The sequence below is a fragment of the Nostoc sp. genome (genome assembly GCF_036917435.1).
Lineage (GTDB): Bacteria > Cyanobacteriota > Cyanobacteriia > Cyanobacteriales > Nostocaceae > Nostoc.
This window is the reverse complement of record NZ_JBALDM010000011.1, coordinates 1-52,262: the sequence shown is the minus strand read 5'-3', so window position 1 is coordinate 52,262 and position 52,262 is coordinate 1. Positions and strand designations below refer to the sequence as shown.

Below are 52,262 nucleotides of genomic sequence, written 5' to 3'. Positions count from 1 at the left end.
TTGTTATTTCGGAGTACTCATTTGTTATTTCGGAGTACTGATTTGTTATTTCGGCGAACTCATTTGTTATTTCGGAGTACTCATTTGTTATTTCGACGTGTCCATAACGCACCCTACGAAGCTACTAAAAGAGTTGAAACCTATACTGGTCATACTTGTGTGTACACCGTAGCTCGTAAAACGAGAGAGACTTTGAATCTTGCTCCCCAACGCTAGTAGGGAAGGGGCTGTTCTTGTTAGGTCTGTATTTCATGCAATTGAGAACCGCTATAGGTAAGATTCTACAAGGTTGAATTTTCTAACCAGCGTTGTATATACACCAGATATCATGGAGTAGTTTAATATTAGGATTGTTTATCATCTAAACTTTTATGCACAATAGGCAAGTAAATAAAATCTATCTAAAGATATCATTTTTTTGAACAAAAGATAGTTACTGAAAATAATATATGTATTGTAAGACAAGAAATACCAATCATTTACTTTGCTAATAATTAAGCAAAGTTTGTCAAAAAAGTATTTGCCTAACTATAGAATCTTAAAAGATGAAGCAAAAATATATCTAATATTCTAAAACCACAACTTTTGACTGGCTGATACAACTACTACTAGCCCGTCTCTCGGCTGATTTCAGTTCAAAATACTGCTAACAATAATGACGCGATCTCCAAATTCAGAAAATAATCAGCAACCATCTAATCCTCGTTTATGGCTCCTCCTTTTAGGACGTATCAGTTTGGCTCTCGGTGTTGTTTTACTGATTGGAATTGCAGTCGGTGCTTGGTGGGCTAGAAGCTATGTATATAAAGATTTAGCGCCATTAGTGCAGCAAAATCTCGAACAATTGCTTGGGCGACCTGTAAAAGTCGGGAAAGTTGAACGTTTTTCGCTCTCTAGTCTAAGATTTACCTCTTTATCTATACCCGCAACTCCCACCGATGCAGACCAGGTGGTAGCAAAAGCTTTAGAGGTACAGTTCTCGCCCTGGCAAGTTATCTTAAGCCGAAAACTAGTATTAAATGTCACATTAGTTCAACCCAATGTCTATATCCAACAGGATCGAGATGGGCGTTGGGTTACAGCCCAAGTTAAGGCTGGAGAAGGAAAAGGTGCTATTCAAACCGAGTTGGAGACACTTCAAATTCAAGATGGAAATGTGGAGTTGATGCCGTTCGCCGCACCAACTAAACCAAAAGGGTCGGTAGTATTAAATCAAGTTGGTGGTATTGCCCGATTTTTCGATCAAAATCAAAGAATTGGTTATGATATCAATGGTCAATTCAACAGGGGAGGCGGAGTTAAAATTGCTGGGGAAACCCAAGTAAAAGCTCAACAAACTAGCCTAAACGTTTCAACACAGAATTTACAAGCATCTGATATCAGTCGATTAATTCAGTTACCAATTACCTTAGAAGCAGGATATTTAAATGCTGACTTAGCAGTTAAAATTCCACCCAAACTGTCAGATATAGCGATTACAGGAACAGCTAGTGCTAATCAAATCGCTGCTAAAATTCAAAGTATCCCTCAGCAGGTTTCTAATTTTAATGGGAGATTTACATTTCAAGGTCAGACAGTTGCTTTAGAAAATTTGAGTACGAACTTTGGCAAAGTTCCGATTCTCGCTAATGGAACAATTAATACTCAAACCGGTTTTAATGTCTCTGCTCAAATAAAACCAGTTACTGCTAAAAATATCTTAGATACATTAAATGTAAATTCGTCAGTCCCAGCTAGTGGCGAAATTCAAGCAAATATTAAGGTCTTAGGCGCACTTCAGAAACCAGTCGTTAGCGGTACAGTAAGCAATACAAAACCTATTCAAGTTGACCGTATTCTCTTCAAAGCTGTCAATACTGATTTCCGCTTGAATGTATCTCAAACTGCATCTCAACTTGCTGTCTCCAATTTGAAAATAGTCCCCGCAGCCGGTGGTCAAATCACAGGAGGCGGTGAAGCTAATTTAGGAGGGAAAAAAGATGTAATATTTAATGCTCAAGTTGATGGTGTATCCGGGGATATCCTAGCGCGTGGCTATGATGTTACCCTACCGATCGCAGTTGGGAATGTTTCAGCAAAGGCACAAATTGCTGGCTCACTTGGGAAACAGCCATTAAACCTTGATATTTCCAGCGTTCAAGTTACACCGCCAACAGGGGGGCAAATTACAGCCAGTGGTCAAATTCAACTGGCTCCCCAAGGTCAAGTAGGTGTGAATATTCAAGCTCAAGGTTTACCAGGAAATGCGATCGCTCAAGGTTACAATATTTCAACTCCCCTGAATCTTGGTGGTATATCTGCCAACGCTAGAGTTTCTGGTTCTCTGGGTAAACCCTTAAACGTCAATGTGGCTCGCGTTCAAGCAAATCCAGAGGTGGGAGGGCAAGTAACAGCTAGCGGGCAACTTCAGCTTGCATCCCAGGGTAGGGTAGCATTGAATGTCCAAGCCAAAAATTTACCAGGAGATGCGATCGCACGAGCATACAAATCCTCACCAGGTATTACCATTGGCAATGTATCAGCAAATGCCGATATTTCCGGCACTCTGAGCAACCTGCAAGCAGTAGCGCGGGTGCAAGCGCCTAAAGCTACATATCCCACTAGCGGCAGGCTTGTTGTCGCCAAACAAGGAGAGAATATCGTCTTGCCAGATGCCGTATTGAACGTAGCAGGCGGGACAATTAGGGCGAAAGGTCAACTTGCACAACAACGCTGGCAAGCAGCTGTGAACACTTCTCAAATCCAACTCAACCGCTTCTCACCACAACTGCGAGGACGGCTCAATAGCAATCTTCAGTTATCAGGCACAACAACATCTTTCAAACTTGCAGATATTCGCGCCGCCGGACAAATCCGCCTATCTCAAGGGGTATCATTGCTGGCAAAACCCCTGACGGCTCAATTTCAGTGGAATGGACAGCAGATTATAGTTGAAAACGCAAGTACCGCAGGATTGAGTGCTAATGGTGCGATCGCAATTCAAACTCCACCAACAGGTTCACCCCAAATTGCCGGATTTGATTTAAACGTACTAGCACAGAATTTCAACTTAAAAAATACAGGCTTTCAAATTCCTGGAGATGTAGCAGTAGCGGGGCTACTTGATTTTAATGGAAAAGTTACAGGTACTCCAGATGTTCCCCAAGCTAACGGCAACATCCGGCTGCGGAATTTCCAAGTTAGTAATTTGGCATTTGATCGCCTTTTAACCGGAAAGGCGAATTTTCAAGGGGGACAGGGGGCAAGTCTGCAACTAGCTGGGAAGCAAGACATAATTGCGCTTAATTTGGGTGCAAATTATCGTCCAACCTCATTTTTAGTCAGTCGGGATGGCGCAGTTACTAAAGGTAGAACCGAGGGAGATAACTTACTCATCAACGCCCAAAAGTTTCCTATAGCTTTAATTGGTGGCTTTTTGCCTAACAATCAGTTGAAACCTTTGGGGGGACAACTATCAGGAAACTTAGTTGTCAATCTTAATAATTATGCAGTTGCGGGAGACATTGCGATCGCAGCGCCTCGCGTTGCCAGAGTTGCAGCAGACGAATTTCGCGGCAGCATCAATTATGCTGATGGTACTGCTAGCTTGGCTAATGGCCGATTGCGGATTGGAGATAGCAACATCGCCTTAAGTGGAAATGTGAAAACAGGGAACGATCCCCAATTTCAATTCCAAGCTAATTTAGACCAAACCAGAGTTGAGAGACTTTTACAAGCATTTAACATCTTCGACTTTCGAGATATTAGTACCGGGTTGAAACCTCCAACATTAGCTGGAGCAGAGGTTCTTGATACCAAACCTATTACTTTGCCCAATGCAGATTTGAAAACACAGCTAGCATATTTCTCTAATATTGCAACATCCATAGCAAAACAACAGCAACAAGAAACAAAACAAGAGGCATCTTTGCCCACTCTTGCAGAATTAACGGGTGTTTTGAGCGGAGGAATTACAGGTAATGGTTCCTTAAAATCTGGGTTGAATGTTGGCTTTAATTTCCAAGGTGCTAACTGGAAATGGGGTGAATACTCAATTAATCAAGTTATTGCTCAAGGTACTTTTGCCGATGGAATCGTCACGTTTTCGCCCTTGAGTGTTGGAATCAATCAAGGACTAGTAGCTTTTTCGGGACAATTAGGAACTGAAAAACTATCTGGGAAATTGAATGTAGCAAGTCTACCTTTATCACTCTTACAACCTTTTATAGAAAAATATCCCGTAGATATCACTGGTAATGTAAATGCTGATGCCACTTTGGGAGGTAGTTTCAAAGATCCCATAGTCCAAGGGAATGTAAAACTGGCGAATGCGACTCTCAACAAGCAACCTGTGCAAACAGGACAGGTGAACTTTGACTACAACAATGCTCGCTTGAATTTCGACAGTACCTTATTAGTAACCGGAACACAACCAGTTACAGTTACAGGTAACATACCTGCTGCATTACCTTTTGCCGCAGTGCAACCAGATAGCAATCAAATCAGCATCAACGCCAATGTGAATAACGAAGGATTGGCACTGTTAAATCTATTTACCAATAATCAAGTAACTTGGGTAGACGGTCAAGGAAAAGTAGCTTTGAATATTCAGGGTACTTTAAAGGAACCAATTATTAATGGAAACGCCACAGTTAACAATGCAACTATTCGCGCTCAAGCTTTATCCGAACCCCTAACAAATATCACAGGGACAGCGCAATTTAATGGCAATACAGTAAATGTTGAAAACATTCAAGCTACGTACAATAAAGGGCAAATAACTGCATCAGGCATCCTGCCAATTTTGAATCCTCAGCAAGGCGCAGCGAATCCCCTGACAATATCAATAGCAGACAAACTCAATTTTAAGCTTGCAGGATTGTATGAAGGCGGTGTCGGTGGCGATGTCGTAATTCGCGGAACAGCCCTAAAACCTGTAATTGGTGGAGAGATTAAGCTAAGTGATGGTAAGGTGACTATTGGAAACTCTACTAAGACAAAATCAGCAGCTACAACACAAGCTAACAATAACGTCATCAATAGAGAAGAGGTTAACGCTAATGCTACACCTACACCAGATAGTAACGCTAACCCAGTGACTACAGCAGAGAATAACGCTAGCGTAGTGATTACACCAGATAATAAGCCTAGTACAGGAACTACACTCAATTTACCTGTAGAGTTTGCAGATTTAAAGTTGAGTCTAGACAAGAATATTCATGTTACCACAGCGTCTCTACTGAGCTTTGTACCAGGAGGAGCCGCATTAAGTCAGCCGATAGTCAACTTTGAGGCAAAAGGCGACTTGACTATCAATGGTACATTAGCCAAGCCACTGCCTGAAGGATTGATTCGTTTGACAGGAGGACGACTGAGTTTATTTTCTACTGAGTTTGCATTAGCGCGAGGTTACGAACAAACTGCGCGATTTACTCCTAGCCTTGGACTCGATCCTACTTTGGATGTTCGACTTACTGCGATCGTACCTGAAGCATCAACAATAAACAGCCAAGTTTTAGAATCACCATTGTCTGCTGAAGTCAGCGATGTTTCTGTAAATAACTTTGGGACTTTACGTACCGTTACTGTTCAAGCAAGAGTGAACGGCCCAGCTAGTAAATTGGGCGACAATTTGGAACTGACGAGTGAACCTAGCCGTAGTCGGGGAGAAATAGTTGGTCTGTTGGGTGGCTCAATTCTTGGTTCTTTCGGTCAAGCAGATGCAGGACAAGGGCTGACTAATTTCGCTAGTTCTACCATTTTAGGTAGTTTACAAGGAACTATCACTGCGATCGGTCAGGCTGTTGGCTTCAGCGAATTTCGGATATATCCTACCCCTACTACTAATAATGAAACATCAAGAGCTTCAGTTCTGAATTTATCAGCAGAAGGCGTGTTTAATATTAATAGAAATTTCTCTGCCTCTTTATCGCGGGCTTTAGCTACAGATGAGTCTTTTCGTTACAACGTACTTTATCGACTCAACGACGAAATTTTAATGCGAGGCTCAACTAATTTAGGAGATGAAAATCAATTCCAAGTTGAGTATGAAACTCGATTTTAGACTGCTGCAATGGCATTGTCAGTCGAAACAATGGCGTTGTCAGCCGAAACAATGGCATTGTTAGGCGAAACAATGGCATTGTCAGTTGAAGCAATGGCATTGTCAGTCGAAACAATGGCATTGTCAGTTGAAGCAATGGCATTGTCAGTCGAAACAATGGCATTGTCAGCCTAATACGGTTCAGTTAAGGCTAAAACTTATTATCAAGGTCAATTTTTTAACGTTCGGGGAGCGTGCCGGAGGCATCACCGCCAAGATGCAGAGGACGCAGAGAGAAGAAAGAAATAGTTAACCCAAGCGTATTGATTGTTAGCCGATGCATTAGCTATTTTATTTTTACCTACACTACTTAAATTTTTTCAGATAAAGAAGGCCAAATGCCACCAATACGGTTCGGTTAAGATTATTTGATGAAAATATACCTTTTCCTAATCAAATGAGTTACATCATAGCCCCCTCCTCGCTTGCGGGGAGGGGGTTGGGGGTGGGGTTCTTGTATCTCACTGATGATTTGTTCCGACTGTTGATGCTGCCGTTACCGCCTTTTCTTCTTGGGCTTGCATTTCCAGCAATTCTGGAATTGTCACAAATCGATAGCCTTGAGCCTTCAAACCTGAGATCATTTCTGGTAAAGCTTTAACCGATCTTGAACGATTACCGCCCCCATCATGCATCAGTACAATTGCACCTGGTTTTGCATATTTCAGCACATTTTTAACTAGCATTGGCACTTGAGGCGAACGACGTTCAGCGTCTCCCGACTCTTCTGACCACATCATGACAGCGTACTTCTCGTTTCTGGCATATTGGGCTAGTCCATTATTCAGAAAGCCTCCAGGGGGACGAAACAGAGTCGTTTTTTTTCCTGTCGTCTTGTAAATAATATCTGCTGTGCGGTCAATTTCACTAGCCGCAGTTGCTCCATCCATTTGAAAATACCAATGATGCCATGTATGATTACCAATTACATGACCATCAGCAGCCACTTGCTGGGCAATTTTGGGAAAATATTTCACCATTTCCCCAATCATAAAGAATGTGGCTTTGATATTATTTTTCTTCAAAATTTCTAAAATCTGTACCGTATTTTTAGGGCCGGGGCCATCATCAAAAGTTAGGGCGATGACTTTCTCATTTCCTTTTAATTTTGCTTGATAAATGATTGTTCCCTGAAAAGGCTTTGGCACTTCATTCATCTGGTCTGTAGCCGGGGTGATAGACTGAGCATCTGCACTCATTGCCCTACGCGAACTCGTTTTAGCATTCTCACCTTTTAACTTTTGACTTCCAAACAGATGGTCAAGTTTAGTTGTACCTGCAAGCAGACTGATACCCACACTACTTACACTAACAACCAATGTAATTGTTAATAGCTTTAGTAATGACGATAATTTACGGTTAAACATATTAAATCTCCTGAAATATTAGTTATTGGGCATTGGGCATTGGGAATTGGGAAGAATTAGTTCCTATTATTTAGTATCTCATCCCTCTCATCTACCTTTAATCATCAATTACATTACTCGTACTTGGTTGTAAATTAATATATCTGCTGCTATAGGAATCCGATTTGATTCCTGAAAAAATCTAAGTATATGTAGAGTGTGTTAGGCGTAAGCCGTAACGCACGAGAAGCTTCGGGGGAGGTGCGTTACGCTTCGCTAACACGCCACTACATGTATTTCAATAATCAAATATGAGTCCTAATAAAAGAAAAAAATATCTTGAAATATCCCGGCTAAAGCTAAGATAAGTCGCAATTTAATTTGCACTAATTCGCCACCTACGTACAAGAGTGCCATGATAAGACTGAATAAAATAATAGCTAATGGGTTTAACCGACCAATAAAAGCAGCAATGATGGCAGTATAACCGTAACCAAGAAAAATGCTAGGGCAAAGTTCAGCTATAGGGGCGTTACTTCTGACATCTTAGGGACTTCCAAGAAATAAATTACCTAAATAAACGAACCACAGAGGCACAGAGAAATGAGGAGAAGAGAGTTTTTTTCGTCAGTTTTTTGGGTATTTTTTTATTTGGAAGTCCCTTAGTGGAGCATCCCCGGCTCTGCTCCTGAATTCTGTTGTAAAATGTGTAAAATGAAGCGAAAATTTCAACAATATTTTTGGCGTTGTGCCCTAATAGTGTTTCTCACATTAACTCTATGTGGATGGGGTGTGGAGTCTGCACAAGCGCTGTTGCGTCAACATCATGATTCTCCTGGTATCTTACGCTACCACTCACAAGTATCTTTCAAAGATGAAAAAGGATATGCTTGGCAAGTGTTGCTGTTCAAACAAAATTATACTAGTGCAGTAAAGGACTTACGGTTGCGCTTAGTTGGTTTTCCGGGTGTCGTTGAAATTGCTCATCCTCAACCATTGTTGATTGAGACAGTAGCCGGAAAGTTGCTGAGTGCATCGGATGCTTATGCTTTAACTGCACCCGTTTCCAATGTGGGGGAATATAATATGACTGATATCTTACCCAAATTGCCAACAACTGATGCGCTCAAACTCTATGTGCCTCTCTCTAGTGGACAGCAATTGGTTCTCAACATATCCAATAATGTAGTCACTGAGTGGCAATGGCTAGTTACAGAGATTGATTAGTTAGTAAAAGCATCCAAATCAGAATAACCTAATGGTGATGGGGAGCTTGACACTCTCAGCACTAAAGTGACTGAGATTCTACATACAAAGTTAGGTGAACCTAACTCCCGCTACGTTGGTCAAACAACGTCTAGTGAGTCAGCAAAATTTAACTTAAGCTTTCCCGTTACTTTTGAAACCTTCTCACTTTTCTAGAAACCTTCTCAAATTTACTTTTTCTTCGCGCTATCTACGTTTAAGTAGGGTGTAACCGTTTAGAAAACCTGTTTTTGAAGTCTTGTATTTCTTTTTTAGTGATTTTAGTTTAGTGCTTTAGTATATCACAAGAGAGTAAACTTAGGTGACTTTAGTCACACGAGTCGCTTATATCTCAGCCCTAAAAGGACTGAGTTTTACGCTTACTGAGTGTTTCTATAATTAATGCCTGGGGAGGCAAAAATCTTGTCTTCATATACTTATAAGACGAGTTAAAGCCTCCCACATCAAACGCAGGAGTAATTATTAGTCTGGAGACTCCTCAGAAATAGTTTCCGATTCGGTTTCAGGTTCTTCTGTTTCGACTTTAACTGGAGGTTTAACTGGTTTTGGCCCACGCGCTAGGGCCGGATTCCCCTGCTGCCTGGTTTCATTCCCATAAGATGCTTTTTTATCAGTTCCAGATGAGCGATTACGGGTCGGCTTTGAGTTTTTGGGGTTGGATTCAATAGGAGTTATGGAATCCGTATTTTCGGAATTGTTGTCAGTATTTACTTGGGACTGACGTTCCGATTTTTTTATTGGACGTTCTACCATTGTTGATTTTTGTAAATTTATCTGTATAGTACATCGGTTTGTCGTGATTTCTGAATTCTAATCAACAAAATCAGGTCGTGCCTTACCTGTTGATTTTAGCTTTTGCTCTAAAACTTCCCAGTTTTCTTGTTCAATTAAGTTAGTTAACTCATCGAGATTATGACGATACTGTTGGAGCGATCGCAGCAATGCTTGACGATTATACCGCGCCATCATCACTCCCAACTCTGGATTCCCTCCACCTACACGGCTGGTATCCCGAAAACCTGAACTAGCGAATTTTTGGGCTAATTCCAAAACATCGGGGTCAGTTTCACTCAAACAAGCAGCAATCAAGGAAGAACTGACCATTACAGGTAAATGGGAAATCCAACTAACAGCGCGGTCGTGTTGCTCTGGCTGACAATAATAGATATTAGCCCCAAGCGATCGCACAATTTCTTCTACAACCGTAATAGCACTAGTTGGCGTTGTAGCTATCGGTGTTAATACATAAGGTTTATCAACAAATAAATTCCGTTGTGCAGCTTCTATTCCACTGTCTGTTCTTCCCGCCATTGGATGACCGCCAATAAAATTATCCCAAAGGGGAGAAATGGCCTTGACTATCTCTGCTTTCGCTGAACCTACGTCGGTCACGACAGTAGCGGTAGACAAATGAGCGATCATCTCCTTCAATTGGGGAACAATAAGCGCTAGAGGTGTACAAATAAATACAACCTCTGCGGCGGCTAATAGGCTCAGATTAACTGATGCTTCATCAACAGTACCGAGTTCAACTGCCTTTTTACAGGTAGATTCACGGCGACTGACTCCTAAGATATGATGTCCTTGCGATCGCAAATCAAAACCCAAAGATCCGCCGATCAATCCCAACCCTAAAATCCCAATATTCATTTTTGATTTTGACATTCCGTTTTTATGACTTTACCAACTATTGAAGTTGGCATCCAAGGGGTAGCATCAATGACTGTAGAGGAATTACTGGAACAATACGCAGCAGGAGTCTTAAACTTTAGTGGTGTTGACCTCGCAGAAGCTAATCTGAGTGGGGTCAAACTCAGTGGCGTAAATCTGAGCAATGCTAATTTGAGTATAGTTAACCTCAGTGGCGCAAATCTGAGCGAAGCTAACTTGAGCAATGCCAAGCTAAATGTCGCCAGACTCAGTGGTGCGAATTTATCCAGCGCCATCTTAAATAAGGCTAGTCTTAATGTCGCTAATTTGATTCGAGCCGATCTGGGTCGCGCTCAACTTAAAGGAGCCTTGTTGATTCGCGCTGAGTTAATTCGAGCCGATCTCAGTCGCGCCGACTTGTCGGAAGCTGACCTCACCAGTGCTGATTTGCGAGAGGCGACACTCCGCCAAGCCAATCTTCGCCACGCCAACTTGAGCGAGACTATCTTAAGAGGCGCTTCCTTGACGGGAGCTAACTTAGAGATGGCTAACTTAAACGCCAGCGATCTCAGTCGTTGCGATTTGAGTGGTGCAAATTTGCGAGATACCGAACTCAGACAAGCGAATCTCAGCCATGCTAACTTGAGCGGAGCAGATTTGAGCGGCGCGAATCTCCGGTGGGTAGATTTGAGCGGTGCAAATCTCCGATGGGCAGATTTGAGCGGCGCAAAATTGAGCGGAGCTACTTTAATTGGCGCAGATTTAACCAATGCTAATTTAACGAATACAATTTTCATCCACGCCGATTTAAGACAGGCAAAATTAATCAGGGCGGAATGGATTGGTGCTGACTTAACAGGAGCAACATTAACTGGTGCCAAGCTTTATGCCACCTCCAGGTTTGGTTTAAAAACCGAAGGGATGATTTGTGAATGGGTCGATCTGAGTCCAGCCGGCGATCGCTCCATTATCCAAAACTTCCATTCTGAAGACTCACGAGACTTTTTTAACGAAACACCGCCCACAATCCGCATTATTGTTGATGCAGCCTTAGAACACGAAGCCAATTTTGCGATCGCAGGCGCTTACTATCAAATTGCTCAAGAATACCGGAGACTAAAACAACCCCCAAGCATAGAAAGTGGTCGTCGTCGAACTGTTTTTACATTTTATGTAGATAGCGACGAAGCATTATTTTCCACAGCTTATATAGTGATTCTTCCCTTTCTAGATGCGACATCTGCTCAAAAGAATATTTCCAAAATGGTGGAAACGATCAACACTGAAATTCTTACAAACCAAAATTTAAAATCGCTAAAATCACCTCTAATGATGAAACAATTAAATATTCTTCTAGAGCAAGCCATAAGTCAGGCTACAAGAATTAAACAGATGAAAAAAAATATTGAAGTAGCTGCAAAGTTAAATTTTTGTAAAGCCCCAACTCAAATAGTTTTAACAAATTCTAGCGCCCACACCTTAATTGTCCATGAGCATCCCAACTTTGGGAAAAGATTTATTAATCGCTCTGCTCTCAATGCTTCAGTTTATGATGATATATCTCATGAGTCAATAACTTATGATATATTGCCTTCATTAAATATGGTTATAGATTTTATCAAAGGATTTCATTATATTAGTCATTAGAAAGGGGGAATTAGACAAATGACCAATGACAAATGACCAATGACAAAATTATGGAGGACAAAAATGCGCGATATATTTAATAAAGTGACCGGTCGAACTCGCTATGTAGTTTTTCGCCTATTTCTGCACTTAGGGGGAGGCGAAGTAGCGCCAATTTTGGGAGTATTAAATAGTGCTGGACGAGATGCCATCGATGTCGATGGAGACTTAGAAGTTTTGGGAGAAGGATTGGTAGAAATTAGCCAAACTCTACTGCAATATGATGAATATTGGCTTTCTGCTGCCAACGAAGGTGACGTATTTTGGACTGAAGGCGAGGCGGGAGATTACGTGAACGAATTATTTACTGACTCTGCCGAAAGATATCTGAGCGAACCAAATTACAGTTCTGACTCTGGATTAAATGAACCTTTATCGATACCTGTAACCCGCAATATCATTGTGATGATTACAGTAGCTTATGAAGGAGAAGTTCCAGAGTTAGAAACCGATCTTTCTAACATTCAGGCACTTAAAGAAGGATTGAAAGCACTGATCAATTTGCATTACAAACATAGATTAAAGGCAATCCAAATGCATTTTTCGCCAGCACAGTTAGGCGATGAACTAACTAGCGATCAACTATTGCAATATTATCCCGAATTGATTCCTTTATAATGTGTTGGGTAGTCCGTACTTACTACTCACATCGATAAATTGTTAAGCTCAGAGATAGGACAATAATTCAATGATCATGACCATAGTACGTAAATTTACAGCCGTTTTTTTAGCTCTGAGTTTGTGTGTCACAACTGTCGCTTGTGGCGGGGGAAACGAAACTTCTTCTCCAGCGAAGAACGTTAGCCAAAGCTCTACTAACACCAAGCTAAGTGACGGAGAGTATAAAATTCAACAAGCAAGTTATGACGATGCAAGTGGTGAATATAACCTGTTTTTACTGAACAATAAGCCGCCAACCTTTTCAACCGAAAATTTGCAAATGGCACGGTTAACTGATGATGAAATCAAGCAGGGCAAGAAAACCTATCTGAAGGTAGATAAAGGACAACCGATTTTATATCTGACGGAAGATTTTAAAATTGAGTATGTCCACAACGTTACCGAAAATAAAACCAATCCCCAAACCGGACAACAAGAGACGGTTGTAGTCCGTCGAGAAAATAACTTTTGGGCACCCTTTGCTGGGTCTGTAGCTGGTAGCTTGGCGGGACAGGCAATTGGTAGTTTGTTGTTTAGACCTCAGTATTATGTACCCCCTGTCTATCAATCAGGACAAGGATTAAATGGCTTCGGTGGATATGGCGGAAGCTATGGTCAAGCAGTTCAAAACTACCAAACTCGCTACAATGCCCCACCCGCAGTCGTGACAAATCGGACTGCGTTCCGCAATACAGGGACAATTAGAAGGTCATATCCTGGAAATTCAAATATACGCAATACACCCCCTAGCACCACAGGTAATAACCGTCCTTCTGGTTCTGGTTTTGGTGGTAGTAGCCTGCAACCCTCTGGCAATTCCAGCACTACTAGACGCAATTCTGGCAGTAGTTTTGGCAGTGGACGTAGTACAGCACCCCGTCGTTCAAGTGGTTTTGGCAGCAGACGGCGTTAATAAAATTTTCTTACCGAGAAATGAAGAATTCTTGAGCGGAAAAGGTTCTAAGGTAGGAAAAAACTAAAGCTAATTAACCCACATCTCATTACACACTAGCCCTACAATCGCTGTCACACGCGGATGTAGGGTTTTTTATCTGCCTGTGTAGATTGGATATTTTGCCTGGCAAGCTGTCGCGCCTACAAGTTGCACCATATTTTCACCCAATATGTTAAATATATGTTAAATACATCATTGAATTAACGACGATTAATTACGAATTATTCAGTAAAATAATATGAAATACTAAATATAAAGATTGCTAAGAGAACAGGAACCATTTTATTAAAGTCTATTTGCTTTTTTTGAATCATTTCTAAACAAGACATCGGAATCATCAAAGGCCAGAATATAGTTGTTAGCAAAAACATCACAACCGATAAAAATTTGTCTTCTGGAGTCGAAGCAGGATGACGTAGAGAAAATATCAACCAATTGGTTAAAAAATAGCATGTCATTAACAAGTAAGCAATAGTTAAAGTCAGTTGTATCTGATTCACCGTAAGTACTCCTGAAGTTATGTTAGCTTCACCAACTATCATCCGTACAATGTTATAACATATTTGGTTTTCTCTATTGCCCTGTAAATTACCAATGACTTTATATACTAAATCCCTGCAATTCCTGTTATTTACAATTTCTCTTGCTGTTTACAGAGTCTCGTTAAATCTCTTTGGAGAAAATTTTTAAATTTTGGATGATGAATATTAGACCTCTTGCAAAAGTCGCTAACACCCCACCGCCAACCCCTCCCCGATGCTATAGCGTTTCTCGACTTAGTAAGGTACACCCGTAGGGGCACAGCATTGCTGTGCCCTTACACCAAGCGATATCATTTTGTACCGCATCTGAATGGGAACCGCTATAAGGCTATGGTGTACACACAAGTAGTTGTTGACGGGGTTTTAAAATTTATCGCGCAGCCGTGGAGATACCTCACCCTGATTTTGCCGTGCAAAATCTGTCCCTCTCCTTATTAAGGAGAGGGATTAAGGAGAGGACAGGGTGAGGTTTTTCTTTTGTTTTGGGTAATTCGATGACTTGTGTGTACACGGTAGCCGATGCTTTGGGGAGGGGAGCAAAATTTACCTGTATCGGGATTTTCAGTTATATAAGGCTTTGAATAATTACCTGTAATATAAATCCTAGTATTAGTGACAAAAGTAACTATTTCAACATGACTTTGTATACATGCGTATGCCTGATTACTCCGATTATATTGAGAATGTAGAAATCAAGTAATGCAAAGCGCATTAAAAGATATATGAACCGCTTTAAATCTATTGTTCTTGGAAGCTTATTAGCAGTTGCTTCAATTGCTACTCTTTCTCAAAATGCTAGTGCTGCTGAATTTAAATCCGATCGCGATCGTTTTAATCATGATACTGTAACTTTTAATAACAGTAAATTCCAACACGAACGCCAAGTCCGCGAACAACGCGCTCGTGAATTGCGTGCGCGTCAAGCTCGTGAACAACGCAATCATGAATTACGTGAACGCCAAGCTCGTGAACGCCAAGCTCGTGAATTGCGTGAACGTCAAGCAAGACTTCATTACTAAACAAGTAAATTTTCCCTCACTCATATTACGTTAGGAGAGTAGCAATACTCTCCTTTTTCTATTTGTATAAACCTGCTCAAATTAATATCCAAATTCAGCAAATCTGAGGTGATTAGTTTTTCAATTAGTTCTATAACATAGGATAATGCCTTACAACTAATTCACGCCCCGCAGCTTGCGAGTGTTATCAACTAAACTCTGAGCAAATTGATCAAATCTTTGGGAGAGTTTCTCATCTACTAGCTTGCCTTCAGGACTGAATGCACCCCAAGCTTGCCCAATCGCAATCTGCTCAGGTATGCACCAACAATGAACCCATCGCACAATTAGCCGTAGGTCATTTAAAGCGTTACTGTTAGACTGGCCACCCAATACGCTGATTAGTCCTGTCACTTTATCAGATAGTTGCTCAAAGCTCATCAAATCTAGAGCATTTTTCAGGACACCACTAACCCCACCGTGATACTCAGGTGTGGCTAAAATTAATCCATCTGACTGAGAGACAGTATCCTGCAAACGCTTAACATCTGGGTACTCTGGATACTCTTTTGCGCCAGTGCAGAACGGTAACTGCAACTGTCTTAAATCAAGAATTTCTACCTCTGCACCAAGGGCTTCTACCCTTTGGACTGCTACTTGTAAAGCAAGCTGTGTATAGGAGTTTGGTCTTAAACTGCCACCAATGCCAATAATTCTTACCATAATTAACCTAGAAACTATTAACTAGATACTATCACCGACTTCTTAAAAAGCGTAATCGTTATGACTATGCTTATCTTAGCGATTTGTATCGGAATGTGTCAAATTGATATCAAGGGGAATGGGGATTGGGTATTAGGGACTGGGTAATGAGCGAAGGAAATAACTATCCATTTGTCTTTTAAGCTTTTCCCCAGTCCCTTATCTGGAAGTTAGACTAGATAAGAGTGTAATTTCCAGTTATTACAATTTTTGGTAGAAGAATAGGCATAAAACCATAGCTCAACTTGTGCCAGCAGACAAAGGGTAATTATTATGACAAATTTGGGAAAAAAAGCATTGGTAAAAAGACAGTCATCAAAGCGCGTTGCTTGGGTTGGTGCAATCGCAGCTAGCTTGATTATGTTACCAGGAATTTTCGGGAGTACCCCCGTCTTGGCACAAAAAGCAGACAGTACTTCTTCTAGTACCTCTCTAAACTATGGTGATTTGCTCAAGAAAGCGAAGGCGGGAGAAGTCTTAAAAGTAGAGCTTGACGAAACCGAACAGCTAGCCAGAGTTTATCTCAAAGGGCAAAAGGAGAATACGCCACCGCAACAGGTGAGACTTCTGGCACAAAACACAGAGTTAATTAACATACTCAAAGATAAGAATGTTGAGTTTGGCGAGGTTTCCTCTGCTAATAGTCGGGCTGCTGTTGGGCTGTTGATTAATCTCATGTGGATTTTGCCACTGGTGGCTTTAATGCTATTGTTCCTCCGGCGCTCCACTAATGCTTCTAGCCAAGCGATGAATTTCGGTAAATCCAAAGCTCGTTTCCAAATGGAAGCGAAAACTGGAGTGAAATTTGAAGATGTCGCTGGGGTTGAAGAAGCTAAAGAAGACCTGGAAGAAGTTGTGACTTTCTTGAAACAGCCAGAAAGATTTACGGCTGTAGGCGCACGCATTCCCAAAGGAGTGCTGTTAATTGGCCCTCCTGGTACTGGTAAAACTTTACTAGCAAAAGCGATCGCAGGTGAAGCAGGTGTGCCATTCTTCAGTATTTCTGGTTCGGAATTTGTGGAAATGTTCGTTGGTGTGGGTGCATCTCGCGTCCGTGACCTCTTCAAAAAAGCCAAAGAAAATGCCCCATGTCTAATATTTATCGATGAAATTGATGCAGTAGGTAGACAACGGGGTACTGGTATCGGTGGCGGTAACGATGAGCGCGAACAAACCCTCAACCAACTGCTTACTGAAATGGATGGTTTTGAAGGTAACACAGGCATCATTATTATTGCTGCCACTAACCGCCCAGATGTTCTAGATTCAGCGTTGCTCAGACCAGGACGCTTTGACAGACAAGTGATGGTGGATGCACCGGATCTCAAAGGACGGCTGGAAATTTTGAAAGTCCACGCGCGGAATAAGAAAATTGATCCTAGCGTATCATTAGAAGCGATCGCTCGTCGCACTCCTGGATTTACTGGCGCAGACTTAGCCAACTTACTCAACGAAGCCGCTATTCTCACTGCGAGGAGACGCAAAGAAGCTGTCACCATTTTAGAAGTTGATGCTGCTGTGGATAGAGTCGTTGCAGGTATGGAAGGTACTGCATTAGTAGACAGCAAGAGCAAACGCTTGATTGCCTATCATGAAGTTGGACATGCTTTAGTAGGCACATTGCTCAAAGAACATGACCCAGTGCAGAAAGTTACACTCATCCCACGGGGACAAGCATTGGGATTAACTTGGTTTACTCCTAATGAAGAACAAGGGTTAATTTCCCGCTCCCAACTTAAAGCCCGGATTACTGCTACTTTAGGTGGTCGCGCCGCCGAGGAAATCGTTTTTGGTAAGCCAGAAGTTACCACAGGTGCAAGTAATGACTTGCAACAGGTGACAGGGATGGCACGGCAGATGGTAACACGCTTCGGTATGTCAGAATTAGGCCCATTGTCTTTAGAAAATCAGAGTGGAGAAGTATTTCTGGGACGCGACTGGATGAATAAATCAGACTATTCTGAAGAAATTGCCGCCAAAATTGATTCACAGGTGCGCGAAATTGTCAACACTTCCTACATCAAGGCAAAAGAACTGTTGGAAGAAAACCGCATAATTTTGGAGCGTTTAGTAGATTTGTTAATAGAAGAGGAAACAATTGAAGGTGATTCATTTCGCCAAATTGTTGCTGATAATGCCCAAGTAGCCGATCAAAAATTGGCTGTACCTCATTAGAGATCCGATCAAAATATAGCGTTTCTCACTTGGATGCAATACGCTTCTAAGAAACCTCACCCTGGTTTTACTGCGTAAAACCTGTCCCTCTCCTTACTAAGGAGAGGGATGTTGGATAGGACAGGTTAAGAAGTAAAAAGTAAAAAGATAATCCCCATAAATAAATTCAGGGGAAATGATTAAGGACTTATTATTTCTTGCGCTATGCGTCTCGAAATAAATGTTTTTATTTCGTTCCATAAATAAATTTAGCGAAAAGAACTGTCAAGCGGGTTTCCCGCCGTAGGAAACTTTTCAAGACAGGGGCTTCAAACCACTGCTCTTTTTCTTTATGAGTGCCTTTTTACTTTTTACTTTTGCCTTGTTCGGTGAGGTTTTTCTTTTGTTTTGGGTAATTAATTCGATGACTTGTGTGTACACCGTAGCCTCAGATTGTATCGTATAACACTTTCCTTTAAGAGAAGGAATTCTCAATCCAAAATGGTATAAGTTCTAAAATACAGCAGATTGCAACTTGGTGAGGTACAGATAATATTAAGGGCACAGCATTGCTGTGCCCCTACCTGTGTACTTCATTTACCTAAAAACGCTGTAAGTCAGGAATCTTTGGCAAAAAATCAGAAGGCTACTTCAGCATTTCTAGAAAGTGGTACATAAAGCTTTGCTACTCTCAAGCTTAAGGTATTGTATTATATATGCCTAATCAATGTAGTACACGTGTAAATGGACATTATGAAACATAGATTTTGGGCAAGCTATCTGCTTGCGGCTTTAGCATTTCTCCCTTTAGAGCCTGTGATTACTACTCAGGTTTTGGCAACCGAGTCGGTTTATCAATTGGCACAGTCCAAATCTGCTTACACGCAATATATGCAACTGGGTTATAACGAAACTAGACGGAGAAACTATCGAAAAGCTTTATTGAATTTTCAGCAGGCAGAACGGCTACGTCCTGGAGATAGGTATGCTACTGCTGCAATTAGAAATATTACAAGTTACATCCAACGTGGTAGAAATCGTATTGCCTTCGTCCCAGGTAGACCTGGTAGGGTAAAGTCAGCAGGAACACGAGGAAGTTGCTTTCAAGCTGGACAAAATATTATTCCCCTGACACCAACAGATAAGGAAGCTCAACGAACTACAGCAGAGCGTCCCACATTCTTTTTCTATGTTCCTCAAACCTCTACAACAATACAAGCACTAGAATTTGTTTTGCAGGATGATGATAGCTCTGAACCATTGTATAAGGGAACCTTTAAACCTGTTGGGCAGAATGGTATTGTTAGTGTAAATGTCCCTGCTAATCAGCCATCTTTACAAATCGGTAAAGAGTATAATTGGACTTTTTCAATGATTTGCGATCTAGGCAACCGTGATAAAGACTCTTATGTAAAAGGTACAATAGTGCGATCGCAAGATGAAAACCTCTCTCTTGAGTTAAACCAACCAAGCACAGACTTGGATCGTGCAGTTCTATTTGCCACAGCTGGATTTTGGGAAGATTCTCTGAGAACTTTAGCTAATTTACGCCGCCAGCATCCTAACGATCCTGAAGTTCAGAAATATTGGGAAGATTTGTTGAATTCAGTAGAGATTAAAGAAGTTGTAAATAAGCCTTTATTGCCCTGTTGTACTGTTCAAAGATAAATTAAAATTTACTTAAAAACCCGGTTTTGATAGAGAAGCCAGGGCTTTTTTGGGTGAAAGTTGTCTAGGATAGTCAGCATTTTTTTATACAATAAACTTGTTGAGTTCCTTGACTAATAAATGCACCGTTGTTGATGGATTGTCTTTGGCTGGAATGTGAGGATTATATTGTTTAAGAAGATTTTCAGCATTTTTAATAGCAATAGCTTGCTTCTCAAATAGCTCATCATAAATAGTTTCGCTATTCTTGTGATATGTCCGACCAAATAAAGAAGTTAACTTTTTCAGATAATCACTTCGAGGAATACCAGTATTGAGAAATTCAAAATGCAGAACATACCATAATTCAAATGCTTCATTAGAATAAGCTACTTTAAACCCCTGATTTTTAGCATTTTCAATAGCATTATTAAAATCTTCTATAGTCCAGGAATCACGATCAAAAACACACCAAACCTGATCGTACTCCCCTTGCTTCTTCAGTTCCTTTGCGCTTTGCACTAGTTTGCTTGGATTCTGTCCTAAACCCTGCACATCTATTTCAGCGACATTTTTAGAAACACGAAAACTTCTAAAGTAATTAGGTTCGGTTTTTGCTCCTTCACATACGATTAAGAATCTCTGTCTAATTTCCCTCGTATTAACTTTTCTTGGTGAGTATCCAGAAGAGTTTATCTTTCTTTTAGGCATGAGAATCGATTAGATGATTCAAATTTCCGATATATGGAATTGCGCCATATCTACCTTGAATATAATCACTCTCAAATGAAGCATCGTTATTTATATTGTATTCTGCTAAAGAGTACAAATCTGTTGCACCATATCTATTCTTTTCAGTAAACCAAATTTGATCTCTACGAAAAAGCTTATTGTTAAGCAAATTTGTATCGTGAGTCATAAATATTAACTGAGCATTATTTGGATTAGTTTCGTTAGAATTAAATAATTCAACAATTGCACGGCTGATTAAAGGATGAATTCTAGCATCGAATTCATCAATGATTAGAACTTGACCATTTTTCAGTGTGTCAACAAGAGGCCCTGCCAAAGAAAAGACTTTTTTAGTACCCTCAGACTCTTGCTCATCTAAATCAAATACCTCTGTAGATACGAGATTTCCTTTGCCATCAAATTTTTGATGCGTGGTTTGAACTGATGATAATTTTCCTTCCCCATTTTTTAAAATTAAGTTCTTTAGTTCATCTGGCAATTCTTTAGGTAAAGAGTCAGCAGTAATTTCACTTTGTTTTACCTTGAGATCACTAAATCCCAAATCTAATTTTTTGAGCAGTTGAAGAATCTCATCTTTATTTTCATTATTCATTAAACAACTAACAGTGTATCCTCGATAGCCTCTATCATTTAAAGTAGAGATAAGTGCAACTTTGTTTGTCAGCCAATCCAAGATTTTCTCTGCAATCTGGACATTAAATTGAGCAGATACAGACAAGAAAAGCGCATTATGTCTTGTTTTTTCCTGAATACCGTCAGCTTTATATGTTTTAGAAACAATGAACTTGTCTAGTTTACGCTCAAAAAGTTTAGTTTCTTTTGATTTAGGGACATAAAATAACCATTCAGAAACAACTTTATCACGAGTTGTCTCAAATCCATATCTATATTTCTTGCCATTCATTAAAAAGACAATTTCAAAAAAGGATGGTTGAGCTTCGGTTTCAGTGCTGAGTTTAAATCGTTCAACACCTATTTTTTCTGTGCTTTGAGTTTCTTTAGAAGAATTAATTATGAACCATCTCATGAATTTTAAAGCTGTAGCTAGGTTACTTTTACCACTAGCATTTGCACCGTATATTGCGGCACTTTTAAGTAGTTTTAAATCATTATCTATTTCAAAAACATTATTGTCGTCGAGCTTTTTGTCTTTTGCAACAAGGTCGGCTGCCACCATACTAAAGGTGACTTGCTCTTTAAACGATCTGTAGTTACCGATACTAAATTCGATAAGCATAGGATGAAATTTAGGCTTCAGACAGAAATCTGTAAATAAATAGTAATTTACTGCCTTAAGAGTAGCAATAATTGGTTGAAGATGCTAAGTTATAAGGCTGTTTTTATCATGTACAAATGTACTGTTATTAAGGTATGCAGCATAATAAATGCCTGCACCGGACAATTGGCGGTTTTATTGCAAAAACAGTAAAGCAAAGGTTTAGGTACAAAAAATTACTTCAGAGTTAAGCAATTGCTAAAGCTTTTTGGTACAGTATTCTAGAAAATCTACATAACGAAGAAAGGCGATCGCTAATTGCAATTGCCAGTTTATCGCTCAGAATCAAGAATGCAGTTGCTATGATCAAACGCCTCCTTGTGGTCGAGTCTCCCGGAAAAGTCAAAAAACTCAGTCAAATTCTGGGTTCCGATTGGAAAGTTCTCGCTAGTTGTGGTCATATCCGAGAACTCAGCAATGAGGGGGACGATTCCTTGGGCTTTGTCATGGACGGCAATAATGTCCGATGCAACTACGTTCCGCGTGACCAACGAGCCAAAGAAACAATCCAGAAACTCAAGTCTGCGGTGAGGCAGGTTGATGAAGTTGTCTTAGCAACTGACCCAGATCGGGAAGGTGAGACAATCGCTTGGCATCTCAAAGAAACGCTGGGTTTAAGGGAACCGAAACGAGTAATTTATACTGAGATTACAGCATCGGCGGTTCAAAGTGCGATCGCTAATCCCAGAAAATTAGACCAAAATTTAATCGGTGCTGGGTTGTGCCGAGATTGTCTAGATAAGTTGGTGGGTTATAAAGGTAGCCCTTTAGTTTGGGCATTAAATAACGGCGCTAAGAGCGTTGGTAGAGTCCAAAGCGCGACGTTGCACTTAATTTGTCAGCGAGAAAACGAAATTCTAGCTTTTGTCCCCCAAGATTACTGGAGTGTCTGGGTAGATTATGCTGAAGGATTCCGAGCTTTTTACAAAGGGACGGTCAATTCTGCCAAAGATGCAGCAGAGCAAGAAACTGAAACTCATGATGACGCAAAGGCAGGAAATAGTCCAGAAGCACCAGAGTCTAAGCGTGTTCTTTCCGAAGCAGAGGCAACACGTTTAGTTGAAGAAGCACAGCGACATCCTCATCAGGTGATTCATTTTGAAGGAAAAATTGTTAACCGCCAGCCACCGCCAGCATTTACAACTTCCAGCCTTCAGCAAGCAGCCGGTTCAAAGCTGAGGTTTGCTCCTGACAAAACTATGGTTGTTGCTCAAAAGCTCTATGAGGCAGGGCTGATAACATATATGCGAACAGACTCAGTGATGCTGAGTCCAGAATTTTGTGCCAGCGCCCGTAAATGGTTAGAGCAAAATGACCCGCCGAATGTACCGACGCAAGTCGCCAAGCATCGTAGTAGCAAATCTGCTCAAGAAGCACATGAAGCGATTCGTCCCACAGATGTATTTCGTCCCTCAACTCAGTTGCGCTTAGAACTTCCTGATGATGAATTTAATCTGTATGTGATGATTTGGAAACGGTCAATTGCTTCTCAATGTAAGGCTGCCCAATTGCGTAAAACTTTGGTGATTACTCAATCTGGTTTTCTATTGTGGTCAGCCAGAGGGCAAGTAATTGAATTTTACGGTTATGCTCGGTACTGGAATAATCTCAGCAAGGATAGTACTTTACCTTCATTAAAACAGGGGCAAGCATTGAAACTGGAGAATGCTGGACATGAGAAGAAGCAGACTCAGCCACCACCGCGTTATAGCGAACCCAAATTAGTGCAACTGATGGAACGTAAAGGAATTGGTCGCCCAAGTACTTATGCTCCTACTATTGCTACCTTAAAAAAACGAAATTATGTCGAGTTGAAAAAAGACCATCTGCAACCGACAGCGTTAGGGTTAGAAGTTGATGCGTTTTTGCTCAAAGCACTGCCAGATTTACTAGAGGCAGAATTCACAGCGAAAATGGAAGATGCCCTTGATGCCATTTCCGAAGGAAAGAATTCTTGGCAGCATTATTTAACTAGTTGGAATCAGAATTACTTTGTGCCAGCACTTACCAAAGCTAAAACTGTAGTTGCCAGTTCTCCAACAGGTAAAGTTAATGTGATATCTGATGTCTACGACGGGCTACGCCAACGCAAATATGAAACTTCTAAAACGCGATGCCCTGAATGCAAAAGTTTTCTCGCCAAAATTCCAAGTACTAAAGTTAAAAAGAAATATTTTCTCAAATGTATAAAAGGCTGTGATGTCGTGCTATTTTGGAGCGACTTTAATAAAACTTGGCAGCCACCACGAACTAAAGCAGTTGAGGCTGAGAATCAACAAAAGCCTTCCGTGAAGATAACGGAATATCCTTGTCCAGTATGTAAGAAACCCCTAGAGGAGTACAGTTACATCAAAGAGGGGCAGAGTAAGAAAATGTTGCGATGTTCCGATTCACAAGCTCGTAAGGATACTAAACACAAAGATGTAGCTTATTTCAGCACACAAAAAGGGTGGTGGAGTCCGAAGCTTGGGGAGTTAAATTGTTAGATTCCACCTCTAATACAATACAGTTCAGTTAAGCATTTATTTCTTCTCTCAGCGTTCTCTGTGCCTCTGTGGTAATGCCTCCGGCGTTAAAAAAACTGACTTTGAAAAAAGATTTTAGCCTTAGCCCAAGCCTATTGACCTCTGATATTCTTATATCATGTCCGCTTGATTAGTTATAGCAGTTACCATTCAGATGCGGTACAAGATTAATCACGAAGTATAAGGGCACGGCAGTGGTGTGCCCCTACGGGTGTACCTCACTCGACTGAGAACCGCTATACTAAACCCGAAGAACCCCACCCCGCCAAAGCTACGCTTTGTCTCCCCGCTTACCTACGGTGTACACACAAATAGTTGTTGACGGGGTTTTAAGATTTATCGCGCAGCCCTGGAGATACCTCACCCTGATTTTGCTATGCAAAATCTGTCCCTCTCCTTAATAAGGAGAGGGATTAAGGAGAGGACAGGATAACTAATTAACCGGACATGAGATTACAAGAGAGAGGGAATAAGAAATAGGGAATAATGAATACTCAAACACGCTTCAATTCTTCAGATATTTACTCGATTTTGAGTCAAACTCAACGCTTGCGAGTTAGTGATGGAGTGATTAAACCCGTTTTAGATGGTTGCTTGAATAGTTCACAGTTACTCGTACTTATTTGGTCGCAGTTGGGAGATTTTGATAATTTAGAATACGCTTGGTGGCTGCAAAGAGAAAAAGAAAAGATCGAAGCAAGAGGAATCACGATTCGCGCTATTGGAATTGGAAACCGCAATTCTGGTGTCAAATTTTGTAAATATACGGGGTTTCCTCAAGAATGGTTGTTTGTGGATACAATAGCCGAAATTCACGCTTTATTACGGCTTTATCGCGGTCTATCTATACAATTACCAATGCTATCAACGTCACAAAAAGCTTGGCTTAATTTAATGCTAATGTGTGCTGGAATTGGTAGTCCCGGAACTCTGAAAGAAGTTTTTCGGGGTTATAAAGGTGATAAAAAAGCTCCTCAGTTAATTGCTGATGAGGAAGTTGTCGGGGGTACACCTTTACCACCAATGAAAGGTTCATTTTTTCAAGCTGCTGGAGGAAAAGGCTTTCAGCGTCCTTTTGAACTAGCAACACTGCGCCTGAGAAACATGACCGAAGTTTTGAGCAACTGGAATACTTATGTACCAGATTCATCTTATTTGACACAACGGGGTGCAACTTTTTTATTTGATTCTCAAGGTAAATTAATTTACGAACATTGCGATCGCAATATTCTTGGTTTTGCCGAAAATATGAGCAATCCCTTAGATTTTTTGTATAAGTAATTCAGTCATTATAATTAAATGGTTGTTATAAATTTTTCCACGTACGTACTCATAAGTACTTTCGTTACTTTTGCGTTACTCAAGTTTGTGAATTCTGAACTATATAGTTGCTCAACTTAAGTATTAAATAAAATTACTACCAATAGTTTAGGAAAAGCAAAAACTTGAACCGTTTCAAAAAGCTATCCTCAGTTGTGTTCCTGCTATTAGCCTTCACTTATCCACCTGCTTTAGCTGAAGCTAAGGATACTACTCTTAATCATGTGCTAAATGAACAGAGTCTTGAGGCACAGACAAAATTAGTTGGAGAGCAAAGTGAAGAGTTTTTGTTAGCTCACCGATGGACTGGACGACATTATCATAGAGGGCAACGGACTGGACGATATTATTATCAACGCCAGCGCAATCGACAACATTATTACAGACGACGCTATCGCTCTGTAGATTATCACGGACAACCATATCGTCATGGAGAATGGGAACTTGTGCGCGATCGTCATGGGCGATTAATCTATGATTGGCAGCGTTAATAAGCTGTCGTGCATTTAATTTGCACAGCTAGGGCGGGCAAGATGCCCACCCCACAAGAGATTTATTTTTTTGAGGATGCAAATTAAAGTATTTTCAGCTTATAGCGGGAATTGGGAATTGGGTGTGTTAGAACGAAGTTCATAACGCATGATTATTAATGGATTTAGATCCCCGACTTCTTGAAGAAGTCGGGGATCTGGGCAGCAACTTTTTTTTGATAATCCCTACCTAATGCGATAATTTGTTCAAAGCAGAAGCAGTCTACGAGATTGGTTAGTGTCTTAATAAGATGATCGTGCTGCTCAGGAATTTGCTTAATCAGCGTGAGAATTTCTTTTGCATTTATTCGGAGTGCTGCCTGATGCAGTTGCTCGATCCAGTCGCTGGGCATTACGCTTAAATCTGCAACTGTTAATAAATTAGGTGTAAATGATGAAGCATTAGAAGACCAAGATGCTTTTTCTTGATTTTCCAGTTCATCAGCATAAACATAACGAACACCCAAATATTCAGTCATCTTTTCAAAAATTACGGTAGTCCGAAATGGCTTACGCACAAAGTCATCAAAGCCTACAGACATTGCTGTTACGCGGTCTTCCTCAAATGCACTTCCGGTCAAGGCGATAATCACCGGGGCTTGTGCGATCGCTGTTTTAATATGTTTAGTTGCCTCAAATCCGTTCATAATTGGCATCCGCAGATCCATCCAGATGAGGTTAGGCGACCAGCTTTGCCAAAGGTCGATGGCAGCTTGACCGTTTACCGCCTCGCGCACTTCAAAGCCAATGGGGGTTAACAACTCAACCAAAAGCTGCCGATTTTCTAGTTTATCCTCAACAATCAGAATGCGATAGCTGGGTTGTCCCTTTTCTAAACCGATAACTTGCCGATTTTGTACAGGCATTGGTAAAGTATCTATAATTACTGCCTGAGTTCTGATATCAAAGGTAAAAATTGAGCCTTTTCCTAGCGTGCTATTCACTCTTATATCTCCGCCCATGAGCCGCACAAATCGCTGGCTGATGGGTAATCCGAGTCCGGTGCCTTCCTGAGCTTTTTGTCCTGCCTCTGTTTGGACAAATGGCTCAAAGAGACGATTAAAGTCGGAGTCAGCAATGCCGCAACCTGTATCTTCAACGCTGAAGTTTAGGGTGATGGGTTCATCTGGTGTAATATTTTGGTTCAGAGTTTCTACCCGCAAAGTTACTTGACCGATTTTGGTAAACTTAATGGCGTTTCCTAATAGATTAACCAAAACTTGGCGCAATTTACTTTCATCGGCACAGATATATTGGGGAATTGCTGGCGATCGCTCCAAAATGAGTTTTAACCCTCTCGATCTAGCTTTCAACGCAAACATCTGCTGGAGTCGATCCAGAAGTCCATACAGGTCAAAATTTGTTTCGCTGAGGATAACTCGACCTGCTTCAATTTTGGACATTTCCAATACATCATTGATTAAGGTCAGTAAGTCTTCGCCACTGCGGTTGATCGTGTCAAGATATTCTTGCTGTTGCGAGTTGAGCGATCGATTTCGCAGCAGCAGTTGGGTAAAGCCAAGGATGATGTTAAGAGGAGTTCGCAGTTCGTGGCTCATGTTGGAGAGAAACTGGCTTTTGGCGAGGTTGGCAGCATCTGCGGTTTCTTTAGCTTGTTTGAGGGCGGCTTCGGTTTTTTTCAGCTTGGTGATATCACGAGCAACCCAAAGCACTGTATTGTCGGATAACGGCGAAACACTAGCTAAAAACCAAGTTTCTCGATTTTTGTTCAACAAGTGGTATTCAACAAAAACATTCTTGCGACTGCCATCAGCGTTTCTGGGTTCTTCTTTCAGATGCAGTGCTTGCTGAATGGCATCGATTATTAAATTGGCGATTTCTTTTGGTAAAACTTCATCAACTTTTTTGCCAATGCGATCTATATCAGGTTTATAAGCGAAGGATTGGGTTAGCACATACTTCGTTTGCACATACTTTTGATAACGACCCTCTGCATCAAAAACCACTACCATATCAGTCATAGCAGCGAACATTAACCTGAGTTCTGCTTCGGATGTTTTGAGTGCTGCTTCTACTTTTCGGCGATCGCTAATTTCTCTCTGAAGTTGGGCATTTTTCTCTCCAAGTTCTCTGGTGCGTTGCGTGACTCGGCTTTCTAATTCCTCGTTGGTTCGTGCTAGGGCTAAAAAGGATTCACGCAACTGATGGGCCATAAGGTTAAAAGACTCTGCCAAAGAGTTTAGCTCGGTTGTACTGTTCACAGAAACCTTTTGGTCTAAGTTTCCGGCCGCGATCGCTCTTGCTGTACTTCCCAGTCGGAGAATTGGCTGTGTAATCCAGCCAGCCGTCAGAATGCCCAATCCAGTTGCGAGGGCAAAGGCACATAGACAAAGCACAATTGTGGAACGAGTATTGGCATTGATTTGATCCATGAAATCCCGTTCTGGAATAACCACAACGATTAGCCAGTCCAAGCCCTGCTGATTCTTCATCGGCACAATCTCTAAAAATTGCCGTTTACCCTCAATATCAAAATCTAGTTGTTGTTTTTCAGTAATCTGGGTTAGTTTTCCAAAGCGTTGCTGCAAATATTCAGCAGTCCGCCGCGTCAAAATATCACTACTGGCGATCGCCTTAACTCGCACCGGATTCTGATCTGTGATTGGGGCTGTAGGAGTCTCAATTACGTAGGGTTGTTGAGCGGCAGAACTACCAACCAGTAATCCTGTTTGGCGTTCTAGAATGAAAGTCTCGCCCGTTCGCCCGATTTTGAGACTCCGCAGATATTGACTAATCCCAGTCAGGGAAAAATCTACAGCAGCAACGCCTAGCAGATTGCCGCCATCATCATAGATCGGCAAGCTGGCATTTAGCACATATTTGGGTGTGGCAAACAATTTATAAATTCCACCCCAGGTAGCTGTCTTAGACTTAACTGCCGATTGATACCACGGACGAGTCCGCGGATCGTAATTAGGCTTGGATCTTAAAAGTTGAGTGTAATGTCCCGGTTGATCTGCTGCATAAATCCGAATTTCATGCCCAGTTGACTCCCCTGAAAGTTTCACCTGAAACTGACCATCATCCGCCCTTTGAACCGCAACGTGTTCACCATATTCTGATCCAATGTAAACTGCTGTTACTGTGTCAAAGGTCTTTAGTTGATACCAAAGGTGTTGTTCTAGTATTGATAATTTTTGGATATTAATTTCACCCACTTGAATGGCACTAGCATTTAGTTGATTTATTTTATGAGGCGTTTCAACATATATTTGCAGGTACTGCTGGATTCGAGCCGTGATTTCATTTCGGAGTTGGATTGCAACTTCATTGACTGCTCGTTGTCCATTGTGTATCGATAACCACCCAGTTAGCCCTACGGCTAAAGAAATTTGCAGTATAAACGGCACTACAAGAATGTGGCGCAACGACACATTTTTAGTAAGCTTTGAGACTTGAGTGGTGAGAGTATGCATATCCGAACTCCTGAAATTAAAGAGCAATGTCAAGGTACGAATAATTACCCATTAGCTTATTCATTTTGATGAATTTCTTAGCATAATTATACAAAGATGAATTGTCTAAAATGATGTTACTCAAGAGGGTAAGATTGCAAAATGATACACAACCCAATTATCTGAGAATTTTAATTTATCATTTTTCTTTTAAAGTTCAGCATCTCCTAAATCTTTCTTTTTAAATAGATGCTACACGTAGCTTGCTTGTACTTTGGAAAACTCTGGCAATGCACTATACTACTGACTGAATCTTTTATATAGGAATCCAGTTTGATTTGGAGAAAATATCCGTAGGATGTGAGCGTGGAGAGTACGGCATCAAACTCTTGATAGATAATAGTGCGTTACGAACTCCGTTCTAACACACTCTACAATACCTAAAAGTAATCCTATGGTCAAGCTAAAAAACAGATAATATCAGGTTGTAAATTCATTTAAAAAGTTGTTTAAAGCAATTACAATAAAAATTCCTTCCGTACCCAATTTATTTTTAATAACTACCAAGAAAAATCATTTAAGTAAGTAAACGGATATAGGAATCCTATTTGATTGATCATACTTCGCCGTGTCTAGCTCCCCGACTTCTCACAAATGATTTATGACAGCCAATAATATAAATAAATGTAAATTAATTAGCCCTTTTAAAATAAAAAATATCATTAATAGATTTGTTACATACATGGATTTTTATATGACTTGTAATCGAAAATCTCTATAGAATCTATTATCAGTAGCTTGATAATTAACGACTCTCTTAGCCCGTTGAAAAGTATGGAACTAAGCCCAGCCAAGGGAGATATTCTCATAGTTGATGACACCCTGGATAATCTTCGCCTCCTATCAGCAATGCTTACTGAGCAAGGATACGAAGTTAGGAGTGTTACCAATGGTTGTATGGCGTTGATTGGTATACAGGCTCAACCTCCAGATTTGATTCTGCTTGATATTACTATGCCCGGAATGAACGGCTATGAAGTATGTCAGCACCTCAAGTCTAATCCTCAAACACAAGAGATTCCAGTCATTTTTATTAGTGCTTTGAATGAGGTATTTGATAAAGTGAAAGCCTTTGCGGTTGGAGGCGTTGATTTTATTAACAAACCTTTTCAGATTGAAGAAGTGGTTGCGCGGATGGAGCATCAACTCAAACTTTGCCGCTTACAACTGCAACTCCAGGAGCAAAATTGCCGCTTACAGGAGACAGAAGCAGAATTAAGGCGATCGCTAGATCATCAGAAAGCGCTGAATCAACGCATTGAGGAAATAGTGGCGCTAGAAGAACGAAATCGGATTGCGCGTGATATCCACGACTCGCTAGGACATTCTCTGGTAGCGCTAAATGTGCAAATGGAAACAGCGCTAACCCTTTGGGAAAAGGATTCTAATCGGGCGCGATCGTTTTTATTAGAAGCGAAAAAATTGGGTTCCGAAGCTCTGCAAGATGTGCGGGAATCAGTTTCGGCAATTCGCTCAGATCCACTCCACGGACAATTGCTCGAAGGTGCGATCGCTAACCTTGCAGAAGAATTCTATCACCTCACCGATGTCTTACCATACTGCAAAATTGATTTATCACAACCGCTATCCGACTCAGTAAATCATGTTGTATATCGGATTATCCAGGAAGGGCTAACCAATATTCATAAACACGCTAATGCTACAGCCGTGCAAATCAAAATTCAAACAACGGCGGCGGGGCTATCGTTGATACTCCAAGATAACGGCAAAGGCTTCCAATGCGATCGCGCCGTAGCAGGTTACGGACTCCAAGGAATGGGAGAACGAATGGCTAAAGTAAACGCCCAGCTAGAAATTGTCAGCAAACCGGGTGCTGGTTGTCGGATTGTTGCTAATTTTCCCAGGGAGTAATACCAGTTCTGTATGAAGGTGCGCTGAAGTATATGAGGAACGAACCGCAAAGGACGCAAAGTACACAAAGAAAGAAAGAAGAAGCAAAGGAAATTTGGCGTAGCTTCATAAGGAAACGGTATAAGCAGTGAAGGATGAATATAGAGAAGTTACATCTTGTAACGTTTCTGCAAGGGCTTCAGGTAATGCATCATTCATTTTTGAAGATATCTATACGATCGTTCATCAAAACCAGAAAGAGATACTTACCATGAAAAATGATAAATCCTCTCCTATTCGGCTGTTAATCGTTGACGATCAAAGCCTCATTCGTCAGGGGCTGAAAGCAATGCTAGAACAGGAACCTGATTTGCAGGTGGTGGGTGATGCTGAAAATGGAAAAGTTGCTCTAGAGCTTGTTGCAGAACTTCAGCCCGATGTGGTGCTAATGGATATTCGGATGCCCGAAATGGATGGGCGAACTGCAACAAAACTGATTACAGAAAATTTTCCTAATATTAAAGTTCTCGTCTTGAGTACATTTGATGATGATTCTTATCTAACAGGGGCAATGCGTGCAGGCGCAAAAGGATATTTGCTCAAAGATATGCCTTCAACTGAGCTAGCAGATGCAATTCGCTTTGGTCATTCTGGCTATACTCAATTTGGCCCGGGGTTATTTGATAAATTATTAGTTACGGAAGCAGGTTCAACTAGCCAAAATTCCGGCTCATCAAAGCCATCAGAAATTACTGCACGAGAACATGAGGTTTTATCTTTAATCGGTGTTGGCGCAACGAACCGCGAAATTGCCCAACAACTTTATATTACCGAAGGAACGGTAAAAACTCATGTGACGAGTATTCTCAGCCGCCTCAATCTCAAAAACCGATCGCAAATTGCAATCTATGCAAATTCTGCTCTCAATCAAGAAAAGAAATTATCGGGCAAGCTACCAGAATAATTTTTCCTTCAAAATTAAGGTTTGATAAGCAGTATATCCTTGGGCAAAGGCAAAGACGCGATTCATCGCGTCTCTACAAGTGGCATTTTTTGTTTAAAGTTTTTGTCGCGCCATCAGTTGGGCAAACAATCCTGGTTGATTTGAGAGTTGATTAAAACTGCCTTCTTGGACTACGCGCCCATTCTCGAATACATAGATGCGATCGGCGTTGCGAATAGTACTCAAACGGTGAGCGATCGCAATTCGTGTCACCTTCAAACGCTCTAAACTTTGACTGACGATCGCTTGGGTGCGGTTATCTAAGGCGCTGGTAGCTTCATCAAATAACAAGATTTTGGGTTTTAATACTAGCGATCGCGCAATCAATAATCGTTGCCGTTGTCCTCCAGAGATATTAGTTCCACCTTCACTAATTACCGTGTGCATTCCCATTGGCATCGATTCAATATCCTCGGCAAAGCCAGCCATTCGTGCGGCTTCCCACGCTTCATCCATCGAGATCATCGCGCCACTGGCGATATTCTCAAAGATGGAAGCAGATGTCAATCGGCTATTTTGCATCACAACGCCTAATTGTCGGCGCACTGCATGAATATCCAGCCCTGTTAAATCTTGTCCGTCGTAGTAAATCGTGCCAGATTCCGGGACATCAAACCCCAGTAATAACCTGAACAGCGTTGACTTTCCACTTCCCGAAGCTCCGACAAAAGCGATAAACTCGCCAGGTTGGGCATGAATGCTAACATCATCTAATGTTAATGGCCCGTCATCTCGATACCGGAAAATCACATGATCCACAACTAATCGCCCAGAAAGCCTTCCTGGATCGGTTTTTTCTGAGTCAACTTCCGGTTTAGATTCTAGAATTGGCAGCGCTCTTTCCCACAAAGGCACCACTTGCAAAACATCTATAATCGTGCTGCTGAGACTGGTAGCTCCACCAATAAATGTGCCAAATGCGGCATTAAATGCTAAAAATACACCTGTAGATAAACCACCTGTTTGGGAATTAGCTTGCTGAAGTAAACTGCTAGCAAACCAAAAGAGGATTGCTGTAGTCAACACAGGCAAGATTTTATTAATCACAGCCAGAGCATCTTCAATGCCTTGGGTACTCAGCATCCATTTAATTTGCTGACTATACTGTTTTCCCCAAAAAGCAAAAGCGCGGGCTTCTGCACCTGCAACTCGTAATTTGCTAACGCCGTTGATTAACTGCACCATCACCCCTGAGAGTTGCCCTTGTAACTCTAGTAAGGGGCGAACCTTCCGCAGGGTGGAAATTCCCGAAACCAGGGTAATAGTAATGTTGATCAAGGCAACAAAAGTGGCAATTAACGCTAGCGAACCGTTGTAGTAAAAAAGCAGTCCTAAATTCAGAAACGCGAACAAGCTGGTGAAAATACTTCTGAGAACCGTGCTACTGAGCTTTTGGCGGATTTGGCTAATGGCGCTTACCCGTGAATTCAAGTCTCCAGTTGAGTACTGACGGAAGAATGATGCTTTCAAATTTAATAACCGATCCCAAACTGCTGCTTGGGTAGAAGCATCGGCAAAAGTTTCCACCCGCATGATTGCAAAGCTTTGGGCAAGTTGAAATAAGGTGCTACCAAATGCAGTTGCTAGCAGCGCTAAAGCAATTTGTACTAATAAACCGCGATTAGCATCAGGAATTGCACTATCAATCAAGATAGCCATCGCTTGGGGGACAATCATTCCTAATAAAGTTGTCGCCATACCCGTAACCAAGACAATCAATAATTCCTTGTAGTGTCCTTGGAGGGCAAATTTTAGTAAATCTACGGTGGTGAGGACTTTATCAGGTAATGGGCGATAGAATGTATAGCCAGTGAGCGCCAGTTTAATCGCACTTTTAGCATTAACCGGAGTGCGCGATCGCTTAATTGGATCAAAAATCTCATACTGTGTATCAGATACAGGCAACAGCGCCACCGGATGGTTATCTTCCATCGTATAAGCCAGCATTGCACCGCAATCCTTCTTCCACCATTTACCCTGTAAAGCGATGGTGCGGGTTCGTAAACGAGAAGCACGAGCGATCGCTTGTAGCGGATCTTGAACTCGTTTTAGGTCTTCAGACTTCGCCGGTGGTCGAATTGTCACCCCCAAAGTCCGCCCCACAGCACCCGCAGCGATCAGCAAGGCTTGGTCAAAATCATTAGCTTCAACTTGAGCAGAAGCGCCAATTTGCGGAGATTGCAGCAACGAGGACAACTCGCCCAACGTCTCCTTCATCACGCGATCGTTGAGGTATTGTCGTTCTTGAAATCGGTTTAATTCTACCGCTTTTTCCTGCTGTTCCAGAAGAAAAAGGCTTTGAAGAAAGTAGACTTGCAGTTGGAAAATCCCCCTCAACAGAGTATTAGCATCCTCAATCTCAGACGTAGTTAGGATTTCTAGCTCAGTTGTATCTTCAGCTTGAAACCACATATCTGCGCTCAAGGGCAACAATCCTGATTGAGGCATGACTAACAATTTCTCAAACCCCATCCAAACTGCGTAACCACGCTGAATTTGTACCCAGGATACAAGCTCACGTTGTGGTTGGAAAATTTGACCATTGTTGAGTGAGAAATAGCGCATCCCTTCTTCTTGAAACGGCAGTGCAGGAGGGGTAATAGAAGACAGCGCCAATCCTAGTTGCTCAATCCATCCCTCGATTAAGGTTACTGCTTCGCCATTGCCCTCAGCAAGAAATTCCTGAAAATCTTTGATTGAGACTTTCATAAGTTCCGTTTCTTCAATCGACACCGCCAGCAACTGATACGGTATCGGCTGAGAATCACTAATGATGCCAAACATTGCCTGTCTACTTCGGGTGGTAAATAAATAGCGGCGACTTCCCTCAGCAATTCCTTCTTTCATCGGAATCGCAAACACCGCCAAGGAACCCGATTTTACGATCCAAATCGTCTTCGGGTCATTGAGAATAATTGGCTCATTGCCTTTAAACTGATAATACTCTCCCGGCAAGGTAGCGCTGCGAATTTGATCTAACATATTCTTACTCCATAAAATTAATCCAAAACCTTGGCGCTCTTGGCGGCTTGGCGGTTCAATAAATCATGTATTTTAAAAATTTTTGCGTGAGTCCCGATAGTATAAAATAACGAACCGCCAAGAACGCCAAGAACGCCAAGGAAGAAATGCTTAACTGAACTCTATTCTTCTTGAACTGCTTCCCCTTCACTGCGAATTAATTCCAAATACTTGCCTTCAACTTGCTGTAATTGTTCATGGCTACCCCGTTGCACTACCTTGCCGCGATCGAAGACAATAATTTCGTCACAATCCCGAATTGTGCTTAATCGATGCGCCACAATTACACAAGTGCAGCCACGCTCCCGAAGTTTCTGATCGATCATTTTTTCTGACTCAGAATCGAGCGCACTAGTCGCTTCATCCATCACCAAAATTGCCGGATTATTCACTAAAGTCCGGGCAATTTCTAATCGCTGTCGCTGCCCACCGCTCAAATTAGATGCTCCTTCTGCAAGATCAGCGTTGTAACCTCCAGGCATGGAAAGCACTACATCCTGAATGGCAGCATCTTTACAAGCGCGAACCAGGTTACTAAAAGGAACAGTCGAATCCCAAAGTGTGAGATTGTCGCGCACACTGCCTGCAAATAGTGAGATATCTTGCTCAACTAAAGCAATTGAATTAGTGAGAATCGATCGCGGAATATCTCTTCTGGATTGACCATCAAATAAAATTTCACCCGCCCACTGTTCGTATAATCCACACACTAGCTTTGCAACGGTTGACTTACCCGAACCACTGCCACCCACTAAAGCAACTCGTTGTCCGGGTTTAAGTGAAAGACTGAGATTTTCAATCAAGGGAGGTGCAGAGCGGTTATAGCCAAAGGTGATGTTACGGAGTTCAATATAACCCTGGAGTCGAACGTTTGCGGCAGGTAGTTGAGTTGGCGATATACTAATATCTAGCTCTACGGCAGGATCGATGGCATTGCGTAACACATCATCCAATCGACCTAAATTGCCTTCCATTTCCTGGAGTTCACCCGCTAAACTTACCAGATTATTTACAGGCTCTAAAAATCTTTGCATCAAGCCTTGAAAGGCAATGAGCATCCCAATACTGAGTACGCCATCCATTACCCGTAACCCTCCCACCGCTAGCAAAAGCATGGATGTAATGGAGGTGAGAAATGATGGCAACACACCCAGGTTTTGATTAGTTGTATCCATTTCTTGCCGGGCATTAATAGCTTTAGCGTAATAACCTGCCCACCGCGAAAAGAATTCTGACTCTAACCCAGATGCTTTGAGCGTTTCCATACTTTGCAGTCCAGAAATCGCTACGCCGCTCACTTTACCTTGTTCTTGCATTAACCGCAAATTGGCATCAACGCGCTGCCGTGAAACCCATCGCCACACGCTGACATTCACGATGACAAAAGCAATGCCGATCGCAGTCAGAACGACATCATATTGCAGCATCACTAAAGCATAAAAGACAACGGTGAAGCCGGAAATAACTGTAGTCGCTAATCTTCCTGAAAGCAGATTTGCCAAGCTATCATTGAGGCGGACACGGCTGCTAATTTCTCCAGCAAATCGCTGATCGTAAAAACTAACTGGTAGCCGCAGAATATGCCACAAGAATCGGCTAGACATCCCCACAGCCAGCTTAATTTTCATACGTCGCAGAAATTGCAACTGAAGCAATGTTAAAAAACCACTCAGGATGGCTGTGAAAATCATCCCTAAAATTAATGGCCGCAACCAATCACTTCTGCCTTCAATTAAGACGTTATCGACAAAGGCTTGGGAGAATGCAGGGATGGCTAATCCAGGAATTACTAACAGCAAGCCGGCGATGACACAATAAATCAGCGCTCCCAGGGAACTCTGCAATCGATCCCATAAAGATAATGTCAGACTTGGTTTCCGTCCTCCTGGCTGAAATTCTGCACTCGGTTCACCAATTAGTACTACCCCAGTAAAAGACTGATCGAATTCTGGGAGCGAAACTGTTCTCGGCCCGGTGGCAGGATCGTTAAGATAAACTTTGTCTTTGGCAAATCCTTCAACTATCAAAAAATGGTTGAAATTCCAAAAGACAATATAAGGACATTGGAGTTTGCGTAACCCATCCAAATCGACCTTAAAGCCTTTGGCCTGCAATCCATAGCTGCGGGCAGCATTGAGAATATTAGATGCTTTACTGCCATCGCGGGAAACACCACAGGCTTGACGGAGTTCTGCTAGGGGGACAATGCGATCGTAGTATCCTAAAATAATCCCCAGTGCAGCTGCACCGCATTCCACTGCCTCCATTTGTAACAGAGTGGGAGTCCGACGGCGGCGATCGGGACGGCTGATGAGGCGTTGAATTTTTTTAAATCGAAGCCCAATTTGTGATTTAATTTGCCGCATAATCAATACATTCCACTCCACGATCGCAGAATCGGAAATACAAAGGAAATCGGAGATTGTTCATCTATCTTCACGCGCACTGAGGTGGTGGTTCCAGATGTAATTTGGCTATCTGGCCCTTTAGACGAAGACCACCGGAAATGAGTTTTAGTCAAGGGATCTGGCTGAAGTTCCGCAAAAACTTGAATTTGTGCCCCTTCTGTGGTTAACCCTTGCAAAACTTCCAAACCGCCGACAACGCTCGATGCGCTCTCTTTACTAACCGGAAATGCAGAGATACTTGTCACCTTCCCGATAATGCCACCAAAGCGTTCTCGCTTGACGGTAGAAGGAGTAACTTGCAACTCCATACCCTTTTGAATCTTTTTGCCTTCGCTGACCGGGAAGAATGCCACCCCAACTAACTTATTTCCAGAATCTCTAGCTTCGATTGTGCCAATACGAGCGCCCTTTTCGAGGGTTTGTCCAGGAACAGCAGAGAGTTCTAAAACCCGTCCATTAAAATGGCTAACAACCTGGCTGTTTCCTTTAATTTCCAATTTTAATTGTGCGATCGCTCGCTGCGTGTCTTGAATTTCTTTTTTACGATTAGTAGAAATAGCTAAATCTTGTTCTGCTTGCCCAGCAAATTTACTGTCTAGTACTGCTAACTGAGCTTCCAGGTCTTTAGTCGTATTGACATTTGCTAAAAATTCTCGTTCTGCATCAGCTTCTTTAACATTAAGTTGTTTGAGTTGCGATTGGATTTCATTGATTCTAGTTTTGCTATTGAGAAATTCCTGTTGCGCCTGAAGGACAGTATCACTCGAAACCGCTCCTTCTTTTTGTAACTGCTGGCGAATGTCAAATCGCTCTTTGAACGTGGGTATTAAATCTCGCGTTGTCTGCAACTGTTCCTGTAAAGTCTGACGCTGTTGCTGAATCGACTCCAGACCTTTACTTCTGAGAATTGGCGTTAGGGATTGGGTAGTTTTGAGAGTTTGCACGAGCGCCTGATGTTGTTGCGCGATCGCACCTTTATCTAAAACCGTTCGCTGAAGTCGCAGAGAATTGGCATTTTGGTCTTGTTCATAAAGTTGAGCAAGCTTGACTGTTGCAAGTTTCAACTTATCTTGAAGTTCAGTTTGGTCGATTGTCGCTAGTACCTGTCCTTTCCTGATTTCATCGCCTGTACGAACAAAGAGCATGAGAATCTGCCCGGAACTAGGAGACTGAAATCCAACGACTTTGCTAGGAAAAACCACTACGCCTTGTCCGGCTACGGTAATGGGAATGCGACCAAAAACACTCCAAGTAAGTCCAACGGCAATTAGAGATCCCATCGCAACTAACGGAATCCACTTCTTTGGCTGCACCACCTGCATAAGTTGATCCAGCCGCTCCGGGGAGGATAAGCGATCAAGTGCTTCTTTACGGAATAGATTGCTTTTATTGGTCGTCATTATACTGACTCCATTCAAGTTGTAGAAATTTGTATATTAGGGAATTGGGAATTGGGCATTGGGCATTGGGCATTGGGCATTGGGCATTGGGAATAGAGAATTGGGCATTGGGAATAGAGAATTGGGAATAGAGAATTGGGAATGGGGAAGCAAAGGAAGCAGGGGAAGATGAGAGAAAAGAATTAATAATCTATGCCCCATGCCCAATGCCCCATGCCCAATGCCCCAATGCCCAATGCCCTTAAATAATTCAATTACCGCAAATCTGCTTCAACATCCAATCAAATCGAGTTCCCGCAAGTGTCACTTGAGCCAAAAAGCTAGAACTCAATTCATCTTCATAAGTCAAGCGTTCATCTAAAGATTTGCCTGAACTATAGTTGATTCTGCCGTAACCCAAACTATTGATAATTCCTTGCTGTTTATCTGCTAACAAAATTGCTAATACTCGATAAAATCGGGCAGCAAAACTTACATCGTGTAGCAATTTAGCAGAAAGTCGCCATTTGGGAATCGATAACACGATCGCATCCTCAACCGCCCGAATGGTCATTGCGGGTGGATTAGCTTCAACAAAGGGTGTTTCGCCAACCATGTCACCCCGCGATAATCTGGCAAACTCTCGTTCGATATGATCTGTTTCTTCCAAAGTTGAAAAGGCGCGGGTGAGAGGATTGCTTGTATCTTCAGCAATGGAAGCCACCATCTTGCCATCTAACAAAATATAGAGAGCGTCAACGGGTCTTCCGGCCTGAAACAACACCGTTCCCGCAGGAATTTTCAGCGCATTGCCTGCAACAATCATCCAACCAATATCGCTATCATTTAATTCTGCAAATGTAAATAAAATTTCTCGAATTTGTGGTTGAAAAAGCACGACTGTGCTTTGGCCAATTTGGCTGATCATCTGCTCTAATCGATGAGCAAAGAGAACTGCGATCGCTCGATAAAAATGGGCAGCAAATGTGATGTCTTCTTGCAATTTTTGAATCAACTGCTGCTGAGGAATCATCAACACCAGCGACTTTCTCGCGGCTTTTACCGTAGTCGAAGACTGGTAGGAGGCTAAAAAGGGCATTTCTCCAACAACTTCACCATTTGCCAGCTGTGCAACCTCTCGTCCTGATAGTTCACCACCTTCAAGAGCCGCAAACGCCCGACCAATGGGATTATCGTCAGCCTGAGCGACAGAAACACTTAATGCCCCATCTAAAAGAATGTAGAGGGCATTAACAGGTGTTCCTTGGCGGATGAGGATTGTACCAGCAGTAATTTCTTCTCTTTGACCCGTTGCCAAGATCCAGTCAATATCGCTATTTGTCAGTTCCTTAAGTAGAACTTCTGTCATAATTTAACTTCCTTGTGTTTTGCTAACGGGAGAGAAATGGGGAGCGAGAAATAACTACCGAGAAATACTCACCATCAGCTATTAACTAGCTTGATGAATTGCTCTTGTGATTTTGAGAATTGTTATACTTGTCTTTCCAATAAGGAAGCTTTGTATTCTCAAGATGTTTTGCGATATCTTCAGACACATTGTTATAGATATTGTCTGTAAGATTCCCATCTGGATAATACTCACCGACATTAACACCTCCCGATATATCTGCGAGTTCTTGAATAGATAGCTCTTGTGAATGATTTTGCTTTTCGTGTTCCATTAAAATTTTTCTCCTAATTGTTTAATTCGTTACTGAATTTGCCTAATCTCATCAAAGCGAGACGATCAATCAAGGAAGAATATGGCATTTCGAGTCATTAGTCATTGGTACTAATGACTAATAAGCAATGACTAAATAAGTGGGCGGTTATCCCAGACACCCCTTGAAGGAATAGGATCACCGCCGATTTTTTAATTTGATAAACTTTGGTTATGTCGAACCGTGAATCGCAGATGCATCCCCAAACAACTCGCCAAGAATTTTTAAATCCTCGGTTGTTGCATCGACGATGGTGAGTTGAAGGAACGATGATTCTGTGGTTTCTGCATGATATCCCGAATGTCTTGATCTAGATCCATGTGATTTTCCATGAGTAAATGTAGATTCCGATTGATAAAATCTTGCAGCTGTAAAACGCAGACTAAAACCACCTGATACCTCGTCTAATTCCTCATCTGACAACTCGATTGGTGGATCATTTGGAGTAATTTCGTCACCTAACATAATCGGTTGCTTGCTTAATTTTACATGTTTTCTTTGAGTTAAATGAAGAGGGCTAATTATCACCAAGTTATACCATTTTAGATTAGGAATTTCCTTATCTCAATGGATTAATATAATCCATTGCCGTAATCTTTTTTCAAATTGGTATTAGTCGATTAAGCCCTTTTTTGATGGATATTTCGACCTGCAAAGCTTAGGAAGTTTTATCAGATCAACTCCGGTTACAGTAGAGTTATTTTCCTGTATTCTCGTGTTCTAAAAATGCAGTCCTACTTACCTGTATCGGTAACTTCAAAAATACTAGCTTTGAAGTCATCAGTTTCTTGAGTGTTGTGGCTGCGAATACCATTGCGGTCAGATACCAGAGTACTTTCTTGAAAATCATTCAGTTCTTGAGTGTGAGCAGTTGCAAATCGTCTTGCACCACCTGCAACTACATCTAGTTCTTCAATAGATAATTCTTGAGCTTGGCTAAGATTGATATCAGACATGATGTTTTATCCTTAATGATGTTACTGGTTTATAAACGGTGATAGAGTTGATTAGAAGGGAGTTATCTTGAGAAAGCATCCCTTCTATTGAGAGTGAAATTTAATAACAAACTTACTTGCCTGTATCGGTAACTTCAAAAATACTAGCTTTGAAGTCATCAGTTTCTTGAGTGTTGTGGCTGCGAACACCATTGCGGTCAGCTACCAAGCTGCTTTCTTGAAAATCACTCAGTTCTTGAGTGTGAGCAGTTGCAAATCGTCTTGCACCACCTGCAACTACATCTAGTTCTTCAATAGATAATTCTTGAGCTTGGCTAAGATTGATATCAGACATGATGTTTTATCCTTAATGATGTTACTGGTTTATAAACGGTGATAGAGTTGATTAGAAGGGAGTTATCTTGAGAAAGCATCCCTTCTATTGAGAGTGAAATTTAATAACAAACTTACTTGCCTGTATCGGTAACTTCAAAAATACTAGCTTTGAAGTCATCAGTTTCTTGAGTGTTGTGGCTGCGAACACCATTGCGGTCAGCTACCAAGCTGCTTTCTTGAAAATCACTCAGTTCTTGAGTGTGAGCAGTTGCAAATCGTCTTGCACCACCTGCAACTACATCTAGTTCTTCAATAGATAATTCTTGAGCTTGGCTAAGATTGATGTCAGACATGATATTTTCTCCTTAATGATGTTACTGGTTTATAAACGGTGATAAAGTTGAGCAAAAGGGAGTTATCTTGGTAAAGCATCCCCTCTATTGAGAGTGATATTTAATAACAAACTTACTTGTTAGTTACCTGTATCGGTGAATTCAAAAATACTAGCTTTGAAGTCATTAGTTTCTTGAATGTTGTGGCTGCTAATACCATTCCGGTTAACTATCAGAGTGCTTTCTTGATAATCATTCAGTTCTTGAGTGTGAGCAGTTGCAAATCGTCTTGCACCACCTGCAACTACATCTAGTTCTTCAATAGATAATTCTTGAGCTTGGTAAAGATTGATGTCAGACATGATATTTTCTCCTTAATGATGTTATTTGTTTCTAAACGGTAGTAAAGTTGAGTAGAAGGGAGTTATCTTGGGGAAGCATCCCTTCTATTGAGAGTGGTATTTAATAACAAACTTACTTGCCTGTATCGGTAGCTTCAAAAGTACTAGCTTTGAAGTAATCAGTTTCTTGAGTGTTGTGGCTACGAACACCATCGCGGTCAGCTACCAGAGTGCTTTCCTGAAAATCATTCAGTTCTTGAGTGTGAGCAGTTGCAAATCGTCTTGCACCACCTGCAACTACATCTAGTTCTTCAATAGATAATTCTTGAGCTTGGCTAAGATTGATGTCAGACATGATGTTTTATCCTTGATTTGTGATGTGTGTTATGTCAAGCAGAGAAAGTGATTTGCTGGTTAGTTGCTTATCGCTTTCCTCGCTTCATGTCTCTAGAATACGAATTCACCAGGGTAAGCGCATCTGAAAAACGTCTAGGATTTCATCTAAGCGAAGTAAATAGATGTGGTCTGACTTTCGCTATATAGTATTGAGCAATAGGTAAGACTTTCGTCATAGACTAACCCAGCTAGTTACTACAAAAGTGATGGATTTGCTTGCAGATGTGGCATTTCACTGCAATATCGTAGTATTACTAAACGTGGAAGCATGAATCCAAAATTAGTGTCAATGACAATAAATGAGAGGGTTCTAGCTACATCATTAAATAAACTCAATTAATAAATCACCGTTATATATAGGAATCTGGTTTGATTTCTGAAAATATATGTAGTGGCGTGTCAAGGCTAAATGTGTGCATTAAGAAAAAAGCAGAAAACATTGATTTATCTCAATTTTCTCAAAAATATATTGCAACATTTTAGCCTTGACACGCCAGTAGGATGTGTTAGCGACAGCGTAACGCATCAAACCCTTGAGAATAGTGCGTTACGAACTCCGTTCTAACACACTCTACAATACCTAACTTTGTTCAAAAATCAAATAGTAATCTTATATCTCTAGCAATGTTGTAAATAAAAACAGAAACAACAATGTTTAATAGATTCAAGTTAGCAACCAAATTTACTTTACTTTTATTACTGGTGTTCGTTGGCGCGATCGCAGTTAGTGGTTTGGCTTTATCTCATGCGCTCGAACAAAAAGCAGAAGCCGAAATCGCTTATCGTAGCCAAACTATTGCAGAAACTATGAACTCAGTCAGTAACTACACTAACACGCATATCAACCCACTTCTGATACAAATGGTGAATACTAAAGACACCTTTATCCCTGAAAGTATTCCTAGCTTTGCGGTTAGGGAAGTGTTTGAAAATCTCCGTAAAAATGAAGATTATAAAGATTTTTTATATAAAGATGCTAACTTAAATCCAACTAATTTACGAGATAAAGCAGATGCATTTGAAATAGAACTTATCGAACGATTTCGTCGGGAACCGGAGTTAAAAAACATATCCGGTTTTCGTGACTCTTATGACGAAAAATTATTTTATAACGCTCGTCCATTTTCTATTAAAAATCCCACGTGTCTACGCTGCCATAGCACTCCTGAAGTTGCTCCCAAAAGTCAGATTGTTAGTTATGGTTCAGAAAATGGCTTTGGGTGGAAACTCAATGAAATTGTAGGGACACAAGTTATTTATATTCCTGCCAAGCAAGTATTTGATGATGCTCATCGGGCGTTTGTTTTATTCATTAGTTTATTTATTATTATCTTTGCCATAGTGATTTTGCTAATTAATTATTTGTTAAAGCGAAATGTCCTACAACCACTGAAACCAATGGCCCAACTTGCTCAGAAAATTAGTATGAATGAAATTAGTGTTGAAGAAGCAAAACAATTTGATCGGGAAAAACTAACCTCGATTGTGCAGCGCCATGATGAATTAGGACAATTAGGACGAGTTTTTCAACGGATGGTGCATGAAATTTCTACCCGTGAACAACAATTCAAACAACAGTTGCATACACTGCGGATTGAAGTTGATGAAGCGAAACGTGCGCTTGAAGTTGCAGAAATTGCTGAGTCAAAAACGTTCCAAAAATTGCAGGAGGAGGCAAAAGCAATTAGAAATAAACGAAATGCTCCAAATTAATCATTACAAATTAAAAATTACTATTGAGGATTTATTATGTCTGAAATTATTTCAATTCACTCATTCCGTGGCGGAACTGGCAAGTCAAATATTACGAGTAACCTTGCTGCTATTATCGCTCGCTCTGGTAAGCGAGTTGGGATAGTTGATACAGATATCCAATCTCCAGGGATTCACATTCTATTTGGTCTTGAACAAGAGCGAATCCGCTATACTTTGAACGATTACTTATGGGGCCGTTGTCAGATTGAAGAAGCAGTTTATGATGTTAGCGCCGTTCTCAAACAAAAACAAACATTTTTTGGTCGCCAGGGAAGTATTCATCTGATTCCTTCTAGCATTAAGATGAGCGACATTTCTCGAATCTTGCGCGAAGGCTATGACGCACGCCTGCTTAATGATGGTTTACATAATCTAGTTCGTCGTTTAAAACTGGACTATCTGTTGATTGATACTCATCCTGGCATTAATGAAGAAACATTGTTATCGATTATTCTTTCTGATATTCTGCTGCTAATTCTCCGTCCAGATAAACAAGATTATCAAGGTACAGCAGTGGCGATAGATGTTGCTCGGAAGTTAGAAGTGCCTAAAATGCTAATAGTAATCAACAAAGCTCTGCCATCTTTAGATTTTAAAGAGTTAGGCAAACGAGTGGAGAACACTTACAAAACCCCTGTGGCTGGAATACTGCCTGTTTGTGAAGAGATGTTTGATTTAGGGAGTAGTGGAATCTTCTGTTTGCGGTATCCAGATCATTCATGGACTCAAAAAATTAATGCGATCGCTAAACAAATTACTGGTTCTGGAGTAAAATTGTTTGCCAGATAAGCGTTGCTTATAGATGGTGGGCATCATGGTAAAGACGTGTAGGTAAGCTGTCGCGCATTTAATTTGCACAATTAGAGCGCACCACACGCGGTAGAGGCAATTCATGAATTGCCCCTACCTGAGAATAAGGGTTTTGGCTAAAGTTTTGCGTAAGTCTTAAATTAACACAGTTGACTTAGCCTAGCCGCAAGTTCGGCGGGGTTTATCTGCTCGTAGTGTTCAAAAGGTTGATGAATCCAGGGATTGTTAGGTAGATAATCAACATAATAATTGGGTGCTATAACTGAACAGGCTTTATACCAAAGTACGGCGGTGCGAATTTCTTCAATGGGAAACTCAATATTTTGCTTAAGCCAAGGTATAGTTTGTTGCAGTGTTACCCCAGAGTCTACTAAGTCATCTACTAGGAGAATGCGCGAACCTAACTTTTCGGCAGTCATCGTTAAGTGACGGGAGAAAATTAAATTATTTCTTTCAGTGCCACTGTAAGATGAGGTTGCTAAAATTGCCAATGGTTGCTGATATATCCGAGAAAGAATATCTCCAATTCTTAGTCCTCCTCTGGCAAGACAGATAATCTGGTTAAATTCCCAACCGGATTGATAAATCTGAATAGCCAGTTGTTCAATTTTTTGGTGATAATCTGACCAAGAAACGTAAATATCTGGCATAAGTCTAACGGGAGTAGTAGATAGCTAGTATTGAAGGCGATGTTCTACGATGGGCTTACGCCTACGCAGATTTTTTATTTTAGTATGAGTACAAAGTTTTATGAATGATTCTACTGCTGATGGTGATGCCCAACGAGATATTCTCAGTAAAAAACTCAATTTTAAAACAAAACTGGCTTACGGTGCAGGAGATTTAGGGCCAGCAATTACTGCAAATATCTCTGTCTTTTATCTGCTGATTTTCTTTACCAATGTTGCTGGCATCCCTGCGGGTTTAGCTGGCACTATTTTATTAATTGGCAAAATCTGGGATGGCGTAAATGATCCGCTTGTCGGGTTCCTGACTGATAAAACAAAATCTCGTCGTTGGGGTCGTCGTCTTCCTTGGATGTTTTATGGAGCAATTCCTTTTGGAATTTTCTTTTTCTTTCAGTGGATTGTACCGCGATTTAGTGCAAATCAGAGTGATAATATTTGGCCGATGTTCTGTTATTACGTAGTGATTGGGGTGATATCTCAGTCCTTTTACACGGTTGTGAATTTGCCTTATACGGCGATGACTCCAGAACTAACTCAAGATTACGACGAACGCACCAGCCTTAACAGCTATCGTTTTACATTTTCCATTGGTGGCAGCATTCTATCGTTGATTTTAGCGCAAATTGTTTTTTCGCAGATTGCCGATCTCCAACAAGCGTATCTCGTTTTAGCTGCAATTTGTACGGTAATTTCAATTTTAGGATTATATTGGTGCGTTTTTGGAGTCCGCGATCGCATCCAGGCTTTTGAAGCCAAACGCATCCAAGTCGAGGAACCTGAATCTCTCCCTTTCGGCGAACAGCTAAAAATTGTCTTCAGCAACCGACCTTTTTTATTTGTTATTGGTATATATCTTTTTTCTTGGCTAGGTGTGCAGATTACAGCCAGCATTATCCCCTTTTTTGTAGTCAATTGTATGGGGTTAAAATTTGAATCAGATGTAACGCCAGTGCTGATTACAGTGCAAACAACTGCCCTGCTGATGCTATTTGTGTGGGGATATCTGAGTAAGAAAATTGGCAAAAAACTTGTCTATTTTCTCGGAATGAGTTTATGGATAATAGCCGCCGGCGGACTATTTTTCTTACAACCTGGTCAAATACTTTTGATGTATGTGATGGCTGTTATGGCTGGTGTTGGTGTCTCCACAGCTTATTTAATTCCCTGGTCGATGATTCCTGATGTGATTGAATTAGATGAACTCCAAACCGGACAACGCAGAGAAGGCATATTTTATGGCTTCATGGTTTTACTACAAAAATTTGGTTTAGCTTTCGGGCTGTTTTTGGTGTCAACTGCCTTGCAAGTATACGGTTTCAAAGAATCTGTAGCCGGAAGTCCACTACCCACCCAACCGGAATCAGCATTGTTTGCCATTCGCATTGCCGTTGGCCCCATACCTACAGTTTGTTTGCTTTGTGGCTTAGTTTTAACGTATTTTTACCCAATTACCCGCGAGATGCACGCAGAGATTATGCTGAAACTCAAAGAACGGCAGGAGAAGAGGGGTAATTTGTAATTCGTAATTACGTTAGGATTGGGGTCTAAATGCATATCCATAACGGGGCGACACTTGTTACCACCTTGTACAGATTGGGGACTCTAACCCGATTTTTATAGCGCGGCTTTCGCAATCGCCTACTTTAGATACCATCAGCATTTTAAACTCTTCAAAGTCAATACTGCCTGACAAATCAAGATCAATCTCTTTGATTAAGTCATGCAGCCACGTTACCGTAGGATTTTGTCCTAGCGATCGCATTACCTCCCCCAATTCATCGGTTGTATTTGCTGCTTTATCTAGCGATCGCTTTTGGGTTAAAGCTTTAATATAGTCAACAATTCAATTAGTCAAAAATACTGAGGTCGATTAAGTAGCAAATTTGATTCAATTAATCAAACAAACGGCTTTGTCATTGTTCCCGTTTGCTTATTAAGCAATGTTACTTACATATTTTGAGCAGGTTTTAGACAATATTTTGCCTGATGAGAGTAATGAGACATATATCAGTGATATCTTTGTAAGACCTCTAATAAATGCACTTGGATTTAATCAGCAAGAGCATTTTTCAGAGTTTAAGACGGGGGATGGTAACGTAGATTTTGCTGCGCGTAAGAATGTTAATAGCGATATTTTTGCATTGTCTAGAATCAATCCATATTTACTGATTGAAGTCAAAGTACGAGCCACAGTAGCAGGAGCCAAATTTAATTTATCAGAAGGCACTCCTGAATACATCAACACTAAAGAGCAAATGAAAAAATATCTACTTGCTTCTAAGTGCAAAACATCTCAATGGGGCATTATTACTAATTCAGTTCATCTTCAATTATTTAGACGACATGGAAAAGTTGTATTTCCTGCAACTCCAAGTACTTTAATTAAAAAAGATAATATTAATGCTATTGTTTGTCATATCAAAAACTTAATTGACAATCCGCCTAAAGCTTTAACTATTTGTGTTTACAACAACAAAGGAGGTGTGGGCAAAACTACAACAACTCTTAATTTAGCAGCCACTCTTGTACAACAAGGAAAGCGAGTTTTATTAATTGACTTTGATCCACAACAAGGAGATTTAAGTAAATCTCTTGGTCTACAAGTAGGAAAAGTCAGCTTATATGATTGTCTATCCGATAGAGATTTAAACATTCATGATACAGTTCAACCATTCACAGTCAAATTTAAATCTGGTAAATCATTCCAACTTGACGTTATTCCCGCAGATCCAAAACTGGAAAATTTTACACAACAAGATTTAGCAACAAGGATTGAAAAGGGATCTGCTAGGTTAAAAGATGCTCTGAAAGTTTTTGTCTATGAATATGATTATATATTGATTGATTGTCCGACAAGCTGGATGTTTTTCAGTCAAAGTAGTCTCTACGCCTGTGATGTAGTTTTGATACCTACAAAACACAATAATTTAGCATCCCTAAATAATGCAGCTAAAGTAATTAAAGAGTTAGTACCAGAAGTTAATGCAGCTAGACAAGATGGTGGGCCAATTGCCTTACCTATATTTTTTAATGGCGAAAGTATCACTCTTCCTCAGCTTAAAATAGCAAATCAGGAAATTGAAACTATTATTAGCAGAGAGTTCAAAGCATCGAATTTTAATTTACGTCCATATTTTTATCCTAATTATATAAAACCTGATAGAAATACAGAAATATTCAGTTTGCCAAATTATGCAATTGTAGCAGGTGCAGCTTTCGATCGAGTTCCAGCCGCTTTTAAGCATTCTACTGCCTATGAATATTATTTCAAACTAGCTAAGGAGTACTTTATTCTATGAGTGATTTTGATAATATTGGTAAACTAATGCATCTGAAGTTAACTGATATTGAATCGGGAGATCAGTTTTCCGAATCGGAATATATAATCAAAGCAGCAGCAGAGTCTATCTTACAAGCTAATGGGCGAAATTGGATTCCTGTTATTGTTAAAGAAATTGGTGACTATAAATATCAAGTTGTTACTAATAACTTTATTTATATAGTTGCTCGACAAGCTAAGTTAGAGCGAGTCTGGTGCATAGTCATCTCACCAGAATCTCAAAGTATTGAGCAGGCAAAAATTTTAGCTAAAGAAGTTTTACCTAAAGTAAATTTGAATACAGCATCACGAGATACTATTCTAGCTGCACTTAAATACTTAATATCAGAACCAAATAGTGCCTTAAGGGGTGTAGATCCTATTCTTGCTACAAACCGAATTGCAGAGTCTAATCGCAAAACTTGGTCTAATTTCAACTCAATTCTTACCTTGAGATGTGGAATTACTAAAGGCAAAAAGTTGGATGCTCTTACAAAAGTATTTTTTCTGTCATCATTACCAGCTTCACCGCCCTTACCACCACCAGAAAATGTCAGTATTAAATCTGCATCAAGAGATGAAATATTTACTCGTTTGAGTTATTTATCAAAATCCAAAATAGATGGTTTTGAAGCTATTGATATAGACAAATCATCTGATGTTATATTCAGTGCTAGTAAAGGCAAGTGGAAAAGCTTAAATCCTATCTCTAAACTTGAATCTGGCATTGATACTACAAAAGTCAAGACTCTTAAGAAAGTGTTTAGTCTCTAATCTTATCCACCAATTACAGGAATCACGGACACTATTTTCTCAGCTTCATTTACCGTAATTTGCGCCAGCCCAAACTGTTCAATTACGGCTGCATTTGTTGTCAAATGTCTACTTATCTCAGCCACTCGATAATGACTTTGCTGTGAAGCTAAAGCAGCCGGCAATAATAACTGATCTGCTAAATGTTCATCCACTGGTGCGCCTGTGTGATGAAACTCAAGCAGTTGCTGACAAGCTATCTCTGCAACAGTTTCCGCCGACAACCGCAAACGCCCAAATCCACCAAAGCCAGTCAAACTGTTCTTATACTCAGCAGTTAAAAAAATACCCGCCCCAGGTGCTACACCTCTTTCTCGCAAAGTCTGTACAGCAACTTTCAAATGGGCTTCCCGTAACAAATTCTCCGCACGATTTGCCATCCGTTGCGGAATATGAGCAGGCAAATCCGTCACTACTGCTAGTCCCCGTATCTGTTGTAAATCTCCTCGTTCCAACAAGTTGATCTCGCCGATCTTACCACCACCATCCACTTGTAACTCTACCTCTCCCCCACCTTGGGGAAACCACCCCCAAGCGCCTAGCTTGACTTGGGCTTCTACACCCATGCGTTGCAGTGTGGGCAGGTAAACTTGCTCAATATAAGTCGCTGTCGGACTAAAGTTTACATGAGTTCCACCCTTTAGTGTTACCTGAGAATTCCCCTTTGTTAGTGCTAAAGGTAAGAGAATTGTCTGTAAAACTAGAGCGATCGCACCCGCAGAACCACCTTGTTGTGCTTTACTAACATCAAAGGTATAAATTCCAGCTTGTACAGCACTACCTGGGATGAATTCTAGCAGCGTTGAACCCAAAGCATCACCCCGCAATTGAGCATTACAAATTCTACCCGCAGCCCGAACTGCTGTTAAGTGTTGTGCTGCTAATCCTGGCTTTTTGCGTCCAGCGCGAATACCTGCAATTCGTATGGGTTTGCCAGTGATGGCCGCTAGACTTAAGGAAGTGCGAAGAACTTGTCCGCCTCCCTCTCCATAGGAACCGTCAATTTCAATCATGGGTGATTTTGGGATGTTGGATTTTGGGTTATCCCCACTGGCTCTTAAATTGAACCACAAATTATAAACGCTCAACAGCCAGATTTTTGGAGGGAGTTACACAACTATACATAAAAATTCTGATATGTGTTGCTCTCTAGTTTGCTAATTTTAGCAATATTGAAACCTCTCTCTGGTTTTACTACACAAAACCGTCCCTCTCCTTACTAAGGCTACGGTGTACACACAACTCGGAAAAACTTCATCCACTAAAGATTTGCAGTCCGTTACGCTGGCATGATAAAGGTAAATTGTTGCAATCATGGCGATGCCTGCGGTGGTAACAGAGTTTTGTCGTACCATTTCTCTACGAGACACTCCGCGAACGTGGAAGCAAGCTAGGCACAGCGTCTCGTAGAAAAGTGCGGGCTATGCCAACCATTTGTTATTTCGGCGAACCCATTTGTTATTTCGGCGAACCCATTTGTTATTTCGGCGAACCCATTTGTTATTTCGGCGAACCCATTTGTTAT

At 41.0% G+C, this 52,262-nt stretch carries 43 protein-coding genes; 21 read left to right on the top strand and 22 right to left on the bottom strand.

All coding sequences use genetic code 11. The features are described 5' to 3' along the window. The 3 genes from V7K98_RS04665 to V7K98_RS04655 all read left to right on the top strand — a co-directional run. A partial coding sequence (locus V7K98_RS04665; RefSeq protein ID WP_335019656.1) for a hypothetical protein occupies positions 1-216 on the top strand: 216 nt, incomplete at its 5' end. 439 nt (positions 217-655) lie between these two features. Then, complete coding sequence (locus tag V7K98_RS04660) at positions 656-6,043, top strand: translocation/assembly module TamB domain-containing protein (protein ID WP_335019655.1); 5,388 nt, start codon at positions 656-658, stop codon at positions 6,041-6,043. A gap of 9 nt (positions 6,044-6,052) precedes the next feature. Further along, positions 6,053-6,217, top strand: a complete 165-nt coding sequence (locus V7K98_RS04655) for a hypothetical protein (RefSeq protein ID WP_335019654.1) — start codon at positions 6,053-6,055, stop codon at positions 6,215-6,217. A 326-nt stretch (positions 6,218-6,543) separates the two neighbouring features. Here V7K98_RS04655 and V7K98_RS04650 read toward each other — a convergent pair whose 3' ends face one another. Then, positions 6,544-7,449, bottom strand: a complete 906-nt coding sequence (locus V7K98_RS04650; RefSeq protein WP_335019653.1) for a polysaccharide deacetylase family protein — start codon at positions 7,447-7,449, stop codon at positions 6,544-6,546. A 693-nt stretch (positions 7,450-8,142) separates the two neighbouring features. Between V7K98_RS04650 and V7K98_RS04645 the strand changes: the two genes are divergently transcribed. Further along, positions 8,143-8,655, top strand: coding sequence for a DUF3122 domain-containing protein (locus tag V7K98_RS04645; RefSeq protein ID WP_335019652.1), 513 nt, complete (start codon positions 8,143-8,145; stop codon positions 8,653-8,655). A gap of 501 nt (positions 8,656-9,156) precedes the next feature. On the opposite strand, the gene V7K98_RS04640 is transcribed toward V7K98_RS04645, so the two are convergent. Continuing rightward, a complete protein-coding gene (locus V7K98_RS04640) occupies positions 9,157-9,447 on the bottom strand; it encodes a hypothetical protein (protein WP_335019651.1) in 291 nt (96 codons plus the stop codon). Positions 9,448-9,504: 57 nt separating this feature from the next. Further along, positions 9,505-10,359 carry a prephenate/arogenate dehydrogenase gene (locus V7K98_RS04635; protein ID WP_442940392.1) on the bottom strand — a complete coding sequence of 285 codons (855 nt, stop codon included), beginning with the start codon at positions 10,357-10,359 and terminating at the stop codon, positions 9,505-9,507. A 54-nt stretch (positions 10,360-10,413) separates the two neighbouring features. On the opposite strand from V7K98_RS04635, the gene V7K98_RS04630 reads away from it, so the two are divergent. The 4 genes from V7K98_RS04630 (at position 10,414) to V7K98_RS04615 (ending at position 15,206) form a co-directional block, all read left to right on the top strand. Beyond that, the gene (locus V7K98_RS04630; RefSeq protein WP_335019660.1) at positions 10,414-11,991 is read left to right on the top strand and encodes a pentapeptide repeat-containing protein; all 1,578 of its coding nucleotides are present in this window, start codon (positions 10,414-10,416) and stop codon (positions 11,989-11,991) included. A gap of 63 nt (positions 11,992-12,054) precedes the next feature. Continuing rightward, positions 12,055-12,648 (top strand): DUF1517 domain-containing protein, encoded by a 594-nt coding sequence (locus V7K98_RS04625; RefSeq protein WP_335019659.1) that lies wholly within the window; start codon positions 12,055-12,057, stop codon positions 12,646-12,648. Between the two features lie 70 nt (positions 12,649-12,718). Continuing rightward, on the top strand, positions 12,719-13,603 hold the full coding sequence (locus V7K98_RS04620) for a hypothetical protein (protein ID WP_335019650.1): 885 nt from the start codon (positions 12,719-12,721) through the stop codon (positions 13,601-13,603). Positions 13,604-14,909: 1,306 nt separating this feature from the next. Continuing rightward, positions 14,910-15,206, top strand: coding sequence for a hypothetical protein (locus V7K98_RS04615; RefSeq protein ID WP_335019649.1), 297 nt, complete (start codon positions 14,910-14,912; stop codon positions 15,204-15,206). 156 nt (positions 15,207-15,362) lie between these two features. On the opposite strand, the gene V7K98_RS04610 is transcribed toward V7K98_RS04615, so the two are convergent. After that, on the bottom strand, positions 15,363-15,908 hold the full coding sequence (locus V7K98_RS04610) for an NADPH-dependent FMN reductase (RefSeq protein ID WP_335019648.1): 546 nt from the start codon (positions 15,906-15,908) through the stop codon (positions 15,363-15,365). Positions 15,909-16,220: 312 nt separating this feature from the next. On the opposite strand from V7K98_RS04610, the gene ftsH reads away from it, so the two are divergent. Beyond that, complete coding sequence (gene ftsH / locus V7K98_RS04605) at positions 16,221-18,122, top strand: ATP-dependent zinc metalloprotease FtsH (RefSeq protein ID WP_335019647.1); 1,902 nt, start codon at positions 16,221-16,223, stop codon at positions 18,120-18,122. A 732-nt stretch (positions 18,123-18,854) separates the two neighbouring features. Continuing rightward, a complete protein-coding gene (locus V7K98_RS04600; RefSeq protein WP_335019646.1) occupies positions 18,855-19,769 on the top strand; it encodes a DUF928 domain-containing protein in 915 nt (304 codons plus the stop codon). An 84-nt stretch (positions 19,770-19,853) separates the two neighbouring features. Here the strand turns inward: V7K98_RS04600 and V7K98_RS04595 are convergent, their stop codons facing one another. Both V7K98_RS04595 and V7K98_RS04590 read right to left on the bottom strand, forming a co-directional pair. Then, positions 19,854-20,459 carry an RloB family protein gene (locus tag V7K98_RS04595; RefSeq protein ID WP_335019645.1) on the bottom strand — a complete coding sequence of 202 codons (606 nt, stop codon included), beginning with the start codon at positions 20,457-20,459 and terminating at the stop codon, positions 19,854-19,856. Then, positions 20,452-21,738 (bottom strand): AAA family ATPase, encoded by a 1,287-nt coding sequence (locus tag V7K98_RS04590; RefSeq protein ID WP_335019644.1) that lies wholly within the window; start codon positions 21,736-21,738, stop codon positions 20,452-20,454. Before V7K98_RS04590 ends, V7K98_RS04595 begins: the two co-directional genes overlap by 8 nt. A 341-nt stretch (positions 21,739-22,079) precedes the next feature. Here V7K98_RS04590 and topA point away from each other — a divergent pair, with 341 nt between their 5' ends. The 3 genes from topA (at position 22,080) to V7K98_RS04575 (ending at position 26,113) form a co-directional block, all read left to right on the top strand. After that, complete coding sequence (topA, locus tag V7K98_RS04585) at positions 22,080-24,263, top strand: type I DNA topoisomerase (RefSeq protein ID WP_335019643.1); 2,184 nt, start codon at positions 22,080-22,082, stop codon at positions 24,261-24,263. Positions 24,264-24,788: 525 nt separating this feature from the next. Beyond that, entirely contained in the window at positions 24,789-25,583 is a 795-nt protein-coding gene (locus V7K98_RS04580) for a peroxiredoxin-like family protein (RefSeq protein WP_335019642.1), read from the top strand. A gap of 164 nt (positions 25,584-25,747) precedes the next feature. Then, the gene (locus V7K98_RS04575) at positions 25,748-26,113 is read left to right on the top strand and encodes a hypothetical protein (protein ID WP_335019641.1); all 366 of its coding nucleotides are present in this window, start codon (positions 25,748-25,750) and stop codon (positions 26,111-26,113) included. Between the two features lie 164 nt (positions 26,114-26,277). Here the strand turns inward: V7K98_RS04575 and V7K98_RS04570 are convergent, their stop codons facing one another. Beyond that, complete coding sequence (locus V7K98_RS04570) at positions 26,278-29,589, bottom strand: ATP-binding protein (RefSeq protein ID WP_335019640.1); 3,312 nt, start codon at positions 29,587-29,589, stop codon at positions 26,278-26,280. 813 nt (positions 29,590-30,402) lie between these two features. On the opposite strand from V7K98_RS04570, the gene V7K98_RS04565 reads away from it, so the two are divergent. After that, entirely contained in the window at positions 30,403-31,500 is a 1,098-nt protein-coding gene (locus V7K98_RS04565) for an ATP-binding response regulator (RefSeq protein ID WP_335019639.1), read from the top strand. 250 nt (positions 31,501-31,750) lie between these two features. Continuing rightward, the gene (locus tag V7K98_RS04560; RefSeq protein ID WP_335019658.1) at positions 31,751-32,443 is read left to right on the top strand and encodes a response regulator transcription factor; all 693 of its coding nucleotides are present in this window, start codon (positions 31,751-31,753) and stop codon (positions 32,441-32,443) included. 93 nt (positions 32,444-32,536) lie between these two features. Here V7K98_RS04560 and V7K98_RS04555 read toward each other — a convergent pair whose 3' ends face one another. The 12 genes from V7K98_RS04555 to V7K98_RS04500 form a co-directional block, all read right to left on the bottom strand. Beyond that, entirely contained in the window at positions 32,537-35,464 is a 2,928-nt protein-coding gene (locus V7K98_RS04555) for an NHLP bacteriocin export ABC transporter permease/ATPase subunit (protein WP_335019638.1), read from the bottom strand. A 161-nt stretch (positions 35,465-35,625) separates the two neighbouring features. Next, positions 35,626-37,869, bottom strand: a complete 2,244-nt coding sequence (locus V7K98_RS04550; protein WP_335019637.1) for an NHLP family bacteriocin export ABC transporter peptidase/permease/ATPase subunit — start codon at positions 37,867-37,869, stop codon at positions 35,626-35,628. A 2-nt stretch (positions 37,870-37,871) separates the two neighbouring features. Next, positions 37,872-39,311: an NHLP bacteriocin system secretion protein gene (locus V7K98_RS04545; protein ID WP_335019636.1), complete on the bottom strand. Its 1,440-nt coding sequence runs from the start codon at positions 39,309-39,311 to the stop codon at positions 37,872-37,874. 36 nt (positions 39,312-39,347) lie between these two features. Then, on the bottom strand, positions 39,348-39,512 hold the full coding sequence (locus V7K98_RS04540; protein ID WP_335019635.1) for a hypothetical protein: 165 nt from the start codon (positions 39,510-39,512) through the stop codon (positions 39,348-39,350). 49 nt (positions 39,513-39,561) lie between these two features. Then, entirely contained in the window at positions 39,562-40,659 is a 1,098-nt protein-coding gene (locus V7K98_RS04535; RefSeq protein ID WP_335019634.1) for a cyclic nucleotide-binding domain-containing protein, read from the bottom strand. 85 nt (positions 40,660-40,744) lie between these two features. Beyond that, positions 40,745-40,972 carry a hypothetical protein gene (locus tag V7K98_RS04530; protein ID WP_335019633.1) on the bottom strand — a complete coding sequence of 76 codons (228 nt, stop codon included), beginning with the start codon at positions 40,970-40,972 and terminating at the stop codon, positions 40,745-40,747. 210 nt (positions 40,973-41,182) lie between these two features. Then, the gene (locus tag V7K98_RS04525) at positions 41,183-41,476 is read right to left on the bottom strand and encodes a CTB family bacteriocin (RefSeq protein WP_335019632.1); all 294 of its coding nucleotides are present in this window, start codon (positions 41,474-41,476) and stop codon (positions 41,183-41,185) included. A 269-nt stretch (positions 41,477-41,745) separates the two neighbouring features. Next, a complete protein-coding gene (locus tag V7K98_RS04520; RefSeq protein ID WP_335019631.1) occupies positions 41,746-41,967 on the bottom strand; it encodes a CTB family bacteriocin in 222 nt (73 codons plus the stop codon). A 112-nt stretch (positions 41,968-42,079) separates the two neighbouring features. Then, the gene (locus tag V7K98_RS04515; protein WP_335019630.1) at positions 42,080-42,301 is read right to left on the bottom strand and encodes a hypothetical protein; all 222 of its coding nucleotides are present in this window, start codon (positions 42,299-42,301) and stop codon (positions 42,080-42,082) included. 112 nt (positions 42,302-42,413) lie between these two features. Continuing rightward, positions 42,414-42,635, bottom strand: a complete 222-nt coding sequence (locus V7K98_RS04510; protein WP_335019630.1) for a hypothetical protein — start codon at positions 42,633-42,635, stop codon at positions 42,414-42,416. Positions 42,636-42,754: 119 nt separating this feature from the next. Continuing rightward, positions 42,755-42,976, bottom strand: a complete 222-nt coding sequence (locus tag V7K98_RS04505; RefSeq protein ID WP_335019629.1) for a hypothetical protein — start codon at positions 42,974-42,976, stop codon at positions 42,755-42,757. 112 nt (positions 42,977-43,088) lie between these two features. Further along, positions 43,089-43,310 carry a hypothetical protein gene (locus V7K98_RS04500; RefSeq protein ID WP_335019628.1) on the bottom strand — a complete coding sequence of 74 codons (222 nt, stop codon included), beginning with the start codon at positions 43,308-43,310 and terminating at the stop codon, positions 43,089-43,091. A 692-nt stretch (positions 43,311-44,002) separates the two neighbouring features. Between V7K98_RS04500 and V7K98_RS04495 the strand changes: the two genes are divergently transcribed. Together V7K98_RS04495 and V7K98_RS04490 are read left to right on the top strand one after the other, a co-directional pair. Continuing rightward, a complete protein-coding gene (locus V7K98_RS04495; RefSeq protein ID WP_335019627.1) occupies positions 44,003-45,064 on the top strand; it encodes a c-type heme family protein in 1,062 nt (353 codons plus the stop codon). Between the two features lie 36 nt (positions 45,065-45,100). Next, the gene (locus V7K98_RS04490; protein ID WP_335019626.1) at positions 45,101-45,895 is read left to right on the top strand and encodes a MinD/ParA family ATP-binding protein; all 795 of its coding nucleotides are present in this window, start codon (positions 45,101-45,103) and stop codon (positions 45,893-45,895) included. Positions 45,896-46,056: 161 nt separating this feature from the next. On the opposite strand, the gene V7K98_RS04485 is transcribed toward V7K98_RS04490, so the two are convergent. Then, a complete protein-coding gene (locus V7K98_RS04485) occupies positions 46,057-46,566 on the bottom strand; it encodes a phosphoribosyltransferase (RefSeq protein WP_335019625.1) in 510 nt (169 codons plus the stop codon). A gap of 100 nt (positions 46,567-46,666) precedes the next feature. Between V7K98_RS04485 and V7K98_RS04480 the strand changes: the two genes are divergently transcribed. Beyond that, entirely contained in the window at positions 46,667-48,124 is a 1,458-nt protein-coding gene (locus V7K98_RS04480) for an MFS transporter (RefSeq protein ID WP_335019624.1), read from the top strand. A 57-nt stretch (positions 48,125-48,181) separates the two neighbouring features. Here the strand turns inward: V7K98_RS04480 and V7K98_RS04475 are convergent, their stop codons facing one another. After that, positions 48,182-48,367 carry an EF-hand domain-containing protein gene (locus V7K98_RS04475; protein ID WP_335019657.1) on the bottom strand — a complete coding sequence of 62 codons (186 nt, stop codon included), beginning with the start codon at positions 48,365-48,367 and terminating at the stop codon, positions 48,182-48,184. Between V7K98_RS04475 and V7K98_RS04470 the strand changes: the two genes are divergently transcribed. The 3 genes from V7K98_RS04470 to V7K98_RS04460 all read left to right on the top strand — a co-directional run bounded on the left by V7K98_RS04470 (position 48,315) and on the right by V7K98_RS04460 (position 50,698). After that, positions 48,315-48,440, top strand: coding sequence for a hypothetical protein (locus tag V7K98_RS04470; RefSeq protein ID WP_335019662.1), 126 nt, complete (start codon positions 48,315-48,317; stop codon positions 48,438-48,440). The two genes, V7K98_RS04475 and V7K98_RS04470, sit on opposite strands and share 53 nt — an antisense overlap. A gap of 105 nt (positions 48,441-48,545) precedes the next feature. After that, complete coding sequence (locus V7K98_RS04465; RefSeq protein ID WP_335019623.1) at positions 48,546-49,904, top strand: ParA family protein; 1,359 nt, start codon at positions 48,546-48,548, stop codon at positions 49,902-49,904. Continuing rightward, a complete protein-coding gene (locus V7K98_RS04460; RefSeq protein WP_335019622.1) occupies positions 49,901-50,698 on the top strand; it encodes a Rho termination factor in 798 nt (265 codons plus the stop codon). Before V7K98_RS04465 ends, V7K98_RS04460 begins: the two co-directional genes overlap by 4 nt. Before the next feature lie 2 nt (positions 50,699-50,700). Here the strand turns inward: V7K98_RS04460 and rtcA are convergent, their stop codons facing one another. Then, positions 50,701-51,750, bottom strand: a complete 1,050-nt coding sequence (gene rtcA / locus V7K98_RS04455; RefSeq protein ID WP_335019621.1) for an RNA 3'-terminal phosphate cyclase — start codon at positions 51,748-51,750, stop codon at positions 50,701-50,703. Between the last annotated feature and the right edge of the window lie 512 nt (positions 51,751-52,262).

Excerpts from the sequence above, each read along its gene's own strand:
- V7K98_RS04660 (WP_335019655.1), top strand. The coding sequence starts at position 656 with ATGACGCGATCTCCAAATTCAGAAAATAATCAGCAACCATCTAATCCT.
- V7K98_RS04655 (WP_335019654.1), top strand. The coding sequence starts at position 6,053 with ATGGCATTGTCAGTCGAAACAATGGCGTTGTCAGCCGAAACAATGGCA.
- V7K98_RS04650 (WP_335019653.1), bottom strand. The coding sequence starts at position 7,449 with ATGTTTAACCGTAAATTATCGTCATTACTAAAGCTATTAACAATTACA.
- V7K98_RS04645 (WP_335019652.1), top strand. The coding sequence starts at position 8,143 with ATGAAGCGAAAATTTCAACAATATTTTTGGCGTTGTGCCCTAATAGTG.
- V7K98_RS04640 (WP_335019651.1), bottom strand. The coding sequence starts at position 9,447 with ATGGTAGAACGTCCAATAAAAAAATCGGAACGTCAGTCCCAAGTAAAT.
- V7K98_RS04635 (WP_442940392.1), bottom strand. The coding sequence starts at position 10,359 with ATGTCAAAATCAAAAATGAATATTGGGATTTTAGGGTTGGGATTGATC.
- V7K98_RS04630 (WP_335019660.1), top strand. The coding sequence starts at position 10,414 with ATGACTGTAGAGGAATTACTGGAACAATACGCAGCAGGAGTCTTAAAC.
- V7K98_RS04625 (WP_335019659.1), top strand. The coding sequence starts at position 12,055 with ATGCGCGATATATTTAATAAAGTGACCGGTCGAACTCGCTATGTAGTT.
- V7K98_RS04620 (WP_335019650.1), top strand. The coding sequence starts at position 12,719 with ATGATCATGACCATAGTACGTAAATTTACAGCCGTTTTTTTAGCTCTG.
- V7K98_RS04615 (WP_335019649.1), top strand. The coding sequence starts at position 14,910 with ATGAACCGCTTTAAATCTATTGTTCTTGGAAGCTTATTAGCAGTTGCT.
- V7K98_RS04610 (WP_335019648.1), bottom strand. The coding sequence starts at position 15,908 with ATGGTAAGAATTATTGGCATTGGTGGCAGTTTAAGACCAAACTCCTAT.
- ftsH (WP_335019647.1), top strand. The coding sequence starts at position 16,221 with ATGACAAATTTGGGAAAAAAAGCATTGGTAAAAAGACAGTCATCAAAG.
- V7K98_RS04600 (WP_335019646.1), top strand. The coding sequence starts at position 18,855 with ATGAAACATAGATTTTGGGCAAGCTATCTGCTTGCGGCTTTAGCATTT.
- V7K98_RS04595 (WP_335019645.1), bottom strand. The coding sequence starts at position 20,459 with ATGCCTAAAAGAAAGATAAACTCTTCTGGATACTCACCAAGAAAAGTT.
- V7K98_RS04590 (WP_335019644.1), bottom strand. The coding sequence starts at position 21,738 with ATGCTTATCGAATTTAGTATCGGTAACTACAGATCGTTTAAAGAGCAA.
- topA (WP_335019643.1), top strand. The coding sequence starts at position 22,080 with ATGATCAAACGCCTCCTTGTGGTCGAGTCTCCCGGAAAAGTCAAAAAA.
- V7K98_RS04580 (WP_335019642.1), top strand. The coding sequence starts at position 24,789 with ATGAATACTCAAACACGCTTCAATTCTTCAGATATTTACTCGATTTTG.
- V7K98_RS04570 (WP_335019640.1), bottom strand. The coding sequence starts at position 29,589 with ATGCATACTCTCACCACTCAAGTCTCAAAGCTTACTAAAAATGTGTCG.
- V7K98_RS04565 (WP_335019639.1), top strand. The coding sequence starts at position 30,403 with ATGGAACTAAGCCCAGCCAAGGGAGATATTCTCATAGTTGATGACACC.
- V7K98_RS04560 (WP_335019658.1), top strand. The coding sequence starts at position 31,751 with ATGAAAAATGATAAATCCTCTCCTATTCGGCTGTTAATCGTTGACGAT.
- V7K98_RS04555 (WP_335019638.1), bottom strand. The coding sequence starts at position 35,464 with ATGTTAGATCAAATTCGCAGCGCTACCTTGCCGGGAGAGTATTATCAG.
- V7K98_RS04550 (WP_335019637.1), bottom strand. The coding sequence starts at position 37,869 with ATGCGGCAAATTAAATCACAAATTGGGCTTCGATTTAAAAAAATTCAA.
- V7K98_RS04545 (WP_335019636.1), bottom strand. The coding sequence starts at position 39,311 with ATGACGACCAATAAAAGCAATCTATTCCGTAAAGAAGCACTTGATCGC.
- V7K98_RS04540 (WP_335019635.1), bottom strand. The coding sequence starts at position 39,512 with ATGGGGCATAGATTATTAATTCTTTTCTCTCATCTTCCCCTGCTTCCT.
- V7K98_RS04535 (WP_335019634.1), bottom strand. The coding sequence starts at position 40,659 with ATGACAGAAGTTCTACTTAAGGAACTGACAAATAGCGATATTGACTGG.
- V7K98_RS04530 (WP_335019633.1), bottom strand. The coding sequence starts at position 40,972 with ATGGAACACGAAAAGCAAAATCATTCACAAGAGCTATCTATTCAAGAA.
- V7K98_RS04525 (WP_335019632.1), bottom strand. The coding sequence starts at position 41,476 with ATGTTAGGTGACGAAATTACTCCAAATGATCCACCAATCGAGTTGTCA.
- V7K98_RS04520 (WP_335019631.1), bottom strand. The coding sequence starts at position 41,967 with ATGTCTGATATCAATCTTAGCCAAGCTCAAGAATTATCTATTGAAGAA.
- V7K98_RS04515 (WP_335019630.1), bottom strand. The coding sequence starts at position 42,301 with ATGTCTGATATCAATCTTAGCCAAGCTCAAGAATTATCTATTGAAGAA.
- V7K98_RS04510 (WP_335019630.1), bottom strand. The coding sequence starts at position 42,635 with ATGTCTGACATCAATCTTAGCCAAGCTCAAGAATTATCTATTGAAGAA.
- V7K98_RS04505 (WP_335019629.1), bottom strand. The coding sequence starts at position 42,976 with ATGTCTGACATCAATCTTTACCAAGCTCAAGAATTATCTATTGAAGAA.
- V7K98_RS04500 (WP_335019628.1), bottom strand. The coding sequence starts at position 43,310 with ATGTCTGACATCAATCTTAGCCAAGCTCAAGAATTATCTATTGAAGAA.
- V7K98_RS04495 (WP_335019627.1), top strand. The coding sequence starts at position 44,003 with ATGTTTAATAGATTCAAGTTAGCAACCAAATTTACTTTACTTTTATTA.
- V7K98_RS04490 (WP_335019626.1), top strand. The coding sequence starts at position 45,101 with ATGTCTGAAATTATTTCAATTCACTCATTCCGTGGCGGAACTGGCAAG.
- V7K98_RS04485 (WP_335019625.1), bottom strand. The coding sequence starts at position 46,566 with ATGCCAGATATTTACGTTTCTTGGTCAGATTATCACCAAAAAATTGAA.
- V7K98_RS04480 (WP_335019624.1), top strand. The coding sequence starts at position 46,667 with ATGAATGATTCTACTGCTGATGGTGATGCCCAACGAGATATTCTCAGT.
- V7K98_RS04475 (WP_335019657.1), bottom strand. The coding sequence starts at position 48,367 with ATGCGATCGCTAGGACAAAATCCTACGGTAACGTGGCTGCATGACTTA.
- V7K98_RS04465 (WP_335019623.1), top strand. The coding sequence starts at position 48,546 with ATGTTACTTACATATTTTGAGCAGGTTTTAGACAATATTTTGCCTGAT.
- V7K98_RS04460 (WP_335019622.1), top strand. The coding sequence starts at position 49,901 with ATGAGTGATTTTGATAATATTGGTAAACTAATGCATCTGAAGTTAACT.
- rtcA (WP_335019621.1), bottom strand. The coding sequence starts at position 51,750 with ATGATTGAAATTGACGGTTCCTATGGAGAGGGAGGCGGACAAGTTCTT.